General features: G+C 62.8%; 57 protein-coding genes and 1 tRNA gene (2 of these 58 cut by a window edge). 22 read left to right on the top strand and 36 right to left on the bottom strand.

The annotated features are described in order from the left end of the window. On the top strand, positions 1-931 hold the 3' portion of the coding sequence (locus EA798_RS05140) for an ABC transporter ATP-binding protein (protein WP_106157962.1). The gene continues 167 nt to the left of window position 1, outside the view; 931 of the gene's 1,098 nt are visible here — the last part of the coding sequence; its start codon lies beyond the left edge, outside the window; its stop codon occupies positions 929-931. On the opposite strand, the gene tadA is transcribed toward EA798_RS05140, so the two are convergent. From tadA to EA798_RS05115, 5 genes are all read right to left on the bottom strand, one after another. Further along, on the bottom strand, positions 928-1,410 hold the full coding sequence (gene tadA / locus EA798_RS05135) for a tRNA adenosine(34) deaminase TadA (RefSeq protein WP_122098276.1): 483 nt from the start codon (positions 1,408-1,410) through the stop codon (positions 928-930). The genes EA798_RS05140 and tadA overlap by 4 nt on opposite strands. 19 nt (positions 1,411-1,429) lie before the next feature. Further along, complete coding sequence (locus EA798_RS05130) at positions 1,430-2,800, bottom strand: multicopper oxidase family protein (RefSeq protein ID WP_122098275.1); 1,371 nt, start codon at positions 2,798-2,800, stop codon at positions 1,430-1,432. A 109-nt stretch (positions 2,801-2,909) separates the two neighbouring features. Further along, positions 2,910-4,490 carry a glutamine-hydrolyzing GMP synthase gene (guaA, locus tag EA798_RS05125; protein WP_106157959.1) on the bottom strand — a complete coding sequence of 527 codons (1,581 nt, stop codon included), beginning with the start codon at positions 4,488-4,490 and terminating at the stop codon, positions 2,910-2,912. A 110-nt stretch (positions 4,491-4,600) separates the two neighbouring features. Continuing rightward, the gene (gene guaB, locus EA798_RS05120) at positions 4,601-6,070 is read right to left on the bottom strand and encodes an IMP dehydrogenase (protein ID WP_122098274.1); all 1,470 of its coding nucleotides are present in this window, start codon (positions 6,068-6,070) and stop codon (positions 4,601-4,603) included. A 126-nt stretch (positions 6,071-6,196) separates the two neighbouring features. Further along, on the bottom strand, positions 6,197-6,748 hold the full coding sequence (locus tag EA798_RS05115; protein WP_122098273.1) for a sugar ABC transporter ATPase: 552 nt from the start codon (positions 6,746-6,748) through the stop codon (positions 6,197-6,199). Between the two features lie 130 nt (positions 6,749-6,878). Between EA798_RS05115 and xseA the strand changes: the two genes are divergently transcribed. The 4 genes from xseA (at position 6,879) to EA798_RS05095 (ending at position 11,120) form a co-directional block, all read left to right on the top strand. Then, the gene (gene xseA / locus EA798_RS05110; RefSeq protein ID WP_122098272.1) at positions 6,879-8,255 is read left to right on the top strand and encodes an exodeoxyribonuclease VII large subunit; all 1,377 of its coding nucleotides are present in this window, start codon (positions 6,879-6,881) and stop codon (positions 8,253-8,255) included. Positions 8,256-8,335: 80 nt separating this feature from the next. Continuing rightward, positions 8,336-9,160, top strand: coding sequence for a M23 family metallopeptidase (locus EA798_RS05105; RefSeq protein ID WP_122098271.1), 825 nt, complete (start codon positions 8,336-8,338; stop codon positions 9,158-9,160). Between the two features lie 19 nt (positions 9,161-9,179). Further along, positions 9,180-9,722, top strand: a complete 543-nt coding sequence (locus EA798_RS05100; protein WP_122098270.1) for a hydrolase — start codon at positions 9,180-9,182, stop codon at positions 9,720-9,722. A gap of 81 nt (positions 9,723-9,803) precedes the next feature. Continuing rightward, positions 9,804-11,120, top strand: coding sequence for a mechanosensitive ion channel family protein (locus EA798_RS05095; RefSeq protein WP_122098269.1), 1,317 nt, complete (start codon positions 9,804-9,806; stop codon positions 11,118-11,120). A 219-nt stretch (positions 11,121-11,339) separates the two neighbouring features. Here the strand turns inward: EA798_RS05095 and EA798_RS05090 are convergent, their stop codons facing one another. Together EA798_RS05090 and EA798_RS05085 are read right to left on the bottom strand one after the other, a co-directional pair. After that, positions 11,340-13,535 (bottom strand): TonB-dependent copper receptor, encoded by a 2,196-nt coding sequence (locus EA798_RS05090; protein ID WP_122098268.1) that lies wholly within the window; start codon positions 13,533-13,535, stop codon positions 11,340-11,342. Between the two features lie 51 nt (positions 13,536-13,586). Continuing rightward, positions 13,587-13,946 carry a DUF2946 domain-containing protein gene (locus EA798_RS05085; protein WP_106157951.1) on the bottom strand — a complete coding sequence of 120 codons (360 nt, stop codon included), beginning with the start codon at positions 13,944-13,946 and terminating at the stop codon, positions 13,587-13,589. A 317-nt stretch (positions 13,947-14,263) separates the two neighbouring features. On the opposite strand from EA798_RS05085, the gene leuA reads away from it, so the two are divergent. From leuA to EA798_RS05045, 8 genes are all read left to right on the top strand, one after another. After that, a complete protein-coding gene (gene leuA / locus EA798_RS05080; RefSeq protein WP_106157950.1) occupies positions 14,264-15,934 on the top strand; it encodes a 2-isopropylmalate synthase in 1,671 nt (556 codons plus the stop codon). Between the two features lie 300 nt (positions 15,935-16,234). Continuing rightward, positions 16,235-17,290 (top strand): NAD(P)-dependent alcohol dehydrogenase, encoded by a 1,056-nt coding sequence (locus EA798_RS05075; protein ID WP_106157949.1) that lies wholly within the window; start codon positions 16,235-16,237, stop codon positions 17,288-17,290. A gap of 89 nt (positions 17,291-17,379) precedes the next feature. Further along, positions 17,380-18,237: a carboxylate/amino acid/amine transporter gene (locus EA798_RS05070; RefSeq protein WP_122098267.1), complete on the top strand. Its 858-nt coding sequence runs from the start codon at positions 17,380-17,382 to the stop codon at positions 18,235-18,237. Between the two features lie 100 nt (positions 18,238-18,337). Beyond that, positions 18,338-19,069 (top strand): endonuclease, encoded by a 732-nt coding sequence (locus EA798_RS05065; protein ID WP_122098266.1) that lies wholly within the window; start codon positions 18,338-18,340, stop codon positions 19,067-19,069. Between the two features lie 34 nt (positions 19,070-19,103). Further along, the gene (locus EA798_RS05060) at positions 19,104-19,766 is read left to right on the top strand and encodes a DUF2238 domain-containing protein (protein ID WP_122098265.1); all 663 of its coding nucleotides are present in this window, start codon (positions 19,104-19,106) and stop codon (positions 19,764-19,766) included. A gap of 4 nt (positions 19,767-19,770) precedes the next feature. Then, complete coding sequence (locus EA798_RS05055) at positions 19,771-20,136, top strand: DUF2784 domain-containing protein (protein WP_013983633.1); 366 nt, start codon at positions 19,771-19,773, stop codon at positions 20,134-20,136. 211 nt (positions 20,137-20,347) lie between these two features. Next, positions 20,348-21,148 carry a 50S ribosomal protein L11 methyltransferase gene (locus EA798_RS05050; RefSeq protein WP_122098264.1) on the top strand — a complete coding sequence of 267 codons (801 nt, stop codon included), beginning with the start codon at positions 20,348-20,350 and terminating at the stop codon, positions 21,146-21,148. A 14-nt stretch (positions 21,149-21,162) separates the two neighbouring features. Next, positions 21,163-22,500: an APC family permease gene (locus EA798_RS05045; protein ID WP_122098663.1), complete on the top strand. Its 1,338-nt coding sequence runs from the start codon at positions 21,163-21,165 to the stop codon at positions 22,498-22,500. Here the strand turns inward: EA798_RS05045 and EA798_RS05040 are convergent. Beyond that, a complete protein-coding gene (locus tag EA798_RS05040; RefSeq protein WP_106157944.1) occupies positions 22,497-23,291 on the bottom strand; it encodes an amidohydrolase in 795 nt (264 codons plus the stop codon). The two genes, EA798_RS05045 and EA798_RS05040, sit on opposite strands and share 4 nt — an antisense overlap. Continuing rightward, positions 23,279-24,427 (bottom strand): pyridoxal phosphate-dependent aminotransferase, encoded by a 1,149-nt coding sequence (locus EA798_RS05035; RefSeq protein ID WP_017246443.1) that lies wholly within the window; start codon positions 24,425-24,427, stop codon positions 23,279-23,281. The genes EA798_RS05040 and EA798_RS05035 overlap by 13 nt, the downstream gene beginning before the upstream one ends. 159 nt (positions 24,428-24,586) lie before the next feature. Here EA798_RS05035 and cysE (EA798_RS05030) point away from each other — a divergent pair, with 159 nt between their 5' ends. After that, positions 24,587-25,381: a serine O-acetyltransferase gene (gene cysE / locus EA798_RS05030; RefSeq protein ID WP_122098263.1), complete on the top strand. Its 795-nt coding sequence runs from the start codon at positions 24,587-24,589 to the stop codon at positions 25,379-25,381. Between the two features lie 84 nt (positions 25,382-25,465). On the opposite strand, the gene der is transcribed toward cysE (EA798_RS05030), so the two are convergent. The 19 genes from der to trmJ all read right to left on the bottom strand — a co-directional run bounded on the left by der (position 25,466) and on the right by trmJ (position 42,121). Further along, positions 25,466-26,962, bottom strand: a complete 1,497-nt coding sequence (gene der / locus EA798_RS05025) for a ribosome biogenesis GTPase Der (RefSeq protein WP_122098262.1) — start codon at positions 26,960-26,962, stop codon at positions 25,466-25,468. 102 nt (positions 26,963-27,064) lie between these two features. Further along, complete coding sequence (bamB, locus tag EA798_RS05020) at positions 27,065-28,213, bottom strand: outer membrane protein assembly factor BamB (RefSeq protein ID WP_106157941.1); 1,149 nt, start codon at positions 28,211-28,213, stop codon at positions 27,065-27,067. Positions 28,214-28,216: 3 nt separating this feature from the next. Next, positions 28,217-28,858 (bottom strand): YfgM family protein, encoded by a 642-nt coding sequence (locus EA798_RS05015; RefSeq protein WP_106157940.1) that lies wholly within the window; start codon positions 28,856-28,858, stop codon positions 28,217-28,219. A gap of 27 nt (positions 28,859-28,885) precedes the next feature. Continuing rightward, the gene (gene hisS / locus EA798_RS05010; protein WP_122098261.1) at positions 28,886-30,175 is read right to left on the bottom strand and encodes a histidine--tRNA ligase; all 1,290 of its coding nucleotides are present in this window, start codon (positions 30,173-30,175) and stop codon (positions 28,886-28,888) included. Between the two features lie 16 nt (positions 30,176-30,191). Then, complete coding sequence (ispG, locus tag EA798_RS05005; protein WP_106158821.1) at positions 30,192-31,304, bottom strand: flavodoxin-dependent (E)-4-hydroxy-3-methylbut-2-enyl-diphosphate synthase; 1,113 nt, start codon at positions 31,302-31,304, stop codon at positions 30,192-30,194. Positions 31,305-31,311: 7 nt separating this feature from the next. Then, complete coding sequence (locus EA798_RS05000; RefSeq protein WP_122098260.1) at positions 31,312-32,322, bottom strand: RodZ domain-containing protein; 1,011 nt, start codon at positions 32,320-32,322, stop codon at positions 31,312-31,314. Then, positions 32,319-33,077 carry a type IV pilus biogenesis/stability protein PilW gene (gene pilW / locus EA798_RS04995; protein WP_122098662.1) on the bottom strand — a complete coding sequence of 253 codons (759 nt, stop codon included), beginning with the start codon at positions 33,075-33,077 and terminating at the stop codon, positions 32,319-32,321. The genes EA798_RS05000 and pilW overlap by 4 nt, the downstream gene beginning before the upstream one ends. A gap of 11 nt (positions 33,078-33,088) precedes the next feature. Beyond that, positions 33,089-34,237: a dual-specificity RNA methyltransferase RlmN gene (rlmN, locus tag EA798_RS04990; protein ID WP_122098259.1), complete on the bottom strand. Its 1,149-nt coding sequence runs from the start codon at positions 34,235-34,237 to the stop codon at positions 33,089-33,091. Between the two features lie 19 nt (positions 34,238-34,256). Continuing rightward, entirely contained in the window at positions 34,257-34,688 is a 432-nt protein-coding gene (gene ndk / locus EA798_RS04985) for a nucleoside-diphosphate kinase (RefSeq protein WP_003284654.1), read from the bottom strand. A gap of 163 nt (positions 34,689-34,851) precedes the next feature. Continuing rightward, entirely contained in the window at positions 34,852-35,052 is a 201-nt protein-coding gene (gene iscX / locus EA798_RS04980) for a Fe-S cluster assembly protein IscX (protein ID WP_122098258.1), read from the bottom strand. Positions 35,053-35,064: 12 nt separating this feature from the next. Then, the gene (gene fdx, locus EA798_RS04975; RefSeq protein ID WP_003298166.1) at positions 35,065-35,403 is read right to left on the bottom strand and encodes an ISC system 2Fe-2S type ferredoxin; all 339 of its coding nucleotides are present in this window, start codon (positions 35,401-35,403) and stop codon (positions 35,065-35,067) included. A 5-nt stretch (positions 35,404-35,408) separates the two neighbouring features. Then, a complete protein-coding gene (gene hscA, locus EA798_RS04970) occupies positions 35,409-37,271 on the bottom strand; it encodes a Fe-S protein assembly chaperone HscA (protein ID WP_122098257.1) in 1,863 nt (620 codons plus the stop codon). Between the two features lie 41 nt (positions 37,272-37,312). Further along, positions 37,313-37,834, bottom strand: a complete 522-nt coding sequence (hscB, locus tag EA798_RS04965) for a co-chaperone HscB (RefSeq protein WP_106157934.1) — start codon at positions 37,832-37,834, stop codon at positions 37,313-37,315. Between the two features lie 7 nt (positions 37,835-37,841). Further along, positions 37,842-38,165, bottom strand: coding sequence for an iron-sulfur cluster assembly protein IscA (gene iscA / locus EA798_RS04960; RefSeq protein WP_003298170.1), 324 nt, complete (start codon positions 38,163-38,165; stop codon positions 37,842-37,844). A gap of 11 nt (positions 38,166-38,176) precedes the next feature. Continuing rightward, positions 38,177-38,563, bottom strand: coding sequence for a Fe-S cluster assembly scaffold IscU (gene iscU / locus EA798_RS04955; RefSeq protein ID WP_003284664.1), 387 nt, complete (start codon positions 38,561-38,563; stop codon positions 38,177-38,179). Positions 38,564-38,606: 43 nt separating this feature from the next. Next, on the bottom strand, positions 38,607-39,821 hold the full coding sequence (locus tag EA798_RS04950) for an IscS subfamily cysteine desulfurase (RefSeq protein WP_106157933.1): 1,215 nt from the start codon (positions 39,819-39,821) through the stop codon (positions 38,607-38,609). A 31-nt stretch (positions 39,822-39,852) separates the two neighbouring features. Then, positions 39,853-40,344, bottom strand: a complete 492-nt coding sequence (gene iscR, locus EA798_RS04945) for a Fe-S cluster assembly transcriptional regulator IscR (protein ID WP_015276129.1) — start codon at positions 40,342-40,344, stop codon at positions 39,853-39,855. A gap of 164 nt (positions 40,345-40,508) precedes the next feature. Further along, a complete protein-coding gene (gene cysE, locus EA798_RS04940) occupies positions 40,509-41,285 on the bottom strand; it encodes a serine O-acetyltransferase (protein WP_106157932.1) in 777 nt (258 codons plus the stop codon). Further along, on the bottom strand, positions 41,285-42,121 hold the full coding sequence (gene trmJ, locus EA798_RS04935) for a tRNA (cytosine(32)/uridine(32)-2'-O)-methyltransferase TrmJ (protein WP_244221254.1): 837 nt from the start codon (positions 42,119-42,121) through the stop codon (positions 41,285-41,287). Before trmJ ends, cysE (EA798_RS04940) begins: the two co-directional genes overlap by 1 nt. Before the next feature lie 94 nt (positions 42,122-42,215). Here trmJ and suhB point away from each other — a divergent pair, with 94 nt between their 5' ends. Next, positions 42,216-43,031: a type III secretion system regulator SuhB gene (suhB, locus tag EA798_RS04930; RefSeq protein ID WP_122098256.1), complete on the top strand. Its 816-nt coding sequence runs from the start codon at positions 42,216-42,218 to the stop codon at positions 43,029-43,031. A 60-nt stretch (positions 43,032-43,091) separates the two neighbouring features. Here suhB and EA798_RS04925 read toward each other — a convergent pair whose 3' ends face one another. The 6 genes from EA798_RS04925 to queA form a co-directional block, all read right to left on the bottom strand. After that, positions 43,092-43,625: a glycine zipper 2TM domain-containing protein gene (locus EA798_RS04925; protein ID WP_122098255.1), complete on the bottom strand. Its 534-nt coding sequence runs from the start codon at positions 43,623-43,625 to the stop codon at positions 43,092-43,094. Positions 43,626-43,703: 78 nt separating this feature from the next. After that, entirely contained in the window at positions 43,704-44,615 is a 912-nt protein-coding gene (secF, locus tag EA798_RS04920) for a protein translocase subunit SecF (protein WP_106157930.1), read from the bottom strand. Between the two features lie 12 nt (positions 44,616-44,627). Continuing rightward, complete coding sequence (gene secD / locus EA798_RS04915; protein WP_106157929.1) at positions 44,628-46,496, bottom strand: protein translocase subunit SecD; 1,869 nt, start codon at positions 46,494-46,496, stop codon at positions 44,628-44,630. A gap of 64 nt (positions 46,497-46,560) precedes the next feature. After that, positions 46,561-46,890, bottom strand: a complete 330-nt coding sequence (gene yajC / locus EA798_RS04910) for a preprotein translocase subunit YajC (RefSeq protein WP_003296020.1) — start codon at positions 46,888-46,890, stop codon at positions 46,561-46,563. A 42-nt stretch (positions 46,891-46,932) separates the two neighbouring features. Next, positions 46,933-48,048: a tRNA guanosine(34) transglycosylase Tgt gene (gene tgt / locus EA798_RS04905; RefSeq protein ID WP_122098660.1), complete on the bottom strand. Its 1,116-nt coding sequence runs from the start codon at positions 48,046-48,048 to the stop codon at positions 46,933-46,935. A gap of 14 nt (positions 48,049-48,062) precedes the next feature. Next, positions 48,063-49,112 carry a tRNA preQ1(34) S-adenosylmethionine ribosyltransferase-isomerase QueA gene (gene queA, locus EA798_RS04900; RefSeq protein WP_122098254.1) on the bottom strand — a complete coding sequence of 350 codons (1,050 nt, stop codon included), beginning with the start codon at positions 49,110-49,112 and terminating at the stop codon, positions 48,063-48,065. A 112-nt stretch (positions 49,113-49,224) separates the two neighbouring features. Between queA and EA798_RS04895 the strand changes: the two genes are divergently transcribed. From EA798_RS04895 to EA798_RS04880, 3 genes are all read left to right on the top strand, one after another. After that, a tRNA-Leu gene (locus EA798_RS04895) sits at positions 49,225-49,311 on the top strand. 494 nt (positions 49,312-49,805) lie between these two features. Beyond that, complete coding sequence (locus EA798_RS04885; RefSeq protein ID WP_003298189.1) at positions 49,806-50,018, top strand: cold-shock protein; 213 nt, start codon at positions 49,806-49,808, stop codon at positions 50,016-50,018. Between the two features lie 97 nt (positions 50,019-50,115). Next, the gene (locus EA798_RS04880; protein ID WP_106157926.1) at positions 50,116-50,613 is read left to right on the top strand and encodes an RDD family protein; all 498 of its coding nucleotides are present in this window, start codon (positions 50,116-50,118) and stop codon (positions 50,611-50,613) included. Positions 50,614-50,681: 68 nt separating this feature from the next. Here EA798_RS04880 and lptG read toward each other — a convergent pair whose 3' ends face one another. Further along, complete coding sequence (gene lptG, locus EA798_RS04875; protein ID WP_122098253.1) at positions 50,682-51,743, bottom strand: LPS export ABC transporter permease LptG; 1,062 nt, start codon at positions 51,741-51,743, stop codon at positions 50,682-50,684. Beyond that, entirely contained in the window at positions 51,736-52,857 is a 1,122-nt protein-coding gene (lptF, locus tag EA798_RS04870; protein WP_122098252.1) for an LPS export ABC transporter permease LptF, read from the bottom strand. Before lptF ends, lptG begins: the two co-directional genes overlap by 8 nt. Positions 52,858-53,126: 269 nt before the next feature. Here lptF and EA798_RS04865 point away from each other — a divergent pair, with 269 nt between their 5' ends. The 4 genes from EA798_RS04865 to EA798_RS04850 form a co-directional block, all read left to right on the top strand. Next, positions 53,127-54,614, top strand: a complete 1,488-nt coding sequence (locus EA798_RS04865) for a leucyl aminopeptidase (RefSeq protein WP_122098251.1) — start codon at positions 53,127-53,129, stop codon at positions 54,612-54,614. Positions 54,615-54,687: 73 nt separating this feature from the next. Next, on the top strand, positions 54,688-55,107 hold the full coding sequence (locus EA798_RS04860; RefSeq protein WP_122098250.1) for a DNA polymerase III subunit chi: 420 nt from the start codon (positions 54,688-54,690) through the stop codon (positions 55,105-55,107). A gap of 71 nt (positions 55,108-55,178) precedes the next feature. Next, entirely contained in the window at positions 55,179-55,559 is a 381-nt protein-coding gene (locus tag EA798_RS04855; protein ID WP_122098249.1) for a DNA polymerase III subunit chi, read from the top strand. A 125-nt stretch (positions 55,560-55,684) separates the two neighbouring features. Further along, a protein-coding gene (locus EA798_RS04850; RefSeq protein WP_122098248.1) for a valine--tRNA ligase crosses the window boundary here: on the top strand, positions 55,685-55,989 show its beginning. 2,530 nt of this gene lie beyond the right edge of the window; the window shows 305 of its 2,835 coding nt (coding positions 1-305); the start codon lies at positions 55,685-55,687; its stop codon lies off the right edge, out of view.

Below are 55,989 nucleotides of genomic sequence, written 5' to 3'. Positions count from 1 at the left end.
CGAACCGGTACACCAGGGCGAAATCCAGCTGGCCGACACCGTCATTTCCCGCGCCGGCTTCACCCTGGCGCCGGAGAAGCGCCGCATCGGCATGGTGTTTCAGGACTACGCGCTGTTTCCCCACCTCACCGTGGCGGAGAACATCGCCTTCGGCATCCGCAAGCAGCCCGACTGCTCGCGTATCGTCTCCGAGATGCTCGAACTGGTGCACCTGTCCGCACTCGGCAAACGCTACCCCCATGAGCTCTCCGGCGGTCAGCAGCAACGCGTCGCACTGGCCCGCGCCTTGGCGCCGGAACCGGCCCTGCTGCTACTCGACGAACCCTTCTCCAACCTGGACGTCGAGTTGCGTCGGCGCCTCAGCCATGAAGTGCGCGAGATCCTCAAGGCGCGCAACACCAGCGCCATTCTGGTTACCCATGATCAGGAAGAAGCCTTCGCCGTCAGCGACCAGGTGGGGGTGTTCAAGGATGGTCGGCTGGAGCAATGGGACACCCCGTTCAACCTCTACCACGAGCCGTTGACGCCCTTCGTCGCCAGCTTCATCGGCCAGGGCTACTTTATCCGCGGGCAGCTCCTCGATCCGGAAACCGTGCAGACCGAGCTCGGCATGATTCGCGGCAACCGCGCCTACACCTGGCCAGCAGGCAGTTCAGTGGACGTGCTGCTGCGCCCGGACGACATCGTCTACCGGCCAGACAGCCCGTTGCGCGCGCTGATCGTTGGCAAGACCTTTCTCGGTGCGTCGACGCTGTACCGGCTGCAACTGCCCACCGGCAACCAGCTGGTGGCGATCTTCACCAGCCACGCCGACTATCCGACCGGGGAGGAAGTGGGCATCGCCATTGCCGCCGATCATCTGGTGGTCTTCCCGACCCAGGGCAGCGTCGCCGCCCATGAAACGCTGCAGCCGACAACAGCGGCGCGCTAACCCTTCTGCCGACGCTGGCGGAAGAACTCGCTGAGCGCCGTCCCGCACTCCTCGGCCAGCACACCACCCTCGACCAGCACGCGGTGGTTGAGAAAACCCTGATCGAAGAACTGGCCGCGGCTGACAACCACGCCGGCCTTCGGCTCGGTGGCGCCATAGACGACTCGCTGGATGCGCGAGTGCACGATCAGGCCGGCGCACATACTGCAGGGTTCCAGCGTCACGTAGAGCGTGCTACCGGGTAACCGGTAATTTTGCACAGCCTGCGCCGCGTCACGCACGGCGACCATTTCCGCATGAGCACTGGGGTCGTGCCGAGAAATCGGGCAGTTGAAGCCGCGCCCGATGATCTTCCCATCCTGCACCAGCACCGCACCCACCGGCACCTCGCCCAACGCGGCCCCCTGCGCTGCCAGCGTCAGCGCTTCGCGCATGAACCGCTCGTCCTGGCTGCGATCGATGATCAGCGGTTTCCTCACGACTGTGCCCTACCCTGCTTCATACCACCTCGATCGCTGCCATCAGCCCGGTTTCCATATGGTCGATGACGTGGCAATGGAACATCCACACGCCAGGATTATCGGCGACCAGCGCGATACGCGCCGTTTCGTTCTTGCCCAGCAGATAGGTATCGGTGAACCAGGGATCGATCTGGCGGCGATTGGACGAGATCACCTGGAAGGTCATGCCATGCAGATGGATCGGATGCTGATACTGACTGAGATTGCGCAGCTCGAAGATGTAGTGGCCATCCTTCTTCAACGTCGCGATCGGCCGTTCGGCGCAGCTCTTGTCGTTGATGTCCCACGCCTGGCCGTTGATCTGCCAGAACGTGTAGGCCGCACCCTGTTCGACATCTGCCGACAGATGTCCGGCCCACTCGAAATTGAAGCGCAGCGTTTCCGCCCGCTGCAGGTCCGGCACCGCGACCGGGTTGGCCGGCAGTGCCGGCGGCCAGTCGCCAGCGGTTTCGTCATGCGCCACCGCGCGCAGCGTCGCCAGCCGTAGCGGACCATTACGCAAGGACAGCTCCGTGCCAGCCTCTGGCACCTTCAGCGCCAGATCGATACGCATGCCCGGCCCGAGCCAGTACTCCTTGCCCAGCGGACGCGGCGCGACCGGATGTCCATCGAGGGCATAGACACGCGCCTCGCCCTCCGGCAGGTTCAGCCGATAGGTCAGGGTGTTGTCGAGATTCAGCAGCCGCAGCCGCACGACCTGCCCGGCCGGCAGATCTAGCGTGGGCGCGTGCGTGCCGTTCACCGTCGACAGCACACCCGGCGTACCGCCACGGGCCGCCTCGCGCGGCACGCTGAATTCGGTGAATGCGCCCTGCTTGTCGACGTGCCAGCTTTTCAGGTTGAGCGTGCGCTCGTGCCTGAAACCGCTTGGTTCACGCTCCTCGACAATAAGCGGACCGACCAGCCCGCGACCCAGCTGCGCGGCACTGCTGGTGTGCGGGTGATACCAGAAGCTGCCGGCATCGTGCAGCTGGAAGCGGTAGTCGAAGAACTCGCCGGGCAACACCGGCAACTGCGATACATAGGGCACGCCATCCATCTCCAGCGGCAGGCGGATGCCGTGCCAGTGAATGGTGGTGGGCTCGGGCAGGTTGTTGATGAAGCGCACCCGCAGCCAATCGCCCTGACGGCCACGCAGTTCCAGGCCAGGCGCCTGCCCACCATAGGCCCAGGCCGGCGTGACGTGACCGGGCACCAGCTCCACGTCCAGCGGGGCGGCGATCAGTTCATAGTCATGGGTGGTGATGTCGGCCGGACGACCGAGCCAGTAGCGCGCGCCACTGCCGGCCAGGCCGACGACACCAAGACCGGCCAGGCCGGCGAGAATCTGTCTACGGGTAAAGGACATGCATGGGCTCCAGCCAGTCCGAATTCATGGGCCCATCAGGCTCGACGCGCCTCTCTGCGGAGGCTGCGCATAGCATGAGGGCAGCCTGGGCTGCCCTCATTGCTTCAGATCACTCCCACTCGATGGTGGCCGGCGGCTTGCTCGACACATCGTAGGTCACGCGGGAGATGCCTTCGATTTCGTTGATGATGCGGTTGGACACCTTCTCCAGCAGCTCGTAAGGCAGGTGCGCCCAACGTGCAGTCATGAAGTCGATGGTTTCCACGGCGCGCAGCGCAACGACCCAGGCGTAGCGGCGGCCATCACCCACCACACCGACCGACTTGACCGGCTGGAACACGACGAACGCCTGGCTGGTCTTGTGGTACCAATCGAAGTTGCGCAGCTCTTCGATGAAGATGTGATCCGCGCGACGCAGCAGGTCGGCGTACTCCTTCTTCACCTCGCCGAGGATGCGCACGCCCAGGCCAGGGCCCGGGAAGGGATGGCGGTAGACCATGTCGTAGGGCAGGCCGAGCTCGAGACCGATCTTGCGTACCTCGTCCTTGAACAGTTCACGCAGCGGCTCGACCAGCTTGAGGTTCATTTCCTCCGGCAGGCCGCCGACGTTGTGGTGCGACTTGATCACGTGTGCCTTGCCGCTCTTGGCGCCGGCCGACTCGATCACGTCGGGGTAGATGGTGCCTTGGGCGAGGAACTGGATATTGTCCAGCTTGCTGGCTTCTGCATCGAACACGTCAATAAAGGTACGGCCAATGATTTTGCGCTTCTTCTCCGGGTCAGCCTCGCCTTCGAGGTTGCCGAGGAACTGTGCCTCGGCGTCGGCACGAATCACCTTGACGCCCATGTTCTCGGCGAACATGGCCATCACCTGGTCACCCTCGTGCAGGCGCAGCAGGCCGTTGTCGACGAAGACGCAGGTCAGCTGGTCGCCGATGGCCTTGTGCAGCAGCGCCGCAACCACCGACGAATCGACACCGCCGGAAAGGCCGAGCAGAACGTTGGCATCACCGACCTGGGCACGCACCTGGGCGATGGCATCTTCGACGATGTTGGACGGCGTCCACAGCGCTTCGCAGCCACAGATGTCGAGAATGAAACGGGAAAGGATGCGGCCGCCCTGGCGGGTGTGGGTCACTTCCGGGTGGAACTGCACGCCGTAGTAACCGCGCGAATCGTCACCCATGGCGGCGATCGGGCAACTCGGGGTGCTGGCGAGAATGTGGAAACCGGCCGGAATCTCGGTGACCTTGTCGCCGTGGCTCATCCAGACATCGAGGCCGAATACACCGTCGTCATCCATATGGTCTTCGATGCCGTCGAACAGCTTCGACTTGCCGACCAGATCGACGCGCGCATAGCCGAACTCGCGAACGTCGGAGCCCTGCACCTTGCCACCCAGCTGCTCGGACATGGTCTGCATGCCGTAACAGATGCCGAACAGCGGCACACCGAGATCGAACACGACCTGCGGCGCGCGCGGGCTGCCTTCCTCGTGAACCGATTCCGGGCCGCCGGCGAGAATGATGCCGCGTGGCGCGAAGGCACGGATGTCGTCCTCGCTCATGTCCCACGGATGCAGCTCGCAGTACACCCCGATCTCGCGCACGCGGCGGGCGATCAGCTGGGTGTACTGGGAACCGAAGTCGAGGATCAGGATGCGGTGGGCGTGAATGTCTTGGTGAGCCATGAGCTTTCCTTCGGAAAGAGCCTGAAGCTGAAAGCCGGAAGCTGGAAGCCGAAGCCGGGATTTCTCCCGGCTCCCGCTGCCAGCTTCCGGCGCCTGTCTAGCTGAGCGGATCAACCCACTCGGTAATTCGGGGCTTCCTTGGTGATCTGCACGTCATGCACGTGCGACTCAGCCATGCCGGCGCCAGTGATGCGGACGAACTGCGGCTTGCTGCGCATCTCGTCGACAGTGGCACTACCGGTGTAGCCCATGGAAGCACGCAGGCCGCCCATCAACTGATGGATGATCGCCGCCAGCGAACCCTTGTAAGGCACACGGCCTTCGATGCCTTCCGGCACAAGCTTCTCGGCACCGGCAGCGGAATCCTGGAAGTAGCGATCCGAGGAGCCCTGCGTCTGGGACATGGCACCCAGCGAGCCCATGCCGCGGTAAGCCTTGTAGGAACGCCCCTGGAACAGCTCGATCTCGCCCGGCGCCTCTTCGGTACCGGCGAACATCGAACCCATCATCACGGCGTTGGCGCCAGCGACGATGGCCTTGGAAAGGTCTCCGGAGAAGCGGATGCCACCGTCGGCGATCATCGGCACACCGGTGCCTTCGAGGGCAGCGGCAACGTTGGCGATGGCGGAGATCTGCGGTACGCCGACACCGGCAACGATACGAGTGGTGCAGATCGAGCCCGGGCCGATACCGACCTTGACCGCATCGGCGCCGGCCTTGACCAGATCCAGCGCGGCTTCGGCAGTGGCGATGTTGCCGCCGATCACCTGCACCTGCGGGAAGTTCTCCTTCACCCAGCGCACGCGGTCGATCACGCCACGGGAATGACCATGGGCGGTGTCGACCACCACCACATCGACGCCGGCCGCGGCCAGCGCTTCGACGCGCTCACCGGTATCGGCGCCGGTACCGACCGCGGCACCGACGCGCAGACGACCCTGGCTGTCCTTGGAGGCCAGCGGGTAGGTCTTGGCTTTCTCGATATCGCGGAAGGTCACCAGTCCGCGCAGGTGGAAATTGGCATCGACCACCAGCATCTTCTCGATGCGGTGCTTGTAGAGTTCGGTCTTGATCTCTTCCAGGCCGGTGCCTTCGAGCACGGTGACCAGCTTGTCCTTGGGCGTCATGATCGCCGCGACCGAATCACCGGCGTTCGGCGTGAAGCGCAGGTCACGACCGGTAACGATGCCGACCAGCTCCTTGCCAGACACTACCGGGAAGCCGGAGAAGCCCAGTTCATGCGCCTTGCGCAGCAGCTCGCTGATCTTGGTTTCCGGGGTGACGGTGACCGGATCGTGGACGATGGCGGTCTCGTGACGCTTGACCTTGCGCACCTCGGCAGCCTGCTGCTCGATGCTCATGTTCTTGTGGATGATGCCGATGCCGCCTTCCTGAGCCATGGCAATGGCCAGGCGCGCTTCGGTGACGGTGTCCATGGCCGCGGAAACCAGCGGAATGTTCAGCTCGATTTCGCGGGTCAGACGGGTCTTCAGGCTGACATCCTTCGGCAAAACCTCGGAATATCCCGGGATCAGGAGAACATCATCGAAAGTCAGGGCTTCTTGGCTGATACGCAGCATGGCGGGGGCTCCCAGGCGGGAAAAAGGAAGCGCGGCATTATACCCACGCACCCCGTCACGCTCAATGCGGATGTGAGGTGCGTCGCGCACGGCGAAATGCGCGGCATCGCCGAAATGACCGAACAGTCACGGCCGATCGATCACCAGCGCCACCTTGAAACCCAGCCGCTCGGCGAACTCGTCGAGAAACGACTGGCGTAAACCCGCCTCGCCCCAACCGTTGAAAATGAAGCCCAGATTGGAAAAGCCGCATGCCGGAATGAACAGGAAACCGTTGATATCGTCCTCGAAGCCGCATTCCGGGCAGGTGAAATTGTCGGTCTGCCGAGGCATCCATTCATCGAGACTCTCGAACAACGCTTCACCGATCTCCCGTCGGCACTCGGGACAGCCTGCCTCCTCGGCAAAATCCCGTGTCGGCGTGTAGATGCAGCGCTTGGTCACCACCTCAAGGCCGTTGATGGGCTCGCCGAAGGGCAAGCGTTCCGGATGCTGCACGACGTTGCGCGCGCCGGAGGCGATGGCGTAGCCCATGCCGCCAACACCGCGGCCGCAGGTGGTCGGCAGCGCCTCGACGATGCGCCGCTCGGCCAGCCAGCGCAGGATCATCCGCGCCTTGGCTTCGTGCGCCGGGAAGGTGGAAATGCGCGGCACGATGATCGCTTGACTGTGGCTCATGGCGGCTCGGAACGGGGAATGAAGAAAGGCCGCGCAGCTTAGCGCCACCCGTTGGCCGGTCAAGGCCCGCTGGACGGAGGCGAAGCAGATTCGGTTTGCGCCTGGCCGCGCCCGGCTTATCATCGCCGCCATGCTCAAAGATCCCTTCCAGCGTCTGAATCTCGATCGCGAAGTGCTGACCGTCAGTCAGCTCAACGGCCGCGCCCGCCTGCTGCTCGAGGACGTGTTCGCCCAGGTCTGGGTCGAAGGCGAGATTTCCAACCTCGCCCGCCCGGCATCCGGCCACATTTATTTCACCCTCAAGGACAGGAACGCCCAGGTACGCTGCGCGCTGTTCCGGCAGAACGCGGCGCGGGTACGCCAGGCGCTGCGCGATGGCCTGGCGGTGCGGGTGCGCGGCAAGGTTTCGCTGTTCGAGGGGCGCGGCGACTACCAGCTGATTCTCGATACGCTGGAGCCGGCCGGCGACGGCGCTTTGCGCCTGGCCTTCGAGGCACTCAAGGAAAAGCTCAGCGCCGAAGGTCTGTTCGCTGCCGAACGCAAGGCCGCCCTGCCCGCTCATCCGCGACGTATTGGCATCGTCAGCTCACCGACCGGCGCGGTGATCCGCGACATCATCTCGGTGTTCAAGCGCCGCGCGCCGCAGGTCGAGCTGACGCTGATCCCCACCGCCGTGCAAGGGCGCGAAGCCACCGGACAGATCGTCCGCGCGCTGCAGCTGGCCGATGCCCAGGGCTTCGATGCGCTGATCCTGGCTCGCGGCGGCGGTTCGCTGGAGGACCTCTGGTGTTTCAACGAAGAAGCGGTGGCGCGCGCAGTGGATGCCTGCGTCACGCCGATCGTCAGCGCCGTGGGCCACGAAACCGATGTCTCGATCGCCGATTTCGTCGCCGACGTCCGCGCACCGACGCCATCTGCTGCCGCCGAACTGCTGGCACCCAGTAGCGCCGACCTGCAACACCGGCTGAGCGGGCTGCAACAGCGCCTGGTGCTGCGCATGCGCGACCGTCTGCACCGTGACGCCATGCGTCTGGAAGGTCTGACCCGCCGCCTGCGCCACCCCGGCGAACGGCTGCAACAGCAAGCCCAACGCATTGACGACCTCGAACAGCGCCTGCTGCGCGCCGTCGACCGCCGCCTGTGCAGCGGCCAGGAGCGTCTGGCCCGCCTGGAAACGCGCCTGGCCGCGCAACATCCGGGGCGCACGCTCAACCTGTTGCGCCAGCGTCTCGAACATCTGTCATCGCGTCTGCCGCGGGCGATGCAGGCCAACCTGAAGGGGCAACGCCAGCACCTGCAAGGCCTCGCCCAGACACTACAGGTGGTAAGCCCACTGGCCACGCTCAGCCGCGGCTACAGCATCCTGCTCGACGAGCGTGGCCAGGCGATCCGCAGCGCCAGCCAGACGCAACCCGGCCAGCGGCTCAAGGCCCGGCTCGGCGAGGGCGAATTGGAGGTGCGCGTGGAAGACAATCATCTGGCGCCGGTCACACTGCCGCTGCTCTGACCGGCGGACGCCAGATGACCGGGCTTTTCCCCAGCGCAGCTTTACGCGAGGATGGGCCGTTTATTCCAGCGGACCCTTTCATGCCACGCTTTCTCACCTTGCTGCTGTGCCTCGCCCTTCCCCTATCCGCCCATGCCGAGGGCTTCATCACCCGCCTGCTGAACAAGCCCGTACCCGGCGGCGTTGCCGTGATCGAACTCGGCAACAGCGCTAACGCACCGCAGGCTCGCTACCAGGGCAAACCGACCCTGGTGGTGCGCGAGGATGGCCAGCGCTGGATCGCCATCGTCGGCATCCCGCTGTCGGTGAAGCCGGGCGCGCAGCAGCTGGAGATCGATGGCCGCGTCCAGACTTTCCAGGTCGAGAGCCGCGACTATCGAGCGCAGCACATCACGCTGAAGAACCAGCGCCAGGTCAATCCGAACCCGGCAGACCTCAAGCGCATCGAGCGTGAGCTGGACGAACAGAACCGCGCCTACCGCCAGTTCAGCGCCAGCCAGCCAAGCAATCTGCTGTTCGACCGTCCGGTGGATGGCCCGCTGTCCTCACCCTTCGGCCTGCGCCGCTTCTTCAACGGCGAGGAACGCAACCCGCATTCCGGCCTGGACTTCGCCGCCAAGACCGGTACGCCGATCAAGGCACCAGCGGCCGGCAAGGTCATACTCACCGGTGACTACTTCTTCAATGGCAAGACGGTGTTCGTCGATCACGGCCAGGGGCTGATCAGCATGTTCTGCCATCTTTCCGAGATTGGCGTGAAGGTCGGCGAGCAACTGGCGCGGGGGCAGGTGCTTGGCAAGGTCGGCGCGACCGGCCGTGCCACGGGCCCGCACCTGCACTGGAACGTGAGCCTGAACGATGCCCGCGTCGACCCGGCCATTTTCATCGGCGCCTACAAACACTGAATCACGAGGAAGCATTGCGATGCGTATCAAGGCAACGGATTCCACCCTGCTGATCATCGACATCCAGGAACGCCTGTTTCCGGTGATCCTCGACAATGCGGCCATGGCCGAGCACACCGCCTGGTTGCAGCAGGTGGCGCAGCGAGTCGGGGTGCCGGTGCTGCTGACCGAGCAGTACAGCAAGGGCCTCGGCCCCACGATCGCCGAGCTGCGTGACGGCGTCGATCAGGCTGCCATTGTCGAGAAGCTGCATTTCTCCGCCGCAGGCGACGGCGAGCTGTTCCAGCGCCCGGGTGGCGAACGCCGGCAGTTCGTCATCTGCGGCTGCGAGACTCACGTGTGCGTGCTGCAGACGGTGCTCGATCTGCGCGCGCGCGGCAACGAGGTGTTCGTTGTCGAAGAAGGCGTCAGCTCGCGCCGCGCCAGCGACAAGGCGCTGGCCCTGGAGCGGATGCGCCAGGCCGGTGCGCAGATCGTCTCGCGGGAAATGGTCGCCTTCGAATGGATGGAACGCGCCGGCACCGAACTGTTCAAGACCATCAGCCGCGAGTTCATCCGCTGAGCAAAGCTGTCGTACGAACACATCGCGCCGCGACCGACGCGCTTTGCCAAGATCGCGACCGAACACTGGATGGAGTAGACCATGTCTGACGATCTGGCCGGCTGGCTGGAATGGCTCAGAGCCCACCCCGAACTGCAGACGCTGCTCGCCAGCGCCACGCTGATCTTCGCCGCCTGGCTGTCCAACTGGGTTGTCAAACGCATCCTGGTACGTGGCCTTTACCGCCTGCTGCAACACACCCGCGAGAACAAGCTGCAGGATTTCGGCGTCATCAAGCGCCTGTCGAACATCGTCCCGGCACTGGTGCTGTCGATCGGCGTGACGACCGTGCCGGGTCTGCCGAAAGCCGCGGTAACCGTGGTGCAGAATGTCTGCGGCGGCTTCATCGTGCTGACCATCGCACTGGCCCTGGGCGCGGTGCTGGACATCATCAACCTGATCTACCAGCGCCGGCCGGATGCGCGCCTGCACCCGATCAAGGGCTATCTGCAGGTGGTGAAGATCGTCGTCTATGCCATCGCGACGATCCTGATCATCGCCACGCTGATCGACCGCTCGCCGCTGATCCTGCTATCCGGCCTTGGCGCCATGGCGGCAGTGCTGATGCTGATCTTCCAGGACACCCTGCTGTCACTGGTGGCCAGCGTGCAGATCACCTCCAACGACCTGATCCGCGTCGGCGACTGGGTGGAAATGCCGCAGCTCAATGCCGACGGCGACGTGATCGACATCGCCCTGCATACCGTCAAGGTGCAGAACTGGGACAAGACGATCACCAGCATTCCCACCAAGCGCTTCATTTCCGACTCGTTCAAGAACTGGCGCGGCATGCAGGAAAGCGGCGGCCGGCGAATCAAGCGCAGCCTGTATCTGGACCAGCAGAGCGTGCACTTTCTCAGCCGCGAAGAATGCGAGCGTCTGCATCGCTTCAACCTGCTGGATGAATACCTGACCGAGAAAACCAAGGAAATCGAGGAGTGGAACGCCAAGCTCGCCGAGCGTGGCAAGGAGCCGGTGAACACGCGCCGCATCACCAATATCGGCAGCTTCCGCGCGTACGTCGAACGCTACCTGCGCAGCCACGGCGGCATCCATCAGAACATGACGCTGATCGTGCGGCAGCTGAGCCCGACCGCGGACGGCCTGCCGCTGGAGATCTACTGCTTCACCAATACGGTGGCCTGGACGCAGTACGAAGCGATCCAGTCGGACATCTTCGATCACTTGCTGGCGATCCTGCCGGAGTTCGGCCTGCGCGTGTTCCAGCATCCGAGCGGTGCGGACATGCGCCACTGGGGCGAGTCGCTGATGCCGCGCGGCGCACCCGTACTGCCGCCTGAAGATCATCCGGCCGAAGATGATGGCGAGGACTTGCCGGGCGCAGCCCAGCAAAAATAGCCAAGATCGGAGGGGACGCTGATCGAGCAGCCCGGCATTCGGCATCGACTAATCGTAGGTTGGCGCTGAGGCACGAAGCAGCTGGCGCAGCCTTGAGCACTGCCCATTGCGTCCTCCCTGACGCCAGCGCCGCGGGCCACGCCTTCAAACCCCGCGCCTCAGCGCCAACCTACGTCCGGAGCGAGGGAACGCCCCGCTCCTTTACCGTCGTCAGTTCCTTCAGAAGCTCATGTCGACCCGCGCCCAGTAGGTGCGGCCCGGCTCGTTGACACGACTGGTGGGTTCGAGTCCGTAATCGGCAAAACCCGCACTACCGGCGAGATTGAGGTGCTCGCTGTAGTTCTTGTCGAGCAGGTTGTCGACGCCGGCGCTGAGCTTGAAGTTCTTGTTCAGCCGGTAGGCGCCATTGACCGCCAGTACAGCAAAGCCAGCGCTCTCGTCGAAGTCCTTGCCGACCACGGTGCCCTGGTTCTCGGCAACACGGTTCTGCGCAGCGACGACTCGCCAGAGCCCACTGGTACTCCAGTTGTCGCGCTCGTAGGTCAGCCCAAGACGCCCTTCCAATGGCGGAATCTGCGGCATGGCGCGGTCATCGCTGCGGTTCTTGCCCCAGGCGTAGGCCAGGCTCGCGTCACCCTTCCAGTTGCTGGTGAAACGGTAGCTCGCGCCCATCTCGGCACCGGCGATGGTGGCGTCGATATTGCTGACTTCGGCGCGGAGCATGCCGGGCATCACGCCGGGCACATAGCTGAACAGGATGTAGTCTTCGACCACGCCGGCATAGGCGGAAACCCAGGCCTCCAGCGGCCCCTTGGCGTACTGCAGACCGACGTCCAGCTGGGTGGTCTTCTCCGGCCGCACCGAGTCGAACGGCTGCACCGTGCCCACCGGGCCGGGATTGGAGACGAACAGCTCCCAGTAGTCGGGGAAGCGCTGCGCATGACCGAGGCCGGCATACCAGGTCGCCGGCAGGCTGACCAACTCTTCCTCGTAGCGTACGAAGCCGCTATAGAGCGTGTCGCGGCGGGTATCGCCGGCGGTGGGGTTGTCCCAGTTGCGCGAGGCGATGGGCATGGTGGAAGGATCGTGGCTACGGAAAAAGGCGCGCTCATCGGTCGCTTCGTGCAGGTCCAGGCGCAGGCCGCTGATCAGCTTCTCGCGCTCGCTGAGCTGCCAGCTCAGCTCGCCAAACACGCCGTAGCTGTGCAGCATCGCGTCCGGCACCCAGGGCAAGGCGTCGCTGCCGGCGGCGTTGACCATCTGATTGGCAGCGCCCGCCGGGTTCATCACCTTGCGATGCTCGCTGCGCTGGGCGTCGACCCCGGCCTTGAGCTCGACATCGGTCCACTGCCAGGTGCCGACCAGCCGCCCGCCGAGGGTACGCCGGTCGACGCGCGACAGCGTCGGGTTGGGCATCATCATCGACGGCACGAAATCGCGCAGGCTGTAGTTGTCCATGATGTGGTCGGCGTAGTTGTAGTAGACCTGCGCTTCCAACCCGTAGAACGTCTCGCCGATATTGCTCTTCTCGAAGCGCAGTCCCAGGCTTTCGCGCTGGAACTGGCTGCCATCCATGCCGCGCCCGGCATAGCGTGCGTAGCCATCGCCGCGGCCAGCGGTCAGCTCGACGAGTGTGTCTTCGTCGGGCGTCCAGCCCAGGGCGACATCGGTGTTCCACTTGTCATAACGCGACGGCACGGTGTCCCCGTTGCCATCGGCATAATCATCGGCCTGAGAGCTGTTGGCCATCAGCCGCGCGTAGCCCTGACTGTTGCCGGCGGCGGCGTCCAGGTTGCGGTCGAAGCGGCCGTTGGAGGCAGTCAACAGGCTGCCGTTGATGCGGTAATCCGGCTCGCTGAACTGCTCCGGCTCGCGCTCGAAGAGCACGGTGGCGGCCGACGCACCGGGCCCCCAGAGCACGGTCTGCGGCCCTTTGATGACGGTCAGCTTGTCGAAGGTATCCGGGCTGATATAGGAACTCGGCGAATCCATGCGGTTGGGGCAGGCGCCGAGCATCTCGCCGCCATTGGAGAGCAGTTTCAGACGCGAGCCGAACATGCCGCGGAACACCGGATCGCCGTTCACCCCGCCGTTACGTACCGCGGAGAAACCGGGAATGGTCTTCAGATAGTCGGCGCCGTCGCTGGCCGGCATCGGCTGGCGGGGGATCTTCGGGTCGGTGACGACCGTCAGCGGGGATTGCTGGCCAACCCCGGTGATCACCATCGGCGCGAGCTCGACCGCGTCAGCATGTTCGGCGTGACCGATGTGATCTGCCTCGGACGCCAGCGCACCGCTGGCGAACATTCCCAGCAGCGCGGCATGGGCGAACTGCCAACGCAGGCGGGACGGTTGAATCAAAAAACGCTCAGACAGGCGCACGCGCGCCGTACAGCCATGAGTAATGCTGGACATAGAATTTCCACTTCTGCATGTGATTGAACCGCCATACGCGGTCGATGAACGTCAGCAGGACAGAAGCGGGGGCGCACGGGGATGGCCGCTGCTGCGGCGCAGCGCAGGCGGCAGGGGCTGTTCGGGAAGGGGCTGGAAATAACCCGGTTCGTGGTGTGGCAGAACCAGCTGGACGGAAAGACTGAGCGGTGGATTGACCGTCAGCAGCTCGCAGTAGCCGCAGAGGTCCAGCGCTGCGAGCCATGCCGGCTCCCCCGCGCGTGCCTGGCCATGATGGCCGTGAGCGGAAGGCTCATGCTCGGTATGGTGATGGTGCTCGCTGAGCTGGGCGGCCTGAGCGGCTTGAACCGCGGAGTACAACGGGCCGACATGAATCATCAGCATGGCGAACAGGCCAAGCCAGATACTCATTGTCGAAAGCCGTTTGCGTGTCACCGGCATGTCCTTCAGTTGACCGTGACGTAACCCCGTGGGAGGTGGCCGATGATCGCACGCACCCCGCATGGATGCTGCTGCGACATGAGGCCGCAAGATGCGGCAGCAATCAAGCTTGAGCTTTTCTTAAGGATTCAGCAGAAAAATCCATAACTAGCCATTTATTGGAACAAAACATCAATTTTCGCCAGAAGCTTGCACGGGCCGACCATCAAGCAATAGCTTTGCACCATAAACCACCGCCTGTAACAGGCAAACAAGTTGCTTGCTCAAGCTTCACCTGGGGAAACGCCATGACCATGCTCAAGAACCCGTCGAAAAAATATCGCGCCTTCCCGGCCATCGACATTCCGGATCGCACCTGGCCGTCGAAGACGATCACCCAGGCACCGATCTGGCTGAGCTCGGATCTGCGCGATGGCAACCAGTCGCTGATCGAGCCGATGGATGCAGCGAAGAAGATGCGTTTCTTCAAGACGCTGGTGCAGGTCGGCATCAAGGAAATCGAGGTTGGCTTCCCCTCTGCTTCGCAGACCGATTTCGACTTCGTCCGCGAGCTGATCGAAGGCGGCCACATCCCCGACGACGTCACCATCCAGGTGCTGACCCAGGCGCGCGAGGATCTGATCACCCGCACCTTCGAGTCGCTGAAAGGTGCCAGGCAGGCCATCGTTCATTACTACAACGCCACCGCCCCGAGCTTCCGCCGCATCGTCTTCAATCAGGACAAGGCCGGCGTGGTGAACATCGCGGTCAATGCAGCACAGATCATCAAGCGCCTGGCTGCACAGAACCCGGAAACCGCCTGGCGTTTCGAGTATTCGCCGGAGATCTTCAGCTCCACCGAGCCGGAATTCGCTGTCGAGGTGTGCAATGCCGTAATCGAGGTGTTCCAGCCGACGCCGGAACAGAAGCTGATCCTCAACCTGCCAGCCACGGTGGAAGCCGCCACACCCAATATCTACGCCGACCAGATCGAGTGGTTCTGCCGTCATGTCGACCGCCGCGACAGCGTGCTGGTCAGCCTGCACACCCACAACGACCGCGGCACCGGCGTGGCCGCCACCGAACTGGGCCTGATGGCCGGCGCCGATCGCGTCGAAGGCTGCCTGTTCGGCAACGGCGAGCGCACCGGCAACGTCGACCTGGTGACCGTGGCACTGAACATGTACACCCAGGGCATCGACCCGCAACTGGATTTCTCCGACATCGATGCCGTGCGCAAAGTGGTCGAGGAATGCAATCAGCTGCCGGTGCATCCGCGCCATCCCTATGTCGGCGATCTGGTGCATACCGCGTTCTCCGGCTCGCACCAGGATGCGATCCGCAAGGGCTTCAGCCAGCAGGACCCGAACGGCATCTGGGAAGTGCCCTATCTGCCGATCGACCCGGCCGACATCGGCCGCAGCTACGAGGCGGTGATTCGCGTGAACAGCCAGTCCGGCAAGGGCGGCATCACCTTCCTGCTCGAGCAGGAGTACGGCATCAGCCTGCCGCGCCGCATGCAGATCGAGTTCAGTCAGGTGGTGCAGAAGGAAACCGATCGCCTCGGCCTGGAGATGAGCGCCAAGCAGATCTACGCCCTGCTGGAAGCGGAGTACCTGCAGGCCACCGCGCCCTATACGCTCAAGGGTCATCGCCTGCAGGAAGAGAACGGCACCAGCGCGGTGGACGTGGAAGTGGCGGCTGATGGCGAAGTCGTCCACTGGCGCGGCATCGGCAAGGGACCGCTGGAAGCGCTGGTCGCCGCGTTGCCGGTCAAGCTGGAGATCATGGACTACCACGAGCATTCCATCGGCGCCGGCAGCAATGCCAAGGCCGCAGCCTATATCGAGGTGCGTCTGGACGGTGAGCGGCCATTGCACGGTATCGGCATCGACGAGAACATCACCACCGCCAGCATTCGCGCGTTGTTCAGCGCCATGAACCGCGCCCTGCGCGAGGCGCAGGACAAGGCAGCCTGAGCCTGAACGGCGGGCCCACATCCGGGCCCGCCTTCGTTTCGCCTGCGATATACCGCACGGCCGGCCCCCCGCCCCCCCCCCCGCTATCCGCTATCCGCTATCCGCGACGGCAAACCGCCAAACAGCGATGGGCGACTGAACTGTTCGTCACTGAACGCCTCCCAACTCAGTCTGCGTTATAAGCCCTGGCGACCATTGCGGCAGAAACGCACCAGCCTTCGGCAGGATTGTGCAAACGCAGCCGACTTCGCCGCCATTAGGCTTGGCCTCTGCAATTTCCGAACACACCAAGGAGCCGTCATGAGCAACAGCATCGGTTACGCCGCCCTCGACCCGAGCGCCCCGCTCGCCCCCTACTCCTTCTCGCGCCGCGAAGTAGGACCGAACGATGTACGGATCGAGATTCTCTTCTGCGGCGTCTGCCATTCGGACCTGCATACCGCACGCAACGAGTGGAACAACACCCTGTATCCCTCGGTGCCCGGCCACGAGATCGTTGGCCGCGTAAGCGCGGTCGGCGCGAACGTCAGCAAGTTCAAGGCGGGCGATATCGCCGGCGTCGGCTGCCTGGTCGACAGCTGCCGCACGTGCTCGTCCTGTGGCGAAGGGCTGGAGCAGTATTGCGAGAGCGGTTTCGTCGGCACCTACAACGGTCCGGCCTTCGGCGGTGGCGAGAACACCCTCGGCGGCTATTCGGACAATATCGTGGTGGATGAAAAGTACGTGCTGCGCATCAACCATACCGACAACCTCGCCGCCGTCGCGCCGCTGCTTTGCGCGGGCATCACCACCTACTCGCCGCTGCGCCAGTGGAAGGTCGGCCCGGGGCAGAAGGTCGGTGTGGTCGGCCTCGGCGGTCTCGGCCACATGGCGGTGAAGATCGCCAACGCCATGGGGGCGAAGGTCGTGCTGTTCACCACCTCGCCGGACAAGCGGGAAGATGCCCTGCGTCTTGGCGCGTCCGAAGTGGTGGTGTCGAAGAACAAGGACGAGATGGCGGCTCACGCCAACAGTTTCGACTTCATCCTCAACACCGTTGCCGCGCCGCACAACCTCGATGCGTTCGTGAATCTGCTCAAGCGCGACGCCACCATGACGCTGGTCGGCGCACCGGCTTCGCCGCATCCCTCGCCCAGCGTGTTCGGCCTGATCTTCAAGCGCCGCCGCATCGCCGGCTCGCTGATCGGCGGCATCGCCGAAACCCAGGAGATGCTCGACTTCTGCGCCGAGCACGGCATCGTCTCGGACATCGAGATGATCCGCATGCAGGACATCAACGAAGCCTACGAGCGCATGCTCAAGAGCGACGTGAAGTACCGCTTCGTCATCGACATGGCCACCCTGAAGGCGGCCTGATCGTTCGGCTGGCGAGCCCGCAGGCGCGCCAGCCCTTCCCTCTTTCATGCGCAGCCGCTAAGGTCGCCCGCCTTCGTCGTGGAGGCGGCATGCGCTATCTGATCTTCGTCACCCTGCTCTGGGCCTTTTCCTTCAACCTGATCGGCGTCTACCTGGCCGGCCAGGTGGACAGCTATTTCGCCGTGCTGACCCGAGTAATCCTCGCCGGCCTGGTGTTCCTGCCATTTACCCGCTGGCGCGGTGTCGCCCCCGGCTTCATCGTCGGCGTGACCCTGGTCGGTGCGCTGCAGTTCGGCGTCACCTACCTGTGCCTGTACCTGAGCTTCAACGTGCTCACGGTGGCCGAGGTGCTGCTGTTCACCGTGCTCACGCCGCTGCACGTGACGCTGATCGACGACGCGCTCAACCGCCGCTTCAACCCCTGGGCACTGGTCGCCGCAGCCGTCGCGGTGTTCGGCGCCGGACTTATCCGTTACGACGGGGTTTCCAGCGACTTCCTTGGCGGCTTCCTGCTCATGCAGCTGGCCAACTTCACCTTCGCCGCCGGTCAGGTGGCCTACAAGCATCTGGCGCAGCGTTATCCCTCCGACGTGCCGCTGCACCGTCGCTTCGGCTACTTCTTTCTTGGCGCGCTGGTGATCGTGCTGCCCGCGTGGCTGCTGTTCGGCGATGCGCAGAAGCTGCCGACCACGACGATGCAATGGTCGGTGCTGATCTGGATGGGTGTGCTGGCCACCGCCCTGGGCCAGTTCTGCTGGAACAAGGGCGCCACGCTGGTGGATGCCGGCACGCTGGCGGTGATGAACAACATGTCGGTGCCGGTAGGCCTGCTGCTCAATCTGTTGATCTGGGGCACCAGCACCAACCTCGTGCTGCTCGCGGTGGGCGGGACGATCATCCTCGCCTCGCTGCGGATCAATCGCCTGGGCCAGATGAAGGCCCGGTGACATCACGCAAGTTATTGTTTTATACGGTTTTTCATAGCCGCAGCGGTAGAATGCCGGCCCTTCGCATGGATGCGGAACTCGTTCAGTCGTCGAGACTTCCATGCGCCGCTTCAGCTTTTTCCTGCTTGTCCTGCTGTTTTCCTCCAGCGCCTGCGCCGACGCGCCTCGCACCTTCCGCGAGGCCAAGAAGGTGGCCTGGGCCATCTATGCCGACCGCCCGGTGGATTTCTATTGCGGCTGCCAGTTCAAGGGCAACCGCATCGATCTCGCCAGCTGCGGCTACATTCCCCGCAAACAGCCCAAACGGGCCGAGCGGGTCGAATGGGAGCACATCGTGCCGGCCTGGGTGATCGGCCATCAGCGGCAATGCTGGCAACAGGGCGGACGCAAGCACTGCACGGCCAACGATCCGGTGTTCAGCCGGGCGGAGGCCGACCTGCACAACCTGGTCCCGGTGGTCGGCGAGGTGAACGGCGACCGCAGCAACTTCGGCTTCGGCATGCTCAGCGAAAAGCCCAGCCAGTACGGCGCCTGCCCCTTCGTGGTCAACTTCAAGCAGCGCACGGCGATGCCGCCCGAATACAGCCGCGGCGCCATTGCCCGTACCTATCTGTACATGAGCGAGCGCTACAAGTTGCGCCTGTCGAAGCAGGACCAGCGCCTGTACGACATCTGGAACCGTCAGTACCCGGTCAGCGAGTGGGAGCGCTGGCGCAATCAGCGCATCGCCTGCGTACAGGGCAACGCCAACGACTTCGTCGGCGCAGTCGATCTGCAGCGCTGCAACCGTGCGCTGTCCCATTCAGCGAAACGCACCGACGGCCAGGGTTAACCGGCGTCGGTTGCACGCCGCCCGGCGCCGCTGCATGCTGCCGGCTGGTTGGGCCATGCTGGCAACTTCGATGCAGGACAGAACGCTTCACCTGACGCTCGGCACTCTCGTGCTGCTGGCGCTGATCGCCTCGGCCATCGCGCCATACGACCGCGCCACCTGGCTGCTGGAGGTCGCACCGGTGCTGATCGCCGCACCGGTGCTGCTGCTCAGTCATCGGTCGTTTCCGCTGACCCGCCTGCTCTATGTGGTGATCGCCATTCACGCACTGATCCTGATTCTCGGCGGCACCTATACCTATGCCAGGGTACCGCCGGGGTTCTGGGTGCAGGAATGGTTCGACCTCAGCCGCAACCCCTACGACAAGCTCGGGCATTTTATCCAGGGCGTGACGCCAGCCCTGCTCGCCCGGGAAATCCTGTTGCGCCGGCGCTTCGTCGTGCCGGGGAAGATGCTCGGCTTTCTCGCGGTCTGCGTCGCGCTGGCATTCAGCGCCTTCTATGAACTGATCGAGTGGTGGGTGGCGCTGCTGGCGGGACAGGGCGCCGTGGACTTCCTCGGCACCCAGGGCGACCCCTGGGATACCCAGTCCGACATGCTCATGGCGCTGCTCGGTGCGTTACTGTCGGTCAGCCTGCTGGCGGGCATGCAGGACCGGCAGATCGAGCATCTGCAGCGTGCCGGCGCGGCGGGCTGACGCCATGCTCTATCGGATCGGTGCCGACGCCGTACTGCTGTTGCACCTGAGCTTCATCCTTTTCGTGCTGTTCGGCGGTCTGCTGGTGGCCTGGAGACGCGGCTTTTTGCTGCTGCACCTTCCGGCCGTAGCCTGGGGCATCTACATCGAACTGAGCGGCGGCGCCTGCCCGCTGACCTATTGGGAAAACCTGCTGCGGCGGCTGGCCGGCAACGAAGGCTACGAAGCGGGATTCATCGAGCACTACCTGCTGCCGCTGATCTACCCCGACTGGCTTAGTACGCCGGTGCAATACGTGCTGGCCGCCGTAGTGGTGCTGACCAATCTGCTGGTCTATGGCTGGCTGCTGTGGCGGCTACGCCACAGGTGACCCGGACGGGAGCCGGAACAGGCAGGCATATCCTTCACATCGCGTTACAAGCCGGCGGTTCGAGGGTAACGCCCGTGCCACGCGGCCCGGGAGGCAGCGAGCGAGCCTCGCCGAGCATTCCATCAGCCAGCGAGGAGAACCTTGCGACCGGACGTGGGTCCGGACATTAACGTCCACCCAAGCCCAACGGGCCGAACCAAGGGGATCCCCCATGTCGCTCGCCATCGCCCGCCGTCCGGCGTCGCTTGCAGTCCTGGCCTTGCTGCTGGCCGCACTGTTTCCCGCTCACGCGCAGATTACGCCGGAGCTTGACGTTCCCTACGTGCCGACGCCCGATCGCGTTGTGGCGCGGATGCTGGCGATGGCCGATGTGAAGGCCGGCGATACCGTCATCGACCTCGGCTCCGGCGATGGCCGCATCGCCATCGCCGCGGTCCGCGATCGCGGCGCCGACTCGGCGCTGGGCATCGACCTCGACCCGGAACGCATCCGCGAGGCCAAGGCCAATGCCGAGGCGGCGGGGGTTGCCGACAAGGTCAGCTTCGAGCAGGGCGACCTGTTCAAGAAGGACATTGCCGAGGCTACCGTAGTGACCATGTATCTGCTGCCGCGGATCAACATGCGCTTGCGCCCGGTCATCCTCGATACGCTCAAGCCTGGCACCCGGGTGGTATCCCATGCATTCGACATGAACGACTGGCCGGCCGATCGCACCGACTACGTCGGCGGCAGCTACGTCTACCTGTGGGTGGTACCGGCCAAGGTCGACGGGCGCTGGAAAGTCGAAACGCAGGAAGGGGGCTTCACGCTCGATCTGCAGCAGCAGTTCCAGCAGGTGCTCGGCGTGGCGCGCTCCGGCGGGCTGCACAACAGCGTAACCGGCAGCCTCGAAGGCGACGTGCTCCACTTCAACGTGGGCGGCATGGACTACGTGGGCAAGGTGGAAGGCGACCGTATCAACCCGCTGCAAGGCGAAGGCGCCGCCTCCGGCTGGAGCGCGCGGCGTAGCTGAGCATGAGCAGCCAGATGCGCTCGCGGCACAGTGGCGGCCTCTCGGTGATCGATGGCGTAGCCGTGCTGGTCGGCGTCGTGGTGGGCGTCGGCATCTTCGGTTTCCCGCCCCTGGTCGCCCGGCATGCCGACAGCGGGACGCTGTATATCGCCCTCTGGCTGGCCGGAGGCGCGCTGATGCTGGTTGGCGCGCTGTGCTACGCGGAGCTGGGCGCGAGCTTCCCCGACGAGGGCGGCGAATACCACTACCTGCGACTGGCCTGGGGCCGCCGTTTCGGCCTGATGTTCGCCTGGGCCCGCGGTACCGTGATCCAGACCGGCGCCATCGCCGCGGTGGCCTTCATCTACGGCGACTACGCGCAACGGCTGATGCCTTTGGGCGCCCACGGCGGCACGCTGCACGCTCTGCTCTCGGTGGCATTGCTGACCACACTCAACGTGTGCGGCACGCGCGAGTCCAAACGCGTCCAGATCGCCCTGAGCAGCCTCACCCTAGTCGCCGTCATCGGCGTGATGCTGGCCGGCCTGCTTTCCAGTGGACCCAGCTCGCCGGCCGCGATCGAGCCGCGCGACGGAGGCCTCGGCATGCTGGGCATGGGCATGGTCTTCGTGCTGCTGACCTACGGAGGCTGGAACGAAACCGCCTACCTGTCGGGCGAGCTGCGCAACCCGGCGCGCAACATGGGCCGCGTATTGCTGCTCGGCACGCTGCTGGTGACCACCCTCTATTTGCTGACCAACCTGGCACTGCTGCAGATATTCGGGCTGCAGGCACTCAGCCAGTCGGACGCGATCGGTGCCGATCTGATGGAGATCGTCGCCGGTAGCCGGGCGGCCCAGGGGCTGAGCCTGCTGATCTGCTTTACCGCGCTCAGCACGCTCAACGCGACGATCCTCACCGGAGCACGGGTGTATTACGCGCTGGGCCGGGATGTGCCGCGGCTGCATCGGCTCGCGGCGTGGAACGAGCGTGGCTCGACGCCCGTGCGGGCATTGCTGGTACAGGCGGCGATCACCCTGCTGCTGATCCTGTTCGGCGCGCTGAGCCAAAGCGGCGTGCAGGCGATGGTCGCCTACACCGCGCCGGTATTCTGGTTCTTCATGTGCATGACGGCGCTGTCGCTGCTGCGACTGCGGCGGCTGGAGGCCTCGGCGCCACGCCCATTCCGTGTGCCCTGGTACCCCTGGCTGCCGCTGCTGTTCGCCAGCAGCTGCCTGGGCCTGTTCGTCTCCAGCATGCTCTACGCGGGACCGGGCGCGCTGCTGGGGCTGCTGGTCCTTGCCTTCGGCCTGCCGCTTCTGCTGGTGCGCAGCCCGGCTGCAGTGAGCGCTCCCCAGGGCGTCGAGCCCTAGAGCTTCAGCTCGAACTCGTCGCCGTCGTGGTACGCCGGGAAGCGCTCGCGGAATGCCGCCAGGTCACGGGCGCGCAGGGAACAGCGGAACACGCCATCGCGATCGCCGGCATCGAGCAGCGCATCGCCCTTGAAGTCGAGCACCTGGCTGTCACCGCTATAGGGGTAACCCTTGCCGTCCTCGCCGACCCGATTGACCGCCGCCACGTAGCAGAGGTTTTCGATGGCGCGCGCCGGCAGCAGGCGGTTCCAGGCATCGCGGCGCGCCGCCGGCCAGTTGGCCGTGTAGAGCAGCAGGTCGGTGCCGTGCGGATCGCGACTCCACACCGGGAAGCGCAGGTCGTAGCAGATCAGCGGACGCACCCGCCAGCCGTTCACTTCGAACAGCGCCTGTTGCTGCCCCGGCGTGTAGTGCTTGTGCTCGCCGGCCATGCGGAACAGGTGGCGCTTGTCGTAATGCAGCACCTCGCCGTCCGGACGCGCCCAGAGCAGGCGGTTGCGATGGCTGCCGTCGGCGGCCTCGATGATCACGCTGCCGGTGACGATCGCATCCAGCCGGGCCGCCTGGCTGCGCAGCCAGGCGTAGGTCGCGCCCTCTTCCGGCTCGGCCAGGGCCGCCGAGTCCATGGAAAAACCGGTGGTGAACATCTCCGGCAGCACGATCAGATCGGCACCGCGGGCCTGGTCGAGCAGCCCGGCGAAACGCTCGCGGTTGGCATCGGCATCCTGCCAGACCAGCGTGGTCTGGAGCAGGGCCAGTTCGAGATCGGGCAGGTTGTTCAGATCGCGCATAGTCGTTCCGCTGCCTGACGCAGCGTCTCCTCTCGTTTGGCAAAGCAGAAGCGCACCAGCCTGAGATTGGCCGGCGCATCCTGGTAGAACACCGAGATCGGAATGCTCGCCACGCCGTGCTCGCGGGTCAGCCACTCGGCCATGGCGACATCGTCGAGATCGGGGCGGATCGCCGAATAATCGGCCAGCTGGAAGTAGGTGCCAGCGGCCCGGGTGAAGCGGAAGCGGGAGCCGGCCAACAGGTCGCAGAACAGATCTCGCTTGGCCTGATAGAAGGCTGGCAGCTCGGAGATGTGTTCCGGATGCGCCGCCATGAAGTCAGCCAGCGCCCATTGCAGTGGCGTGACGCCGGTAAAGCTGACGTACTGATGTACCTTGCGCAGTTCGCTGCTGAGCGACGCCGGTGCCACCACGTAACCGGTCTTCCAGCCAGTGACGTGATAGGTCTTGCCGAACGAGCTGACGACAAATGCACGCTGATACAGCTCCTCGTGACGCAGCACGCTGGCGTGCTCCCGGCCGTCGAAGACCAGGTGCTCGTAAACCTCGTCGCTGAGCAGGTAGATGTCGCGCTCGCGGATCAGTGCTGCCAGCCGATCCAGATCGCCGCCATCGATCAGCGCGCCGCTGGGATTGTGCGGGGTGTTGAGCACGATCATCCGCGTGCGCGGGGTTATGGCATCGGCCAGTCGCTGCCAGTCGATCCGGAAGTCCGGCAGGCTCAGCTGCTGGTGGATACAGGTGCCTCCGGCCAGTTGCACGGACGGCTCGTAACTGTCGTAGCAGGGATCGAACACGATCACCTCGTCGCCGGGGCGGACCACCGCCTGGATCGCGCAGAAAATCGCCTGGGTGGCACCAGGGGTGATGGTGACTTCGCTGGCGACGTCCACCTGCCTTCCGTACAGGCCGGCCACCTTGGCCGCCACCTGCTCGCGCAGCGCCGGCAGGCCGGCCATGGGAGCGTACTGGTTGTGGCCGGCCATGACGTGGCGCGTAAGGGCTTCGCGCAACGCCTCGGGGCCGTCGAAGTCGGGAAAGCCCTGGGAGAGATTCAAGGCACCGGTGTCGGCAGCGAGCTGCGACATGGTGGTGAAGATGGTCGTGCCGACATTGGGCAATTTACTGGTGAGCATGACGATCGTCCGACAGGCCTGCCGTTTGAGAGTCGGCAGCGAAGGCCGACAGGATAGCCGATGAGCGCGACCCGATACGAGACGCGGCGGCCGACGGCCTGTTCAGGCTGCTACAGTTCAGGCAATGGCCAACCCGTCATCGACCCTCAAGGAACTGCCATGTCGAACCTTTCCGTCAGCGACCTGTGGAGCGAGCTGCGCGCACAGGCGCAACGTGCCCTGGACACCGAGCCGACCCTGGCCACGATCGTTCGCCAGACCATCCTCGATCAGCCGGACTTCGGTGGCGCGCTCGCCCACCGCATCGGCCATGCCCTGGCCGACAGCATCGAACAGAGCCACACCCTGACCGATCGCTTCGCCGGGCTGCACCACCAGCTGCCTGTGCTGGCCGAGACGGCCTGCTGCGACCTGCAGGCAATCGTCAGCCGCGACCCCGCATTCGACAGTGCACTGGAGGTCTTCCTGTTCTCCAAAGGCTTTCTGGCGCTGCAGGCGTACCGCATCGGGCATCAGCTGCACGGCCGCGGCGAGCGCTTGCTGGCGATGTACATCCAGGCACGCTGCAACGAACGCCTCGGCATCGACATCAATCCGGCCAGCCGTATCGGCAGCGGCATCATGCTCGACCATGGCACCGGAATCGTCATCGGCGAGACGGCCGTGGTCGGCGATGATGTGTCGATTCTGCAGGGCGTGACCCTGGGCGGGACCGGCAAGGAAGGTGGCGACCGTCATCCGAAGGTTCGCAGCGGCGTGATGATCGGCGCGGGCGCGAAGATTCTCGGCAACATCGAGATTGGCGAGGGGGCCAAGGTGGGTGCCGGCAGCATCGTGCTGCACCCCGTTGCGCCACATACCACCGTGGTCGGCAATCCGGCCCGCCAGGTCGGCACGCCGCGCCACGCGCGACCGGCCCTGGACATGGACCAGTCGTTCGACGGTGACAGCTGAGGCATCACCGCGCCCACGCGCGCGGCCCGACAGCAGGAACGGGAGGAAACACCGCCCCGTTCCCAGGCTTGAAGAAATGCGCGATCAGCGCTTCTTGTCGCGGCGCTTCTTCTCGGCCTTCTTGTGGTGCGACATCAGGCGGCGCTTCTTGTTGACCTGGCGGTCGGTCAGGGTGTTTTTCTTCCCTTCGTACGGGTTCTCGCCACCCTTGTATTCGATGCGGATAGGCGTACCCACCAGCTTCAGAACACGCCGATAGGTGTTCTCCAGATAGCGCGTATACGACTTGGGTATCGAATCCACCTGGTTTCCGTGAATCACGATCAGTGGCGGGTTGGCCCCACCCAGGTGCGCATAACGGAGCTTGATCCGACGGCTGGCAACCATGGGTGGTGCGTGCTCGCGCACCGCGTCTTCAAGGATCTGCGTCAGACGGCTGGTCGGCCAGCGGGTAATAGCCGACTTAAATGCAGCCTGTACCGACTTGTACAGATGGCCGACGCCGGTGCCGTGCTTGGCGGAGATGAAGTGGATATCGGCGAAATCGACGAAGAACAGCCGGCGCTCCAGCTCGGTCTTCACATAATCTCGCTCACCCGGTTCCATGCCGTCCCACTTGTTCAGTGCGATGACCAGCGCACGTCCGGTCTCCAGCACGAAGCCCAGCAGGTTGAGGTCGTGCTCGACCACACCTTCGCGGGCATCCATGACGAAGATGACCACGTTGGCGTCCTGAATCGCCTGCAGCGTCTTGACCACCGAGAACTTTTCCACCGCCTCGAAGATCTTGCCGCGACGGCGCACACCGGCGGTGTCGATCAGCGTGTATTTCTCGTCGTCACGCTCGAACGGGATGTAGATGCTGTCCCGGGTGGTGCCAGCCTGATCGTAGACGATGACCCGCTCTTCGCCGAGCATGCGGTTGACCAGCGTCGACTTGCCGACGTTGGGGCGGCCGATGATGGCGATCTTGATCCCGTCCTTTTCGCTGGGACCAGGAATGCGCTTGGGTTCCTGCCCTTCGGCGACGACTTCCTCGCCCTCGACCAGCTCCGCATTCTCACCGCCTTCTGCGTCCTCGGCATTGTCCTTGGGGAAAATGCCCAGCGCTTCCTCGAGCATGTGGCTGATGCCACGGCCGTGGGCAGCGGCGATCGGCAGCGCATCACCCAGGCCCAGCGGGCTGAACTCGGCGCGGGCGATGTCCGGATCGACGCTGTCGACCTTGTTCGCCACCAGGAAGCAGCGCTTGTTCCGCTTGCGCAGGTGTTCGCCGATCATCTGGTCCGCCGCGGTCATTCCGGCACGGGCATCGACCATGAACAGTACGGCGTCGGCCTCCTCGATGGCCTGCAGCGACTGCTCGGCCATCTTCGCGTCGATGCCCTCCTCGTCACCGGAAATACCCCCGGTGTCGATCACGATGTAGGTCCGTCCCTGCCACTTGGCCTCGCCGTACTGGCGGTCACGGGTCAGCCCGGCGTATTCGGCAACGATGGCGTCGCGGCTCTTGGTCAGGCGGTTGAACAGGGTGGACTTGCCGACGTTCGGGCGGCCCACCAGGGCGATTACGGGAACCATGCGGCTCTCCACTGCGATATTTCAGAAAACACGAAGGCCGCTGCAAGGCAGCGGCCGAATATTCATGGCTCCGCCAGGCGGAGCCGTGGGCACAACCTGCGGTCAGTCGGCCTGACGAATCGTCAGCGCCACCAGCTTGCCGTCGTTGCCAAATGCGTACAGCCAGTCACCTTCGACCACTGGCCGAGCCCGTACGCCGGAGCTGTCGATACGCTCCCGGGCAACGAAGCGGCCGTCGACCTGGCTCAGCAGGTGCAAGTAGCCTTCGATGTCGCCCACCACAACATAGCTGGAAAACACCGCCGGAGCCGAAAGCTGGCGACGGGCCAGGGAATCGTTACGCCACAGGGCGGTGGTGGAGCGCTCATCGATGCCTTCGACCGTACCGTCGGCAAGGCTCAGATAAACACTGCCATAACCCAGCGCGGCGCCGGAATAACTGGAGGCATCGCGTTGCCAGAGGATACGGCCACTCTCCAGCTCGAGCGCTGCGGCACGACCCTGGTAGCTTGCGACATAGAGCGTACCGCCAGACAGCAACAGGCCGCCGTCGATATCGACGACGCGCTCGAGCTCCGAACGACCTTGCGGAATGGCAACACGCTGCTCCCATACCGGAAGACCGCGACGGGTATCCAGCGCAACGACCTTGCCGCTCGACAGCCCGGCGACAGCCAGCTGATTGGTCAGCAGCGGCGCACCGGTGCCGCGCAGCGTCAGCACGGCAGGCGAACTTTCATAGCTCCAGCGCTGCGCGCCGGTATCGATTTCCAGAGCAATCAGCCGGTCATCCTGGGTCTGGACCAGCACGATGTCGCCGTTCACGGCCGGAGCGGCCAGCACTTCACTGCTGACCTGGCTGCGCCAACGCTCCTCACCGGTGCTGACATCCAGCGCCACCACCTCACCACGCAAGGTGCCGACCAGTACGAGGCCGTAGCCGGCGCCGACTCCACCGGAAACCGGCTTGTCGAGCTTCTTCTTCCAGTTGACCTTACCGGTCAGGCGGTCCATGGAAACCACCAGCCCCTCGACATCGGCGGCATAGATCTGGTCGCCATAAACCACCGGCGTCAACAGATTGTAGGTCTTGCCCTGACCATCGCCGATCGAGCGACTCCATTCCTTCTTCAGCGAAACCTCGGCCTTGAACTTCACCAGTTCTGCCGGCTCTGCCTCTTTGGTGTCCTTGCTGCTGCAACCTGCGGCCAGTACGGCCAAGGTCAGCAACGCTGCAGTCTTCCAGCGCATCGTTTACGCCTCCCCTCGGGCCAGATCATCCAGCTTCATTTGCAGACCGCCGATGGCCGCGTCCTGGGACAACGACTCCTTGGCCTTGGTGTAGGCGGCATGCGCCTCGTCATTACGGCCAAGCTGCACCAGTAGATCGCCCTTGAGTTCTTCGCGGCTGGCAGCAAAGGCCTGATCCACCTTGCCGTCCAGCAGCTTGATCGCTTCCTCGGCCTTGTCCTGCGCCGCCAGAACGCGCGCCAGACGCTGGCGTGCCAGCTCGTCCAGGGTCTTGTCGGCCGGCTTGTCGACTACCGAGCGCAGCTCGCTGGCTGCCTCGTCCAGACGACCGGACTCCACGGCCACCTTCGCCACGAAGAGGCTGCCGTACTGCGCGTAATGCGTGCCGGCAAAGTCCTTCTTCAACAGATTACCCAGCCGCGATACTTCAGCGGCATCGGCTTCGCCAGCTTCCAGCGCCGCACCCAGCAATTGCTGGTAAACGACCGAGGCGTTCTGCGCCTGGGTGATCTGATGCTTCTGCCAGAACTGCCAGCCAAACACCAATACCAGTGCGAGCACGGCACCCAGCACCAGCGGCTTGCCGTTGCGCTGCCACCAGTCTTTGATCTGCGCCAGTTGTTCTTCTTCGGTACCCGAGGTCACGCTGTCACTCCTTTCATTCGCTTAGTCTCAGACCTGCTCGAGGCAGGCAGCCAGACGCTCGGGCAGAGCATCCCAGGCAATGCTTTGTTGTTCGCTGTCGTCGCGAAGCGGCTTGCAACCTACCACGCGCCCTGCCAGTTCGTCCTCACCCAGAATCAGTGCAAAGCGAGCGCCGCTCTTGTCAGCCTTCTTGAACTGGCTCTTGAAACTGCCGCCACCGGCGTTGACCAGCAGGCGCAGGCCCGGAAGCGCATCGCGCAGGCGCTCGGCCAGGGCCAGCCCCGCCAGCTCAGCAGCTTCGCCGAAGGCGCAGATATAGGCATGCGGCGCAGGACTCAATGCATCCGGCACCAACCCGAGGGTTTCCAACAGCAGCACCAGGCGCTCGACGCCCATGGCGAAGCCGACACCGGGCGTAGGCTTGCCGCCGAACTGGCTGATCAGACCGTCGTAGCGACCACCTGCGCAAACGGTCCCCTGCGCACCCAGCTTGTCGGTGACCCACTCGAACACGGTGCGGCCGTAGTAATCCAGGCCACGCACCAGTTTCGGGTTGATTTCGTAGACGATCCCTACCGCATCGAGACGGGCTTTCAGTCCATCGAAGTGCGCTTTCGACTCGTCGTCAAGGTAATCATGCAGCGTCGGTGCATCAGCCAGCAGCGCCTGCGTCTGCGCGTTCTTGCTGTCGAGGATACGCAGGGGATTGGTCGTCAGGCGACGCTGACTGTCCTCGTCGAGCTGCTCGAAACGCTGCTGCAGGTAGGCCACCAGCGCATCACGGTAGCGCGCCCGTGCCTCGCTGGAGCCCAGGCTGTTGAGCTGCAGCGTCACCGCATCGGCGAGGCCGAGCTGCTTCCACAGGCGCGCGGTCAGCACGATCAGCTCGGCGTCGATATCCGGCCCAGGCTGGTTGAACACTTCCACGCCGATCTGGTGGAACTGGCGATAGCGGCCTTTCTGCGGCTTCTCGTAGCGGAACATCGGCCCGGTGTACCAGAGCTTCTGCACTTGGCCGCCACCGGTCAGGCCATGCTCGAGCACGGCGCGCACGCAACCTGCAGTACCCTCCGGACGCAGGGTCAGCGACTCCTCGTTACGGTCGAGGAAGGTGTACATTTCCTTGTCGACCACGTCGGTGCCTTCGCCGATACCACGGGCGAACAGGTCGGTGAATTCCAGGATCGGCAGGCGAATCTCGCTGTAGCCATAGCTATCGAGCAATTGCGCGAAGGTGCTTTCCAGGTAACGCCAGATCGGGGTCTGCGCAGGCAGGATATCGTTCATGCCACGAATGGCTTGCAGGGACTTGCTCAATGGACTTCCTTAAAGATCAGCTGCGCGCGATGACCGCCGCGTCGGACGCGAGCTTTTCGGCGGCCTTGCGCCGGATGAGCTGCTCCAGCTCATCGACGAGGTTTTCGTTGTTCAGTTTCTGTGCCGGCTTGCCATCGATGTAGACGAGGTTGTTAGGGCTGCCACCGGTCAGGCCGACATGGGCCTCCTTGGCTTCTCCCGGACCGTTGACCACACAGCCGATCACGGCGACGTCCATCGGCACCAGCAGGTCCTCGACGCGGGTCTCCAGCTCGTTCATGGTCTTGACCACATCGAAGTTCTGCCGCGAACAGCTCGGGCAAGCGATGAAGTTGATACCGCGCGAGCGCAGGCGCAGGGACTTGAGGATGTCGAAGCCGACCTTGATCTCCTCGACCGGATCAGCGGCCAGTGACACGCGGATGGTGTCGCCGATTCCGTCCGCAAGCAGCATGCCCAGCCCTACAGCGGATTTCACCGTACCGGAACGCAGGCCGCCCGCCTCGGTGATGCCCAGGTGCAGCGGCTGCTCGATCTGGCCTGCAAGCAGCCGGTAGGCCTCCACCGCCATGAACACGTCGGACGCTTTGACGCTGACCTTGAAATCCTGAAAATCCAGTCGGTCCAGATGATCGACATGGCGCAGCGCCGACTCCACCAATGCCTGCGGTGTCGGCTCCCCGTATTTCTTCTGCAGGTCCTTTTCCAGCGAACCGGCGTTCACGCCGATGCGGATCGGGATGCCCTTGTCGCGTGCCGCATCAACCACTGCGCGCACGCGGTCCTCGCGGCCGATGTTGCCTGGATTGATGCGCAGGCAATCAACGCCGAGCTCCGCCACGCGCAACGCGATCTGGTAATCGAAGTGAATGTCGGCAACCAGGGGCAACTGCACGAGCCGCTTGATGCGACCGAACGCCTCGGCAGCCTCCATGGAAGGCACCGACACCCTGACGATATCAGCACCGGCGTTGGCCAGGCGCTGGATCTGCGCAACCGTCGCCTCGACGTCGCAGGTTTCGGTATTGGTCATGCTCTGTACGGAAATCGGCGCATCGCCACCGACCGGAACGCTGCCTACCCAGATCTTACGGGACTGACGGCGCTTGATAGGAGATTCGGAATGCATGGTCAATTTACTGTCCGAGCTTGAGGCGCGCTGTCTCGCCGCGCATGTGAGAGGCGAGGTTTACAGCTTCGCCGTTGTAACTGAGCTGGGCACCGCGAGCGAACCCCAGATGTACGTCCAGCGGCGCCTTGCCACTGACCGTCCTGCTGGTCCCGGCCTTGGCCAGTGCACTGAACAGCACACGGCCGTCGGCATCCGACACACGGGTCCAACAATCGGCGGTAAAACGCAGCTCCAGCTGGGCCTCGCCGGGTACTGGTGCCGGCGCCACGGAATCACCGGCCGGGCTGGAAGTCACCGATGCAGGTGTCTGAGCGGAAGCCACCGGGCTTTCGCTGGCGATTTCAGGAAGCGGCAACGGCTGTGATTGCTGAGACTCGGCGGCACGTGAGCCCGAACCAGAAGGCTCAGCGTTGCTTTCCGGGGTTTCGACAGTCTCGCTTGCATCCGATTCGGCAATCGGCGCGCCCTGCTCGGTCTGCGCCTCGATCGGCTGTTCGGCTGCTTCGTCAGTACGATCGAGCAGGTGGATCTCAGTGGTGCCGTCAGCACCTTCCACTTCGATCCGCTCCAATGCCGAGACAGGAGATCGCGTGGCCTCCCGTTCTGCGCGTTCCTGCCACCAATACCAGGCAACGGCGGCGAGCAGCAGCAACAAAGCGAAGCCGAAAAAACGCATGAAGGTTCGCGACAGCCGGCCCGGCTCCTCGATGCGTCCGAGGCTGTTGACGCTGCTACCGGATGCGTTGGTTCCGGTGTGCTGATCGAACTCCTGAACCAGACGGGTCTGGTCCAGACCCAGCAACTTGGCATAGGCGCGAACATAACCACGGGCAAAGGTATGCCCCGGCAACTGACTGAAGTCACCCGCTTCGATGCGCCCTAGCGAACGCTCGGTGAGATTGAGCTGTTGCGCAACAGCAGACAGCGTCCAGCCCTTGTCTTCACGGGCTTTACGCAGCGTCTCGCCTGGATTGTTGCCCGTCGGTGCAGCGGATTCTTGGTGCGGCGCGGTCATCGTTGCTCCGAAAGATATTGCTTGTACTCATCCGTACCGGGATACAACCGCCTCAGCTGCAGCCCGAGGCTGGCAGCCGTGTCGCGGTCCTGATGGATGTTGGCCAGACGAATACCGAGCAGCAAGCTGCGTGCGTTCTGCTCGGCAACCTGGCTGAAGCTATCGTAGTAACGCTTGGCTGGAACGTACTGCTTGTCCTCGAAGGCCATGAGGGCAAGCTCGAGCAGAGCACGAGGCTGACGACCGTCGAGGCGCAGCGAGCGAGTAAAGTGAAGCTCTGCCTCTTCGCGCTGCCCCAGCTGCAGCGCAGTCATGCCGAGGTTCTGGAACACCCTCGCCCGCTCGGGGTACATGTTGTCTTCAGCGGCCTGCCGAAAGCGCTCCATGGCCTCCGGATAGCGCTTCTGTTCGAACAGAAAACTGCCGTAGTTATTGAGGATGCGGGCATCCTTGCGGCTGGACAGCGCCTCGCGATAGTGCTTGTCGGCGAGGTCGTTTTCCATCTCGGTCTGGAATACCAGGGCCAACGCAGCATGTGCATCGGCGCTGCGCGGATCTATCTCCAACGCCTTGCGCAAGGGTGTCTTGGCGCGCGCTGCCGCGCCCTGCTGCAGATAACCGATGCCCAGTTGAATATAGGCGTCACGCGCCTGCTGGCGACCCTCGTCGGTTCTCAGCGGATCGACGGTTCCAGAAGACACACAACCGGCCAACAGGCCGGTCAGTAGAAGCAGCAGCGCAGCGCGCAGAATCATCAGCATCCCCCTCAGGATCGGTTCGAAGCAATTTGCGCCGTACCTGGCTCGCTCTGTAGCTCACGCACAGCGATGTATCTCTCGCTTCGACGCGTCCGGTCCAGAACCTGGCCGACGAGCTGACCGCAAGCCGCGTCGATGTCTTCGCCGCGGGTGGTACGCACCGTCACATTGTGCCCGCCTTTATGCAGGATGTCCTGAAAACGGCGGATGGCATTGTTGCTCGGCCGCTCATATCCGGAATGAGGGAACGGATTGAACGGAATCAGATTGATCTTGCAGGGAATATCAGCCAGCAGCGTGATCATCTGCTCGGCATGCTCCGGCTGGTCATTGATGCCTTTGAGCAGCGTGTACTCAATGGTCAGCACGCGCTTTTCGCCAAGCTGCGAGATGTAGCGCTTGCAAGCCGCCAGCAACATATCCAGCGGATACTTCTTGTTGATCGGCACCAGTTGATCACGCAGCGCATCATTGGGCGCGTGCAGCGACAGCGCCAGGGACACGTCGATGACCTTGGCCAGCTCGTCGATCATCGGCACGACGCCGGAGGTCGACAACGTCACCTTGCGTTTGGAAATACCGTAGCCGAGGTCATCCATCATGATATGCATGGCGGCGACTACGTTGTCGAAGTTCAGCAGTGGCTCGCCCATACCCATCATTACCACGTTGGTGATGGCGCGATCGATTTTCGCCGGGATGGAGCCGAATGACTTGTTGGCAATCCACACCTGCCCGATAACTTCGGCGGCCGTGAGGTTGCTATTGAAACCTTGTTTGCCGGTGGAGCAGAAGCTGCAGTCCAGCGCGCAGCCAGCCTGCGAAGAAACGCATAGCGTCCCACGCCCGCCCTGCGGGATATATACCGTTTCCACGCAACTGCCCGAGGCGACACGGACCACCCACTTGCGGGTGCCGTCGCTGGAGATGTCTTCGCTGACGATCTCCGGGCCGCGAATCTCGGCGCAGGTCTTGAGCTTTTCACGCAAGGCCTTGCCGAGATTGCTCATGGCATCGAAATCATCGACGCCAAAGTGGTGAATCCACTTCATCACTTGACCGGCGCGAAAACGCTTTTCCCCGATCGACTCGAAGAAGCTCTCCAGTTGCGACTGGGTAAGCCCGAGCAGATTCACTTTACCGGTGGTGGCAATCATTGGATTCACCTTCGCTCAATCAGCGAATGCGTGCGCACACTTCGGTGGCAGCAAAGAAGTAAGCGATTTCACGAGCAGCGGAAGCTTCCGAATCGGAACCGTGCACAGCGTTCTCGTCGATGGAAACGGCGAAATCGGCACGAATGGTACCGGCAGCAGCTTCTTTCGGGTTGGTAGCACCCATCAGCTCACGGTTCTTGGCAATGGCGTCTTCGCCTTCCAGCACCTGAACGATAACCGGGCCGGAAGTCATGAAGGCAACCAGATCCTTGAAGAAGCCACGCTCGCTGTGCTCGGCATAGAAACCAGCAGCTTCGCGCTCGGACAGCTGAACCATCTTGGAAGCGACGACGCGCAGGCCGGCCTTCTCGAAACGGGTGGTGATTTCACCGATGACGTTCTTGGCGACGGCGTCAGGCTTGATGATGGAGAAGGTGCGTTGCAGGGCCATGTAGGACTCCAAACTGAGGGGTTAAAGCGAACAAGTAAACCCGCGGATTATACGCGGGTTCATAGTGAAAACATAAGGGTAGAGGGCGGACTGTCGAAGGGACGATCAACTGCCGAACGGTTGCTTCAGCGCGCTCGGAGCAACGATGCAAACCAACCTGCCGTCATTCGGCCTCCTCGATCCAGGCGGTCTGAATGGCCTCGAGAACCTTTTCGCCACCGCGATTGGGCTCATCGGAGAAATCAGGCAATTCGACCACCCAGCGGTGCAGATCGACGAAATTCAAGTAGCGCGGATCGACGCCGGGCTTGCGCTCGGCCAGCTCGATGGCGATCTCCTGCACATCACTCCATTTAAGCTGCATCACGCCTGCCCCTCAATGTCCTTCAGAAACCTGATTGATGGTGTACTTGGGTATCTCCACCACGAGATCGGCGTCAGCCACGACCGCCTGGCAGGACAACCGCGAATTGGGCTCCAAACCCCACGCCTTATCAAGCATGTCGTCCTCCAGCTCGTCGGAGGCTTCGAGCGACTGAAACCCTTCACGCACCACCACGTGGCAGGTCGTGCACGCACAGGATTTTTCGCAGGCATGCTCGATGTCGATGCCGTTACGCAGCGCGGCATCCAGCACCGTCTCGCCCGTCTGCGCCTCGATAACGGCACCTTCCGGGCAATGATCGGCATTAGGCAGGAAAATGATCTGCGGCATCTGGGTCAATCCTCGATATCGTTAAGCCGCCGCCCGGCCAGCGCGGCCTTGACGGTAGAATCCAGACGACGCGCAGCAAAGGCATCGGTAATCTGGCTAAGGCGTTTGGTCTGCCGCTCAATGGCGACCGCATCCTGACTGTCGAGCAGCCCGCGCAACTCGCCCATCTGGGAGTCAATAGCAAGCCGCTCTTCGACAGACAGCAGGCGCTCGCCATCAGCCGCCAACGCTGCCTCGACCGCCTCCAGCAAACGCTGCGCGTCGACCAACTGCTCACGCAGCGCGCGCGCATCGCGATCCTCGTCCGCTTTGCGGAACGAGTCCTCGAGCATGCGCGCGATCTCGCCATCGGTGAGGCCATAGGACGGCTTGACCTGAATACTGGCCTCGACACCGGATGCCAGTTCGCGCGCCGATACACTGAGCAAACCGTCTGCATCGACCTGGAAGGTAACGCGAATCTTAGCTGCCCCTGCGACCATCGGCGGAATGCCGCGCAGCTCGAAGCGCGCCAGAGAGCGGCAATCGGAAATCAGTTCGCGCTCGCCCTGAAGGACATGAATCATCATGGCCGACTGGCCATCTTTATAGGTGGTGAAGTCCTGCGCCCGGGCAACCGGAATCGTCGTGTTGCGCGGGATGATCTTCTCCATCAGCCCACCCATGGTCTCCAGACCGAGAGACAATGGAATCACATCGAGCAGCAGCAGCTCTTCTCCATCGCGATTGTTTCCAGCCAGCGTTTCGGCCTGAATCGCTGCGCCGATCGCCACCACCTCATCAGGATCGATATCGGTCAAAGGCTCACGACCAAATAACTGTCCGACCGCAGAACGTACTTTCGGCACGCGAGTCGAGCCACCGACCATGACCACCGCCGTGATTTCCTCCAGCTCCACGCCGGAATCGCGCACGGCACGACGACAGGATTTCAGACTGCGCGCAACCATCGGCTCGATCAGTGCGTCGAAGGTCTCGCGATGCAGCTCACCGGACCAGCCGGCATAGGCAACAGACACTACGTCGATATCACTGAGACGCTCTTTGGCATCACAGGCAATCTTCAGCAATTCTCGTTGCGCACCCGGATCCAGATCGCCGGACACACCGGCACACTCGAGAATCCAGTCAGCCACAGCATGGTCAAAGTCGTCGCCACCCAGCGCAGTATCGCCGCCGGTAGCCAGCACTTCGAACACACCTTTGGTCAGGCGAAGAATCGAAATATCGAAGGTTCCGCCACCCAGATCGTAAATGGCAACGACGCCTTCGGCCTGGCGATCCAGGCCATACGCCACGGCCGCCGCGGTGGGCTCATTGAGCAGACGCAGGACGTTGAGCCCCGCCAGCCGCGCGGCATCCTTGGTTGCCTGACGCTGCGCATCGTCGAAATACGCAGGAACAGTGATCACCGCTCCGACCAGCTCGCCGCCCAGGCTAGCCTCGGCACGCAGACGAAGTGCGCGAAGAATTTCAGCAGAGACTTCCACCGGGCTCTTGGCACCCTGAACCGTCTCGATGAAAGGCATCTGCGATTCGGCCTGACGGAAGCGGTATGGCAACTGCTCGCCCATTTGCTTCACATCGGCGAGGCCACGTCCCATCAACCGTTTCACGGAGCTGATGGTATTGAACGGATCCGTCGCCGCAGCAAGCTTGGCTTGCGCACCGACCTCAACGTGATCTGCGTGGTAACGCACCACTGACGGCAGGATCACCTCTCCATCCGCATCCGCCAGGGGTGCAGTGACGCCACTGCGCAGGGCGGCCACGAGGGAATTTGTGGTGCCCAGATCTATTCCGACAGCCAGGCGCCGCTGATGAGGCTGTGGGCTTTGTCCGGGCTCAGCAATCTGAAGTAAGGCCATGTCTGTCTGATATCGGGCGCAACGCTGGGCGCTGCGCGGGGTTAATCGTCGAGGCGCTCTTCGAGTTGGCGCACTTCCTGGGTCAGCTTGTCGAGAAACTGCATGCGTCGAACCAAGCGCTCTGCGTCGGCGCGATGCGCCGGATCTCGCCAGATCCGAGCAAAGTCATCATTAAGACCTTGCTGGGCCTGCTTCAATCGTGCCTTGAATGCAGCCACACCGGCGAGGTCGGCCTGCTCATGAAGCTCCTCGAGCTCCTCGCGCCAATGCATCTGCTGCATCAGAAAGGCCGGGTCCTGCACGGTAGCTTCCAGCGGCACCTCATGCCCTTCGATGGCGAGCAGATAGCGCGCACGTCGACTGGGGCTCTTGAGTGTCTGGTAAGCCTCGTTGAGGTTGGCAGAGCGCTCCAGCGCCTGGCGCTGCTCGCTTTCCCCAGCGTCGGCGAAGCGATCGGGGTGGACCTGACGGGCCAGCTCGCGATAACGATCAGCAAGATGCACGAGATCCAGCTCGAACTCGGGCTTCAACTCGAACAGTGCAAAATGACAGGGAGTACCCACGGCGTCCTCAGATATTGAAGCTCTCGCCGCAGCCGCATTCGCCACGAACGTTCGGATTATTGAACTTGAAGCCTTCGTTGAGCCCTTCGCGCACGAAGTCGAGCTCGGTGCCATCGAGGTAAACGAGACTCTTGGGATCAATGATCACCTTGACCCCGTGGCTTTCGAACACCGAGTCCTCGGCTGCCGTCTCATCGACGAACTCGAGGACGTAGGCCAACCCGGAGCAGCCGGTCGTACGAACCCCAAGCCTCACACCTACACCCTTGCCCCGCCCGTCCAGCGAGCGACGAACATGCTGGGCGGCGGCCGGCGTCATGGTGATAGCCATTGCAACCTCCCTTAGAGCAGACCTTTCTTCTCGCGGTAATCACGCACCGCCGCCTTGATCGCATCTTCGGCGAGCACGGAGCAGTGGATCTTCACCGGCGGCAGCGCCAGCTCTTCTGCCAACTGGGTGTTCTTGATGGTTTCCGCCTCTTCCAGCGTCTTGCCCTTCATCCACTCGGTTGCGAGGGAGCTGGAGGCAATGGCTGAACCGCAACCGTAAGTCTTGAACTTGGCGTCTTCGATGACGCCCTGCTCGTTGACCTTGATCTGCAGGCGCATCACGTCGCCGCAAGCTGGCGCGCCAACCATGCCGGTACCGATGCTCGGGTCTTCAGCGTCGAACTTGCCGACGTTGCGCGGGTTTTCGTAGTGGTCGATGACCTTATCGCTGTATGCCATGGTGCAATCCTCTTAGATCAGGCTGTGCGGCGTTTGACGCCGGTCAGTGGGCTTGCCACTCGACCTTGGAGATGTCGACGCCGTCTTTGAACATGTCCCACAGGGGCGAGAGTTCGCGCAGCTTGGTCACGGCCTCACATACCTTCTGAGCTGCGTAGTCGATTTCCTCTTCGGTAGTGAAGCGACCGAAGGTGAAACGAATGGAGCTGTGCGCCAGCTCATCGTTACGCCCCAGGGCGCGCAACACGTAGGAAGGCTCCAGCGAAGCGGACGTACAGGCGGAACCGGACGATACGGCCAGGTCCTTGAGCGCCATGATCAGCGACTCACCCTCGACATAGTTGAAACTGAGATTCAGGTTGTGCGGCACACGAGCGGTCATGCTGCCGTTCACATAGAGTTCTTCGAGATGCTCGACCTGCTTGTAGAAGCGATCACGCAGCGCGCGGATATGCTCGTTTTCCTGAGCCATCTCTTCCTTGGCGATACGGAAGGCCTCACCCATGCCGACCAGCTGATGGGTAGCCAGCGTACCGGAGCGCATGCCGCGCTCATGACCGCCACCGTGCATTTGCGCCTCGAGGCGTACGCGCGGCTTGCGACGGACATACAGCGCGCCAACGCCTTTCGGACCATAGGTCTTGTGCGCAGAGAAGGACATCAGATCGACCTTCATCTTATCCAGATCGATCTCGACCTTGCCGGTGGATTGCGCCGCATCGACATGGAAAAGAATGCCGCGGGAACGGGTCAGCTCACCGATGGCAGTGATGTCATTGATGGTGCCGATCTCGTTGTTCACGTGCATCACGGACACCAGAATGGTGTCGTCACGCAGCGCAGCCTCGACCATGGCAGGCGTGACGATGCCGTCTTCACCAGGTTCGATATAGGTAACCTCGAAACCTTCGCGCTCAAGCTGGCGAGTGGTATCCAGCACCGCTTTGTGTTCGATCTTGGTGGTGACGATGTGCTTGCCCTTGGACGCATAGAAATGCGCAACACCCTTGATCGCCAGGTTGTCGGATTCGGTAGCGCCGGAGGTCCAGACGATTTCGCGGGGGTCCGCGTTGACCAGCTCGGCGACCTGGCGACGCGCATTCTCAACAGCTTCCTCGGCCTTCCAGCCAAAGGCGTGAGAGCGCGACGCCGGATTGCCGAAGTTGCCTTCGTTTGTCAGGCACTCGATCATCTTGGCGGCAACACGCGGATCCACAGGCGTGGTCGCAGAGTAGTCCAGGTAAATCGGCAATTTCATTCAGGTATCTCCTATCAGGCAGTCGCCCTGCTCATTCGATGGCGGACGTTTCTATCTTGTCCATCTGCGGCGAAGTGCCGCCAGCTTTGCGCATATCCTGGCGCAGCGCGACCTGCTGCACATCCTGGCGCTTGACCAGGTCAGCCAGGCTGATACCGCTGAGGAATTCATGAATCTGCTGGCTCAAGTCGCACCACAGATGGTGGGTAAGGCAGGTATCGCCGGAATGACAACCACCGAGCCCTTGGCAGCGTGTGGCATCGACCGATTCATTGACAGCATCGATAACCTGAGCCACCTGGATACCGGCCATGTCGCGCGATAGCTGATAGCCTCCGCCGGGGCCACGCACGCTCGTCACCAGACTACTGCGGCGCAGCTTGGCAAAGAGCTGCTCGAGATAGGAAAGGGAAATACCCTGCCGCTCGGAAATATCGGCCAGGGAGACCGGCCCATGCTGCGCATGTAGCGCCAGATCAAGCATGGCGGTAACGGCATAACGGCCTTTGGTGGTTAATCGCATCGGTCTGCACCAAGCATTACGGTTTGGCGCAATTATGCAATTCCCGAGTATTTGAGTCAACTATAAGACCCATTAATTCAGTCAGGCATTCAGCGCCCCTTGGGCCAGCCTGGCGTCACGCGTTCCTAGGCGACATGATACCAGCTGGTGCTGCCACCCGCACTTCAGCTGCGCACCTCGCCAGCGTCGGATTTCACCTCCACGAAATCCTCCTCGCGCAGCTCGGGGAGTTCTTTGGCGCAGTAATCGCTACCAAGCGCCTTCAATGCCCCGCACATGCCTTCCAAACGCTCCTCAACCGCCTGCACGTGATCAAGCAGTTGGCCGATCGCCCGCGCAACCGGATCCGGCATGTCCTCGCTGACGCCGTAGGCATCGAAGCCGATCTTTTCGGCGATGGCCTTGCGCTTGGCCTCCTGCTCGTCATTCGACTTGACGATAACGCGCCCCGGAATGCCGACTGCGGTAGCCCCCGGAGGAACCTCACGCGTGACCACAGCATTCGAACCGATCTTGGCCCCGGCACCAACCGTGAACGGGCCGAGAATTTTCGCCCCGGCACCGACGATCACGCCGTCTTCGAGTGTTGGATGGCGCTTGCCCTTGTTCCAACTGGTGCCGCCGAGCGTGACACCGTGATAGAGGGTCACGTCATCGCCAATCTCTGCAGTCTCCCCAATGACGATCCCCATGCCGTGATCGATGAAGAAACGTCGCCCGATTCTGGCACCCGGATGGATCTCGACACCGGTCAACCAGCGCCCCAGGTTTGATGACATGCGCGCCAGCCACTTCCAGTCATGCACCCACAACCAATGGGAAAGGCGGTGGATCCAGATGGCGTGCAGCCCCGGATAACAGGTCAGGACTTCGAACGCATTGCGTGCTGCCGGATCGCGATGGAAAACGCTCTGAATATCTTCACGCACGCGCTCGAACATCAATCACTTCTCCGCTTGTGAGGCTCGCCCCGCGCAGCCTTCTGAGTCTCGGAGAGAATACCGCGCAGGATGTTCATTTCCAGCTTGCTGATGCCACTACGCCCATAAAGGCGCCGCAACCGCGGCATCAGATGCCTGGGCTTGGCTGGGTCGAGAAAACCAATATCAACCAGCGTCTGCTCGAGATGACCGAAGTAGTTCTCCAGCTCATCGACCGTCACCGGCTGGGCATCCAGCATGGCCGTGGTTTCCAGCTTCTCAACTTTCGTCGGCCGCCCCTCGGCCGCCAGCCAGGCCATGCGCACCTCATAGGTAAGCACCTGCACCGCCGCCGCGAGATTCAACGAGCTGAACTGCGGATCGGAGGGAATGTGGACATGATACTGGCAGCGCTGCAGCTCCTCGTTGGTCAGTCCGGCATACTCCCGACCGAACACCAACGCCACCTCACTGCCATCAGCTGCCTGCTCCACGGAAACCGACGCGCACTCTCGCGGATCCAGCAACGGCCACGGAATGCGTCGATCGCGCGCACTGGTCCCGAGCACCAGACTACAGCCGACCAGAGCCTCTTCCAGCGTACCTACCACCTGCGCAGCATCGAGAATATCGGTCGCGCCGGACGCCCTGGCTACGGCATTGGGGCTTGGAAAATCTTCCGGATCCACCAGAACCAGCCGGGAAAGACCCATGTTCTTCATGGCGCGGGCTGCGCCACCGATGTTGCCAGCGTGACTGGTGTTGACCAGCACGACACGAATGTTCTGCAGCGACACGATGATTCTCTGCGTGAAAGCGAGCGGAAAGCTTACAGGAAGCGCCTCTTGATCCGCCATCAGCCGGACCCAGCGACAGCACCGGTGACGCTACATGCGCCGACGCTTTCCTGATAGAATTTCGCGCTTTCTTTAACGACCAGGTAATTGATCCATGCAGCCCATGCTGAATATCGCGCTGCGCGCCGCCCGCAGCGCCGGCGAACTGATTGTCCGTTCCACCGATCGCCTGGATGCAATCTCGGTCAACGAGAAAGAAGCAAAGGATTACGTCACCGAGATCGATAAGGCCGCCGAGCAAAGCATTGTTGCTGCACTGCGCAAGGCCTACCCGACCCACGGCATCCTCGGCGAGGAAGGCGGGCTGCTCGAAGGATCCGGTGACGGCGCCGATTACCTGTGGATCATCGACCCGCTGGACGGCACCACCAACTTCGTACGCGGCATTCCACACTACGCCGTCAGCATTGCGTGCAAATACCGAGGCCGCCTGGAACACGCCGTCGTTCTGGATCCTGTCCGCCAGGAGGAGTTCACCGCAAGCCGCGGTCGCGGCGCAGCAGTGAATGGCCGTCGCCTGCGAGTCAGCGCGCGCAAGAGCCTGGACGGCGCCCTGCTCGGCACCGGCTTCCCGTTCAAGGACGGCGACATGGACAACCTGGACGCCTACCTGAACATGTTCCGCAGCCTGGTCGGCCAGACCTCCGGCCTGCGCCGCGCCGGCGCCGCGAGCCTGGACCTTGCTTATGTGGCCGCAGGCCGCTTCGATGCATTCTGGGAGTTTGGGCTTTCCGAATGGGACATGGCGGCAGGCGCCCTGCTGATCCAGGAAGCAGGCGGCCTGGTCAGCGATTTCAGCGGCGGTCACGACTTCCTCGAGAAAGGACAGATCGTCGCCGGCAACACCAAATGCTTCAAGGCCGTACTGACCGCTATCCAGCCGCACCTGACACCGTCACTCAAACGCTGAGAATGACGCAAAAAAAACGCCCCATCGGGGCGTTTTTTTTCAGCTTTGACTTCGCTCAGATCACTGTTGCGACAACAACAGCTGACCATCCTGCACCGGAATCTGACTTCCCGGATCACGATCCATACGTACGCGACCAACCTTCCCGCCAAGGTCGTACTTGACGTCGTAGCCAACGACCTTGTCATGCGTATCGGTAACCGTGCTGCAACGCGTTTCGGTGGTGGTATAGGTGCTGTTGGCCTGCATTCGCCCCTGCACCTGATTACCAGCGTAGCCACCGCCGACCGCACCAGCGACTGTAGCGATCTTCTTGCCATTGCCGCCGCCGACCTGATTGCCGAGCAGACCGCCAACCACGGCACCTACCGCAGTACCCGCGATGCGATGCTCGTCCTGCACGGGCTTCTGCCTCGTCACCGTGACATCCTTGCATACCTCACGGGGCGTTCGGATGGTCTCTTTGATTGGCTCGATCGCCAACACCTCGGCGAACTTGGGGCCTCTATCGACCAGGGTATAGGTAGCGAAAGCGCCGCCAGCGGTGGCGACCACCACACCGAGTGCCGTACCGACCAACATGGACTTGTTCACAGTGACATCCTCTTCCTTCGGGCATGCGCCCGTTCCGCAGCCTTGGACCTCGTCAGGCTGCGGAAGTTCAGGAGAGGATCAGGGGCGCTCGTCGACTTCCTCTTCTACCACTGGCGGAATGAGGTCATCGCGGGTGAGCTTGAGCCAGACCAGCAACATGCCTGCGACGTAGACCGACGAGTAGGTGCCCGCGCCAACGCCGATCAATAGCGCAAGCGAGAAACCCCAAAGGTTTTCACCACCGAATACCATCAGCGCGCCTACGGCGAGCAAGGTGGATACGGAAGTCGCCACGGTACGCAGCAGTGTCTGCGTGGTGGAGATATTGATGTTTTCCAGCAGCTCCGCCTTGCGCAGCATGCGAAAGTTCTCGCGGATCCGGTCAAAGATCACGATGGTGTCGTTCAGCGAATAGCCGATGACCGCCAGCACCGCGGCCAGCACCGTTAGATCGAACGATATCTGGAAAAACGAGAACACCCCGAGCACCAGAATCACATCGTGGAACAGCGACAGCACAGCGCCCAGGCCGAACTTCCACTGAAAGCGGAAAGCCACGTAAACCAGGATGCCACCCAGCGCGAGCAGCATGCCGAGACCGCCTTGATCGCGCAGTTCCTCACCCACGGCCGGCCCTACGAACTCGACGCGCTTTACGCTCACCGAATTCCCGCTGTCAGCGTTACGCAGGGCACTGGCGACACGCTCCCCAAGCTGCGGGTCGTCACCTGGCATGCGCACTAGCACATCGGTGGTCGCCCCAAAGCTCTGAACCACCGCATCGGCAAAACCGGACTGGACCAACTGCCCACGAACCTGCTCGAGCTCGACCGGGCGCTCGTAGCCCAGCTCGATCAATGTGCCGCCGGTGAAGTCCAGACCGAAATTCAGCCCCTTTACTACCAGACTGGCCAGCGAAGCAACCGTCAGCAGCACGGTAAGAGCGAAGGCCACATGACGGACGCCCATGAAATTGATTACGCGCTTCATCGTGCTAGCCCCTTAAATCCACAGCTTCTTGAGATCGCGGCCACCGTAGATCAGGTTGACCATGCCGCGCGTCACGATGATTGCAGTGAACATCGACGTCAGGATGCCGATCGACAGAGTCACCGCAAAGCCCTTGATCGGGCCGGTACCCATGGCGAACAGAATGCCGCCCACCAGCAAGGTGGTCAGGTTGCCGTCGACGATCGCCGAGAAAGCCCGATCGAAACCCTCATGGATGGCGCGCTGAATCGACATGCCATTGGCAATTTCCTCACGAATTCGCGAGAAGATCAGTACGTTGGCGTCTACCGCCATACCCATGGTGAGCACAATACCGGCAATACCGGGCAGGGTTAGCGTGGCATTGAGCATCGACATCATGGCGGTCAGTACCACCATATTGAAGAGCAGCGCAATCGTCGCCAGCACACCGAAGAACTTGTAGATCAGCACCATGAAGATGGCGACGAAGAGGAAGCCCCACATCGCTGCCTGAACGCCCAGCTTGATGTTCTCGGCTCCCAGGCTCGGGCCAATGGTGCGCTCTTCGGCGAAATACATCGGCGCGGCCAAGCCACCAGCGCGCAACAGCAACGCCAGCTCCGACGACTCACCCTGGCCGTCGAGACCGGTGATACGGAACTGACTGCCGAGCGGCGACTGGATAGTCGCCAGACTGATGATCTTCTTCTCTTCCTGGAAGGTTTCGACGCGCACTTCCTGTTCGACGCCATCGACCATCTGCCGCACGTAGCGAGTCAGCGGCCGCTGCTCGATGAAGATCACGGCCATGCTGCGACCGACATTGTTGCGCGTGGCACGATTCATCAGATCGCCGCCGTGGCCATCGAGACGGATATTGACCTGCGGACGACCGTTCTCGTCGTAGCTGGCCTGCGCATCGGTCACCTGATCGCCGGTGATGATCAGCGTGCGCTCCAACTGGACCGGCGGACGGCCTTCCTGGCGGAACTCGAACGCCTCGGTGGAAGCCCGTGATGCGTCGGCATCGGCCGCCAGACGGAACTCCAGATTCGCCGTCTTGCCGAGAATACGCTTGGCTTCGGCAGTGTCCTGGACGCCCGGCAGCTCGACTACGATCCGGTTGGCGCCCTGGCGCTGCACCAGCGGCTCGGCAACACCCAGCTCGTTGACGCGATTGCGCACCGTAGTCAGGTTCTGCTTGATCGAGTACTCACGAATCTCTGCCAGCTTGGCCTCGGTCAGCGTCAGGCGCAGCACGAATTGACCGTTGCGCTCGGAGGAGGTCAGCTCGAAGTCCGTGAAGTTCTTGCGGATCAGCGACTGCGCATTACTAAGCGTGGCCTCATCGGCGAAGCCCAGCTGCACGGCATCTTTCAGATTCGGCAGGCTGCGATAGCGCACGCGCTCCTTGCGCAGCAGACTCTTGACCTCGCCCTCGGAAACGTTAAGTCGCGTCTCGATGGCCTTTTCCATGTCGACTTCCAGGAGGAAGTGCACACCGCCGGAGAGATCCAGACCCAGTTTCATCGGGCTCGCACCAAGACTGCGCAGCCAGTCGGGCGTTGTAGGTGCCAGATTGAGGGCAACGACATAGGCGTCGCCGAGCGTGCGGCGGACAATGTCTTTCGCCGGCAACTGGTCATCTTGGCGTTCCAGACGCACCAGGCCGCCGCGCCCCTGCTCGTCGAGCGATGCAGACTTGACAGCGATACCGCCATCCACGAGCGCTTTGCTGATGCGTTCGAGGTCTTCGGTTCCGATTTCCTGCGCCGTGCTGGCACCGGTGACCTGGATCGCCGGATCGTCCGGATAGAGATTGGGTGCCGAATAAACAAAGGCGATCGCGAGCACTGCCAGAATCAGCAGGTATTTCCAAAGAGGGAATCTATTGAGCATGACGCAGCCCGTTTAATGAACGCGGGGCGCCTTGCGCGCCCCGTCGGTGTTGAATGAAGTCAGCTCAGATGGCTTTCAGTGTGCCCTTGGGCAACGTTGCAGCGATTGCCACTTTCTGGAACTTCAGCTCAACGTTGTCGGACACCTCGATGACCACGAAGTCATCGGCGACCTTGGTGACCTTGCCAGCGATTCCGCCGGAGGTGACCACTTCGTCGCCCTTCTGCAGGCCGGCGATCAGGTTCTTGTGTTCCTTGGCACGCTTGGACTGGGGGCGCCAGATCATCAGGTAGAAGATGACCAGAAAACCGACCAGAAACACCCACTCAAAGCCAGTGCCGGCAGGACCAGCGGCAGCCTCCTGGGCATAGGCGGCGGGAATCAGAAAGCTCATGTAGCACTCCTGTTGCAGAAAGGATTGTTTTGCTCTGGCACGTCACGCAAGCGGCGGCGTTGGCAGACCGCGCTTGGCATAAAAGGCGTCGACAAAGGCCGCCAATGTACCCTGTTGAATGGCGTCGCGTAAACCAGCCATAACCCGCTGGTAATGTCGCAGGTTATGTATGGTATTCAACATGCTACCCAGCATTTCGCCGCATTTATCCAGATGATGTAGATAAGCGCGGGAGAAATGTTTGCAGGTGTAACAATCACAGCTCGGGTCCAGTGGCGAATCGTCGTGTTTGTGCACCGCGTTACGAATCTTGATGACGCCGGTATCGGTAAACAGATGACCATTGCGTGCATTGCGGGTCGGCATCACGCAATCGAACATGTCGACTCCACGCCGCACTCCCTCGACCAGATCCTCCGGCTTGCCCACACCCATCAAATAGCGAGGCTTCTCGGCTGGCATGTGCGGCGGCAGGAAATCCAGCACACGAATCATCTCTTCCTTCGGCTCGCCCACTGAAAGCCCACCGATGGCCAGGCCGTCGAAGCCGATCTCGCAAAGCCCTTCCAGCGAACGCAGGCGCAACGACTCGTGCATACCGCCCTGGACGATGCCGAATAGCGCAGCCGAACTGTCGCCATGAGCAATTTTCGACCGCTTCGCCCAGCGCAGCGACAGCTCCATCGAGCGCCGCGCGACATCTTCGTCAGCCGGATAGGGCGTGCACTCGTCAAAGATCATCACGATGTCCGAACCGAGGTCACGCTGAACCTGCATTGACTCTTCAGGCCCCATGAACACCTTGGCGCCGTCAACCGGCGAGGCGAAGTAGACACCCTCCTCCTTGATCTTGCGCATCGCCCCCAGACTGAAGACCTGGAAGCCGCCGGAATCAGTCAGGATCGGTCCTTGCCACTGCATGAAGTCGTGCAGGTCACCGTGACGCTTGATCACTTCCGTTCCCGGGCGCAACCACAGGTGGAAGGTATTGCCAAGAATGATCTGCGCACCAATCGCCTCGATGTCGCGAGGCAGCATGCCCTTGACGGTACCGTAGGTGCCCACCGGCATGAACGCCGGCGTCTCGACGGTGCCCCGGGGAAAGGTCAGACGCCCGCGACGCGCCTTGCCATCGGTGGCAAGCAGCTCGAAGGACATATGGCAGGAACGGGTCATTGGCTTTCCTCGGGGCCGCGCGGCGCAGGGTTGCGGGTGATGAACATGGCATCACCGTAACTGAAGAAGCGATAGCGCTGAGCTACGGCCTCGGCGTAGGCCGCCATGGTTTCCGGATAACCGGCAAAAGCGGAAACCAGCATCAGCAGCGTGGATTCGGGCAAGTGGAAATTGGTCACCAGCGCATCGACCACATGAAAGGTCTTGCCCGGATAAATAAAGATATCGGTATCGCCACTGAATGGTTTGAGTTCGCCGTCATGAGCAGCCGTCTCCAGCGAGCGAACGCTAGTGGTTCCGACAGCAATCACGCGGCCGCCACGGGCGCGACAGGCCGCCACCGCATCGACCACCTCCTGCGTCACCTCCAGCCACTCACGGTGCATATGGTGTTCTTCTATGCGCTCCACGCGCACTGGCTGGAAGGTGCCGGCACCAACGTGAAGGGTGACATAGGCTGTTTCCACGCCGACCTCCCGCAGCGAGTCGAGCAAAGCCTCATCGAAGTGCAAACCTGCGGTAGGCGCTGCCACAGCCCCGGCACGCTGAGCGTAAACAGTCTGATAACGCTCGCGATCTGCAGCGTCATCAGGCCTGTCTATATAAGGAGGCAAAGGCATGTGCCCGATACGCTCGAGCAACGACAGGACATCCTCATCGAACTCCAGCTCGAACAAGGCATCATGACGAGCAACCATCTCCGCCTCACCGCCGCCATCCAGCAAAATCCGCGAGCCTGCCTTCGGCGACTTGCTCGAACGGATGTGCGCCAGAACGCTGCGGCTGCCAAGCACCCTCTCGACAAGGATTTCCAGCTTGCCACCAGTAGCCTTCTGACCAAACAGGCGCGCCGGAATGACCCGGGTGTTGTTGAATACCATCAGGTCGCCGGGGCGGACGTACTCCAGCAGCTCAGCGAAATTACGGTGCGAAAGCTTGCCGGTTTCACCATCAAGCACCAGCAAACGACTTGCACGCCGCTCCGCAAGGGGATGTCGCGCGATGAGAGCGTCGGGCAGCTGGAAGAAAAAATCAGCGACTTGCATGGACAGGATTCAGGACGCGGAAAGGGCGCAAATCTTATCCGAAAGGCGCCTATCTGGCCACGCCAAACGATTGACCATCGCACCTCACATCCCTATACTGCGCGCCCACTGTGCCTCGATGGCGGAATCGGTAGACGCAGCGGATTCAAAATCCGCCGTTGGTAACAACGTGAGAGTTCGAGTCTCTCTCGAGGCACCATCAGTGAATCGCTACACGCAGCTACGCTGCAAGCCACTCAGCGCCGGCAAACCGGAACGCTAGAGACGGCGACTCGCAATAGCGAAGCGTCAAGAGCATCAGGCAGTACGCAACCATCTCGCACTCAGCATGGATCTGCGGTACAGCACGCAAAATGGCAACACCGATTTCCTGCAGACTGACATCGTCATCGATGCGGTCGGCACGCGGCATGACTCCCCACGGCAGTGGACACAGCGAGTCGCGCCCACCTCAAAAGCGCCGAACGGCGCCGCCTGGACAGGCAAATTCTATGGCTCCGAGGGGTTGGCATTCCCTGGCGAGTTATCGTAGAGTGTGCCCACTGTGTTTGCATGGGTCGCTGTTGAATCGTGACCTGGTGCAGTAGATCTTCAGATCCGCTACTCCGCTCGACTCTCTTACTCCTTGCAACCAGTTCCAGCTTCCTGCTTTGCGGGGGCAATTCTACTTTTGAGCTTCAAGGATACAAAGACATGTCGAATCGTCAGAACGGTACCGTCAAGTGGTTTAACGACGAGAAAGGTTTTGGTTTCATCACTCCCGAGAGCGGTCCGGATCTGTTCGTGCACTTCCGCGCGATCGAAGGCAACGGCTTCAAGAGCCTGAAAGAAGGCCAGAAAGTCAGCTTCGTCGCTGTGCAAGGTCAAAAGGGCATGCAGGCAGACCAGGTTCAGATCCTGGGCTAAGCCTTCTCTCCGAAAAGCCCCTGATGGCAACATCAGGGGCTTTTTTATGCGCGCAGTTCCGTAGAATGCGCCGCCTTCCCCTTGATCGAGACCAGCAATGCGCCGACATCTGCTCAGCCCGCAGGGCCAATTCCCCGCCGCCGGCCTGCTGCGCCGACTGGCAGCGATGTTCTATGACAGCCTGCTATGCATCGCACTGATGATGGTGGTCACCCTGCTCTATCAGCAGGTGCTACTGCGACTGCTCTACGGCAGCGAACAGCTGCAGATGCTGGCTGACGCCGGCCGCCTGGACATCGACCCGCTGCTCTCGACCCTGCTGCTGTTCAGCCTGTTCGGCTTCTTTGCCAAGTTCTGGACCCACAACGGTCAGACGCTCGGCATGCAGGTATGGGGCATCCGAATCCAGAACCCGGACGGGCGCGCTATCGATCTCTGGCAAGCGCTGCTGCGCTTCCTGATCGCAGTGGTTTCCTTGCTATGCCTGGGCATGGGCTACTGGTGGATGCTTATCGACAAGCAAAAGCGCACCTGGCACGACATCTACTCCGACAGCCAGGCCGTTCAGCTGCCGAAGAACATTCACAAGAAGTAGGCGTCCGCTAACCGAGCGCCCTTTCGCCGACAGGCATGGCCTCGCTGGCATACAGCGAAGGCCGGCCACTAGCCCGCCCGACGCAACAGCCAGGCGCCGATCAGCGCACAGACGCTCGCCGGCAGCACCACCGCCAGCAACGGCGAGAAGCCGAACACCTGGCTCGCGGGGCCGAGCAGATCCTGGATGATGCGGAACACGAAGCCGACCACCACACCGGTAAAGATGCGCTGACCGAGCGTGACCGAACGCAGTGGCCCGAAGATGAACGAGATCGCCAGCAGAACCAGCGCAACGGTCACTGCCGGCTGCAGGACCTTGGTCCAGAACGCCAGCCAGTAACGACCATTGTTCAAACCCTGCTCGCCGAGATAGTGGATATAACGCCACAGTCCAGTGATCGACAGCGCTTCCGGCTCCATCACCACAGTGCCAAGCAGCTGAGGAGTCAGCTGAACATCCCAACGCTCTTCCGGCGCGCGCAGCACTTCGGTGTGGTCGCCGCGAAAATGCGTCGTCGAAATGTTCTCGAGCTTCCAGTGATCCCCCTGGTAGGTGGCACGACGGGCAAAGCTGGACGCCAGCAGGCGGCGCTCATCGTCAAAGCGATAGCGCGTCACGCCGACCAGAACGCCACCGGGCTGCACGGCATTGACGTGGACGAATTCGTTCTCCTGGCGATGCCACAATCCGCGCTTGCTGCTCTGCGCCTCGCCCGCGCCTTGCGCCAGCGAACGTCGGGCCTGAGCGACATCCTCGGTGGCAGGTGCGACATACTCGCCGATCAGGATGCCTGCGATGAGCAGCACCAGCATCGGTTTCATCACCGCCATCACGATACGCCCCAGCGAGACGCCGGCGGCGCGCATGATAGTCAGCTCACTGCTGCTGGCCAGGGTGCCGAGACCGATAAGACAACCGATCAGGGCAGCCATCGGCAGCATTTCATACAGCCGACGCGGCGAGGTAAGCAGCACGTACTGCAGGGCGTCGCCCAGACCATAGCCGCCCTGGACATCACCCAGCTCATCGATGAAAGCGAACAGCAGCGCCAATCCGACGATGATGCCGAGGACGGTCAGAATCGCGAGAAAGACATGAATACCGATGTAGCGATCGAGCTTAACCATGAGCCATCTCCCGCTGCATCCGGCGTCTGCTCATTCGCAGCCGGATCGGCTCCCAGAACAGCATCAGCAGACCGATCGCCAGGAACAGCCCATGCACCCACCACAGCCCCAGCGCCATTGGCAGACGCCCCTTGTCCAGCGCGCCGCGTACGGCGATCAACAATGCGAGATAGGTCATGTAAAGCAGGATGGCTGGCAGCAGCTTGAGGAAGCGTCCCTGCCGCGGGTTGACCTTCGCCAGCGGCACAGCCAGCACCGTGACGACGAACACCAGCAGCGGCAGAGATAGCCGCCACTGCAGCTCGGTCTGATGGCGCACGTTGTCGCTGCCCAGCAGCTCGCGGGTCGGCATCGCCTCGCGCTCGCTCAGTTCCATGCTCACTTCTGGCTTGGGAAGCAGCACACCGTAGGTGTCGTACTGGATCGCGCGATAGTCGGCCTGCCCCGGATTGCCGTCGTAGCGATAACCGTTTTCCAGAATCAGGTAGCGACTGCCGTCAGGCTGGATCTCCTGCCGGCCGCTTTCGGCAACCAGCACCGACAACCCGCTTTCCTTGCCGGTCTGACGCGACACGTTGGTTTCGGAAATGAACACCCCACCCAGCTCACTGCGGTCAGCCGAGAGCTCACGGGTGTAGGTCACGCGTGAGCCACCACGCAGCGTCTGGAAGCGCCCCGGGACCAGCGTGTCGAACTCGGTCAGCGAATCCTGCTGATTGAGGATGCGATCCACCTCGGCGATACCTTGCGGTGCCAGACCCAGGCTCAGCCAACCCACCAGTGCCGCCACCAGCGCGGCCGGCGCCATGCTGTAGGCCAGCAAACGGCGCTGGCTCATGCCGGTCGCCGAGAGCACGGTCATCTCGCTTTCCAGGTAGAGACGGCCGTAGGCCAGCAGGATGCCCAGGAACAGCCCAAGAGGAAGGATCAACTGAAGGAAACCGGGCAGACGAAATCCCATGATCAGCAACAGCACGCCGGGATCGAGCACCCCCTGCGCAGCCTGCGCCAGATACTTGATGAAGCGGCCGCTCATGATGATCACCAGCAGCACGGCGCTGACCGCGCTCATGGTGACCAGCAGCTCTCGGGACAGGTAACGAAAGACGATCAAACCAGACACTCCAGGGTTGTCAGGCTCTGGCGGCAACGCTCAAACTAGCCGCCAGTTGCCGGCCCGCCGCAGCAGACCGTTGGAAATAGGTAATGGCACACCGACCGGACGCGAATCATCGCCGCGCCGGGGCAATCGCCGAAGCACGGCCGATTGCAACGTTTCTAGCCTAGCGCAGTCGTTAGCAACGACCGTACAGGCGAACCACCGGAAAAATAAGCCCGGCATTATCCTGCAAACCCGACTCTTTGTCTTGGGGACACCACGTCATGGAATTTGTTGTCAAAAGCGCCAAAGCCTCCACCCAGAAGACCGCCACCCTGATTCTGCCGCTCGTCGAGGACTGCGTCCTCGGCAGCGTCGCACAGAGCGTGGACAGCGCCAGCGGCGGCGCGCTCAGTGCCGCGTTCAAGCGTGGCGACATTCAGGGCAAGCCGGGACAGACACTGCTGCTGCACGGCCTGTCGGGACTCAAGGCCGAACGCGTACTGCTGGTCGGCATCGGCAAGGCGAACGATCTCGACAGCCGTCAATGGCGCAAGGTGGTCAACGCCGCACTGGCGGCGATCAAGAACCTCGGTGGCGGCGACGCGGCTTTCGCCATGCAGGACGTGCAGGTCAAGGGCCGCGACAGCTATGCCCGCACGCGCCTGCTGGTGGAGATCGTTGCCGACGGCCAGTACGTGTTCGACCAATTCAAGAGCAAGAAGGCCGAACCGCGCGCACTGCAGAAGATCATCCTGCTGTGTGACAAGGCCGAGCAGCCGGCACTGGAACGCGCCGCGCGCGAGGCATCGGCGATCGCCAGCGGCATGGCCTTTACCCGCGACCTCGGCAATCTGCCGCCGAATGTCTGCCACCCGACCTACATCGCCGAGCAGGCCAGGCAGATGAGCAAGGCCTACAAGGGCCTGAAGGTCGACGTACTCGACGAGAAGAAGCTGCGGGATCTGGGCGCCGGTGCCTTCCTTGCCGTGTCTCAGGGTAGCGACCAGCCCGGCTGCATCATCGTCATGCAGTACAGCGGCGGCAAGAAAGGCGACCAGCCGTTTGCGCTGGTGGGCAAAGGCATCACCTTCGATACCGGTGGCATCAGCCTCAAGCCGGGCCTGGGCATGGACGAAATGAAGTACGACATGGGCGGTGCTGCCAGCGTACTCGGTACACTCAAGGCCGTGCTGGAGCTGCAGCTGCCGATCAACCTGGTCTGCCTGCTGGCCTGCGCCGAAAACATGCCCAGCGGCGGCGCCACCCGCCCAGGCGACATCGTCACCACCATGAGTGGCCAGACCGTGGAAATCCTCAACACCGACGCCGAAGGCCGTCTGGTGCTGTGCGATACCCTGACCTATGCCGAGCGCTTCGAGCCGCGAGCGGTGATCGACGTGGCCACCCTGACCGGCGCCTGTATCGTCGCGTTGGGCAGCAACACCTCGGGCCTGCTGGGCAACAACGACGAGCTCATCCAGCAGCTGCTGCAGGCCGGCGAGAGTGCCGCCGACCGCGCCTGGCAGCTGCCGCTGTTCGACGAGTATCAGGAACAGCTGGACAGCCCCTTCGCCGACATCGCCAACATTGGCGGGCCCAAGGCCGGCACCATCACCGCGGCCTGTTTCCTCTCGCGCTTCACCAAGAAGTACACCTGGGCACATCTGGACATCGCCGGCACGGCATGGACCAGCGGCGGCAAGGAAAAAGGCGCTACTGGCCGTCCCGTGCCACTGCTGACCCAATACCTGCTGGACCGGGCCAACTGACGATGCCGGCCGTCGCGCATGCACCCTCGGGCCGGAGCGGTCTCACGCCGGTCGGCTCGGGCGGAGCACGATCATGACCCGGGTCGAGTTCTACGTACTGCCGGACGACAGCCCGCTCGCCCGCTTGCGAGCGGCCTGTCAGCTGGCAGCCAAGGGCTGGCAGCACGGCATGCACGTCTTCATCCGTTGCGTGGACGCAGCGCAGTCCAACGAGCTCGACGAGCTGCTCTGGAGCTTTCGCGCCGAGCGCTTCATTCCCCACGAGCAGGATGCCGATGAACCACAGACACCCGTGGTCATCGGTATCGATCAGGCGCCGCCGTTCGCCCAGGGGCTGCTGATCAACCTGGCATCGACGCTTTCGCCGCATCTTGACCAGTTCAGCCGGATCATCGAGATCGTCAATCAGGAGCCACAACTGCTGACCGCCTGCCGGGAGAATTTCCGCCTGTATCGCCGTCAGGGCTATGATCCGCAACGGGTCGAGCTCTAGAACCCACCATACGACAGCAAGGGACAACCCCTGGCAGCAGCCGGGATGCTGCAGCCTCCGGAACCTCTGAGATGACACCGAAAGCCCCGAACAAACCCGCCGAGCTGCTGAGCGATCTCGAGTCCATTCGTGCCCTGCTCGGTGACGATTTTCCTGACGAGCCGCCGAACAGCGCCGCGCTTGACCCGGACAGCATCCCGTTGCTGTCCGACATCGTCGAGCCCGCACCGGCCGCAACCGCCGGCGGCGCCAATGATGATGAACCACGGGAAACCAGCGTGCGCAGCGCGTTCCGCTCCCTGGCCGAGCGGCATATCGATCACGAGCTTCGCACAGCGGCCAACCTGATCCTGCAGGAAGTCATCGACGACTTCGTGCCGCAGATCGAAGCGGAACTCAAGCGCCGCCTGGAAACCCGCCTCGAGCGCCTGGTTCGCACACCGCGCCCCTGAAGCGTCGCCAACTGCGCGTTCCCCGCGCTAATCCGCAGTTAATCCCGCACGGCCGCGAAACCTCGCGGCCGTTTGCCTTTATACTTGCCCGTTTTTCCGACCAGCCGTTTTAAGGGTCCCGCCGCATGGACAAGACCTACCAGCCGCACGCCATCGAGACTTCCTGGTACCAGACCTGGGAATCGAACAACTATTTCGCCCCGCAAGGTTCCGGCGAGCCCTACACCATCATGATCCCGCCGCCGAACGTCACCGGCAGCCTGCACATGGGCCATGGCTTCAACAACGCGATCATGGATGCGCTGATCCGCTGGCGCCGCATGCAGGGCCGCAACACCCTGTGGCAACCCGGCACCGACCACGCGGGTATCGCCACGCAGATGGTGGTCGAGCGCCAGCTCGCCGCGCAGGGCACCAGCCGTCACGACCT

Origin of the sequence: Pseudomonas songnenensis, assembly GCF_003696315.1 — a bacterium.
GTDB lineage: Bacteria > Pseudomonadota > Gammaproteobacteria > Pseudomonadales > Pseudomonadaceae > Stutzerimonas > Stutzerimonas songnenensis.
This window is presented reverse-complemented; position numbering and strand designations above follow the sequence as displayed.

Bases quoted from the DNA above. Each gene is read 5' to 3' on its own strand.
- EA798_RS05130 (WP_122098275.1), bottom strand. From the start codon at position 2,800: ATGTCCTTTACCCGTAGACAGATTCTCGCCGGCCTGGCCGGTCTTGGT.
- guaA (WP_106157959.1), bottom strand. From the start codon at position 4,490: ATGGCTCACCAAGACATTCACGCCCACCGCATCCTGATCCTCGACTTC.
- guaB (WP_122098274.1), bottom strand. From the start codon at position 6,070: ATGCTGCGTATCAGCCAAGAAGCCCTGACTTTCGATGATGTTCTCCTG.
- EA798_RS05115 (WP_122098273.1), bottom strand. From the start codon at position 6,748: ATGAGCCACAGTCAAGCGATCATCGTGCCGCGCATTTCCACCTTCCCG.
- xseA (WP_122098272.1), top strand. From the start codon at position 6,879: ATGCTCAAAGATCCCTTCCAGCGTCTGAATCTCGATCGCGAAGTGCTG.
- EA798_RS05105 (WP_122098271.1), top strand. From the start codon at position 8,336: ATGCCACGCTTTCTCACCTTGCTGCTGTGCCTCGCCCTTCCCCTATCC.
- EA798_RS05100 (WP_122098270.1), top strand. From the start codon at position 9,180: ATGCGTATCAAGGCAACGGATTCCACCCTGCTGATCATCGACATCCAG.
- EA798_RS05095 (WP_122098269.1), top strand. From the start codon at position 9,804: ATGTCTGACGATCTGGCCGGCTGGCTGGAATGGCTCAGAGCCCACCCC.
- EA798_RS05090 (WP_122098268.1), bottom strand. From the start codon at position 13,535: ATGTCCAGCATTACTCATGGCTGTACGGCGCGCGTGCGCCTGTCTGAG.
- EA798_RS05085 (WP_106157951.1), bottom strand. From the start codon at position 13,946: ATGAGTATCTGGCTTGGCCTGTTCGCCATGCTGATGATTCATGTCGGC.
- leuA (WP_106157950.1), top strand. From the start codon at position 14,264: ATGACCATGCTCAAGAACCCGTCGAAAAAATATCGCGCCTTCCCGGCC.
- EA798_RS05075 (WP_106157949.1), top strand. From the start codon at position 16,235: ATGAGCAACAGCATCGGTTACGCCGCCCTCGACCCGAGCGCCCCGCTC.
- EA798_RS05070 (WP_122098267.1), top strand. From the start codon at position 17,380: ATGCGCTATCTGATCTTCGTCACCCTGCTCTGGGCCTTTTCCTTCAAC.
- EA798_RS05065 (WP_122098266.1), top strand. From the start codon at position 18,338: ATGCGCCGCTTCAGCTTTTTCCTGCTTGTCCTGCTGTTTTCCTCCAGC.
- EA798_RS05060 (WP_122098265.1), top strand. From the start codon at position 19,104: ATGCTGCCGGCTGGTTGGGCCATGCTGGCAACTTCGATGCAGGACAGA.
- EA798_RS05055 (WP_013983633.1), top strand. From the start codon at position 19,771: ATGCTCTATCGGATCGGTGCCGACGCCGTACTGCTGTTGCACCTGAGC.
- EA798_RS05050 (WP_122098264.1), top strand. From the start codon at position 20,348: ATGTCGCTCGCCATCGCCCGCCGTCCGGCGTCGCTTGCAGTCCTGGCC.
- EA798_RS05045 (WP_122098663.1), top strand. From the start codon at position 21,163: ATGCGCTCGCGGCACAGTGGCGGCCTCTCGGTGATCGATGGCGTAGCC.
- EA798_RS05040 (WP_106157944.1), bottom strand. From the start codon at position 23,291: ATGCGCGATCTGAACAACCTGCCCGATCTCGAACTGGCCCTGCTCCAG.
- EA798_RS05035 (WP_017246443.1), bottom strand. From the start codon at position 24,427: ATGCTCACCAGTAAATTGCCCAATGTCGGCACGACCATCTTCACCACC.
- cysE (WP_122098263.1), top strand. From the start codon at position 24,587: ATGTCGAACCTTTCCGTCAGCGACCTGTGGAGCGAGCTGCGCGCACAG.
- der (WP_122098262.1), bottom strand. From the start codon at position 26,962: ATGGTTCCCGTAATCGCCCTGGTGGGCCGCCCGAACGTCGGCAAGTCC.
- bamB (WP_106157941.1), bottom strand. From the start codon at position 28,213: ATGCGCTGGAAGACTGCAGCGTTGCTGACCTTGGCCGTACTGGCCGCA.
- ispG (WP_106158821.1), bottom strand. From the start codon at position 31,304: ATGCATTCCGAATCTCCTATCAAGCGCCGTCAGTCCCGTAAGATCTGG.
- EA798_RS05000 (WP_122098260.1), bottom strand. From the start codon at position 32,322: ATGACCGCGCCGCACCAAGAATCCGCTGCACCGACGGGCAACAATCCA.
- pilW (WP_122098662.1), bottom strand. From the start codon at position 33,077: ATGATTCTGCGCGCTGCGCTGCTGCTTCTACTGACCGGCCTGTTGGCC.
- rlmN (WP_122098259.1), bottom strand. From the start codon at position 34,237: ATGATTGCCACCACCGGTAAAGTGAATCTGCTCGGGCTTACCCAGTCG.
- ndk (WP_003284654.1), bottom strand. From the start codon at position 34,688: ATGGCCCTGCAACGCACCTTCTCCATCATCAAGCCTGACGCCGTCGCC.
- iscX (WP_122098258.1), bottom strand. From the start codon at position 35,052: ATGCAGCTTAAATGGAGTGATGTGCAGGAGATCGCCATCGAGCTGGCC.
- fdx (WP_003298166.1), bottom strand. From the start codon at position 35,403: ATGCCGCAGATCATTTTCCTGCCTAATGCCGATCATTGCCCGGAAGGT.
- hscA (WP_122098257.1), bottom strand. From the start codon at position 37,271: ATGGCCTTACTTCAGATTGCTGAGCCCGGACAAAGCCCACAGCCTCAT.
- iscA (WP_003298170.1), bottom strand. From the start codon at position 38,165: ATGGCTATCACCATGACGCCGGCCGCCGCCCAGCATGTTCGTCGCTCG.
- iscU (WP_003284664.1), bottom strand. From the start codon at position 38,563: ATGGCATACAGCGATAAGGTCATCGACCACTACGAAAACCCGCGCAAC.
- EA798_RS04950 (WP_106157933.1), bottom strand. From the start codon at position 39,821: ATGAAATTGCCGATTTACCTGGACTACTCTGCGACCACGCCTGTGGAT.
- iscR (WP_015276129.1), bottom strand. From the start codon at position 40,344: ATGCGATTAACCACCAAAGGCCGTTATGCCGTTACCGCCATGCTTGAT.
- cysE (WP_106157932.1), bottom strand. From the start codon at position 41,285: ATGTTCGAGCGCGTGCGTGAAGATATTCAGAGCGTTTTCCATCGCGAT.
- trmJ (WP_244221254.1), bottom strand. From the start codon at position 42,121: ATGGCGGATCAAGAGGCGCTTCCTGTAAGCTTTCCGCTCGCTTTCACG.
- suhB (WP_122098256.1), top strand. From the start codon at position 42,216: ATGCAGCCCATGCTGAATATCGCGCTGCGCGCCGCCCGCAGCGCCGGC.
- secF (WP_106157930.1), bottom strand. From the start codon at position 44,615: ATGAAGCGCGTAATCAATTTCATGGGCGTCCGTCATGTGGCCTTCGCT.
- secD (WP_106157929.1), bottom strand. From the start codon at position 46,496: ATGCTCAATAGATTCCCTCTTTGGAAATACCTGCTGATTCTGGCAGTG.
- yajC (WP_003296020.1), bottom strand. From the start codon at position 46,890: ATGAGCTTTCTGATTCCCGCCGCCTATGCCCAGGAGGCTGCCGCTGGT.
- tgt (WP_122098660.1), bottom strand. From the start codon at position 48,048: ATGTCCTTCGAGCTGCTTGCCACCGATGGCAAGGCGCGTCGCGGGCGT.
- queA (WP_122098254.1), bottom strand. From the start codon at position 49,112: ATGCAAGTCGCTGATTTTTTCTTCCAGCTGCCCGACGCTCTCATCGCG.
- EA798_RS04885 (WP_003298189.1), top strand. From the start codon at position 49,806: ATGTCGAATCGTCAGAACGGTACCGTCAAGTGGTTTAACGACGAGAAA.
- EA798_RS04880 (WP_106157926.1), top strand. From the start codon at position 50,116: ATGCGCCGACATCTGCTCAGCCCGCAGGGCCAATTCCCCGCCGCCGGC.
- lptG (WP_122098253.1), bottom strand. From the start codon at position 51,743: ATGGTTAAGCTCGATCGCTACATCGGTATTCATGTCTTTCTCGCGATT.
- EA798_RS04865 (WP_122098251.1), top strand. From the start codon at position 53,127: ATGGAATTTGTTGTCAAAAGCGCCAAAGCCTCCACCCAGAAGACCGCC.
- EA798_RS04860 (WP_122098250.1), top strand. From the start codon at position 54,688: ATGACCCGGGTCGAGTTCTACGTACTGCCGGACGACAGCCCGCTCGCC.
- EA798_RS04855 (WP_122098249.1), top strand. From the start codon at position 55,179: ATGACACCGAAAGCCCCGAACAAACCCGCCGAGCTGCTGAGCGATCTC.